Source organism: Consotaella aegiceratis (assembly GCF_036541425.1).
GTDB classification, from domain to species: domain Bacteria; phylum Pseudomonadota; class Alphaproteobacteria; order Rhizobiales; family Rhizobiaceae; genus Consotaella; species Consotaella aegiceratis.
The window spans coordinates 1-54,803 of record NZ_JAZHFT010000020.1; the positions used below are offsets into that span (position 1 = coordinate 1).

Consider the following 54,803-nt stretch of genomic DNA (forward strand, 5'->3'; position numbering starts at 1 on the left):
TGATCGCCCAATTCACGGCGCAACTCTCCATAAAGCCTTTTCATTCGGTATTTACTTGCAAATACGAGGTGATATTTGCAGTCCCACGTCGAGTGGGATAGATGGTTATCGTCCACTATGACCTCCGCTCTTGCCCACTTCGTGGCTCAAGCACGGAGGTTTCTTTTATACGGTGTCGAACCCATCTGCTCCTCCACCAGAGGTGGAGGTTTTTTTCGATGAAATAAAAGGCGGCCCGATGGGACCGCCTCGACGCAGGCAACACCAGAAAAAAATGCCGCCCGCTGAAAGGCGGACGGCGCTGTCAGGCGCTCAAGGGGCGCCGGTCGTCCTGGTCGCGTGCATGGTCGCGCTGCTCCAGCTTCTCGGCGTTGGCGAGTTCGGCCTCCGCCTCTTCCAGCGCGATCCGCGCGGCGTTGATCTGCACCCGCAGATCCTTGACCGAATTCATCAGATTGTCGCGCCGTGCCCGCGCCGCCTTGGCGAAGGTCGGATAGGCGAAGTGCGTCACATCCGTAATGCCCGACTTCCTCTCCTCGCTGGCGATCTGGGTGTCCAGATCGGTCGCCATCTTCTCGAACTCGACCATCATCAGTTCGAGCTGCTCGACCTGTCGACGCTTCTCGTTGACCTTGAAGCGCGTCAGGCGCACGAGGTTGTCCCGCTTCATCTTGCTATCCCACTCTCGGGGGCGCACCGCGGCCGCGGCAATCCCCTTTTCACGACACACGGCGGTTTCGGGCAAGCCTCATGAGGTAATGCTCTTAACCGTCTATTTACGCGCACCGTTAATCATAGGGGTCAGGATTTAAGGCCGGGTAAATCGATCCCGTCCGAACACCGCAATGTCGAGCGGGCTCCGCAAAAAGCGAAAGCTGTCACAAAGGAGCAGTTTGGGCGTCGGCTATCAATGTGCGGCTACCGCCGCGAAAAGCTGCCTATGATGGGCAAAGACTTTTTGTTAACCATTCCATGACAAGAACTGTCATGGGGTGCATGGAGCAAAGAATCTTGCCGGAATTGTGGCTTTCGGTGGGGCGGCTAAGGGGAAGAAGTAATGCGCGTTCTTTTGATCGAGGATGACAGCGCAGTAGCTCAGAGCATTGAGCTCATGCTGAAATCTGAAAGCTTCAATGTCTATACCACCGACCTTGGTGAGGAAGGCGTCGATCTCGGAAAGCTATACGACTACGACATCATTCTGCTGGATCTCAATCTTCCCGATATGTCTGGCTACGAGGTGCTGCGGACACTGCGCCTGTCCAAGGTGAAGACGCCGATCCTTATCCTGTCCGGCATGGCCGGCATCGAGGACAAGGTGCGCGGTCTCGGCTTCGGTGCCGACGACTACATGACCAAGCCCTTCCACAAGGACGAGCTGGTCGCCCGCATCCACGCCATCGTTCGCCGTTCCAAGGGGCACGCCCAGTCGGTCATCATCACCGGCGACCTTACCGTCAATCTCGATGCCAAGACTGTCGAGGTGAACGGCCAGCGCGTGCATCTGACCGGCAAGGAATATGCGATGCTGGAGCTCCTGTCGCTACGCAAGGGCACCACGCTGACCAAGGAAATGTTCCTGAACCACCTCTATGGCGGCATGGACGAGCCCGAGCTGAAGATCATCGACGTCTTCATCTGCAAGCTGCGCAAGAAGCTGGCCACCGCCACCGACGGCAAGAACTATATCGAGACGGTCTGGGGCCGCGGCTACGTGCTGCGCGAGCCGGAACAGGATACCCGCGCCGCCTGAGCGTTGGACGACACCCCTTCTCCCCTGCCCTTGCCCCATAAATCCAGACCCGGTTTCCACGCGATGGAGCCCGGGTCTCGTCGTATTTCGGACCCCGGCCCGCTCGCAGCCCCTCCCGGGTCCCGATCGACCAATCGTCTTCGTCCGAGCCGGTCGCGGCGGCCTCGGCCCGAGACCCTACGCCGCCGCGCCCATATAGGGCGCCAGCCAGGCGGTCAGACGCTCGCGATCGAACGGCTTGAAGATGAAACCGGTGGCGCCGGCCCGCTTGAAGCGCGTCATCTTGCCCAGGTTCGGATCGACCAGCAGCGCCAGGATCACCGGATCGCGACCGCCTTTCAACTCGCGGATCGCGCGAACGAGCTCTTCGCCCGGCCGGTCGGGCAGCGTCGCGGCGACGATGACCAGGTCCGGCGGCGTGTCGTTGCCGATCAGCTGCAGCGCCTCCTCGGCGGACCCGACCCCGTCGACCATCATGCCCATCTGAAACATGATGCGAGCGGCGACCTTGCGGATGACTTCCGATTCGTCGACGACTAGACAGGTGTGCATGCGAGCCTCGCGTGATCCGTGGTCTCGCGCCAAACAACGACGCTGACGGCCACGTTAACGCGGCCGGTTTGCATTATCCTTGCCCGATATCGGTAATTTTCAGTGAATCTGACAAAGTTCCGGTTGAGCTTACGCTGCCGGAGACGCAACCAGCGTGACGCTGTCCTCGCCCACCGAAAGAGCGATCGACAAGCCGGCTTCCTCGGCCAGAAGCAGCGCGTAGTAAGGCTGAATCCCGTAGGAATCGAGCGGCTCGGTCAGCCCGTTGCCGTCCAACATGGCCAGAAACTTGTCGGGGACGCGCAGCCTCGGCCCCGTGGCCACGATGGTCAGACGGGGCTCGGTTTCCGGCGTTTCGACCGTGACGTCCACGGTGCCGCCGCGTGGCAGGCAGGCATTGGCGACCAAGACGAGGTTCAGCAAGGTCTTGGCGATGTTTTTCGGCACATAGGCCCGTTCTCCCGTCCACGACAGAGCCGGACGTTCGAAGGCCATGAACCCCTCGGCCACGCCTCGCGCGTCCCCCAGGTCCAGCGAGGCGGTGGTCGATCCCGAGGCGCCGAATGCGATCCGGGCGAACTGCAGCTTTGCCACGGCGCTCTTCGTCGAACTGCGGACAAGCGCCATGGCGTCGGGATCATCCGGAATTTCCTCGAGCAATTCGAGCCCGCTCTGGATCGCTCCCACCGGCGAGATAATGTCATGGCACAGTCGGCTCGCGAGAAGGGCCGCCAGATCCGCGGCCGATACATCGGGAAGGTTGGTCATGATGAATCCGATCGTCACTGATGGGCACGGCGCTGGCCGAATCGCGGCGCCGTGCAGGCGGCTCAAAATGAGTCGACCAGGCGAATCCGTCAACAGATGGCTGATGCGCCGGTTCGAATGTTCACGATTCCATTAGGCAGTTGGAAACCATGATCTGGTCCAATGGGGCCGGAGGATCGCGCCGGGCGGAGCTTTGTTGACGTCCGGCTGCCGGTCAAACTCGTGGAATCCTCGAAAGGAAAGCCCATGCTTCGCCTCCGTTCTTGCTTGCGAAACCTCCTGTTGGCAGGGCTCCTCGCGCTTACGGGCGTGGCTGCCGGCGGTGCGCCGGCTCGCGCTCAGCAGACGACCTATACGTTCGACGAAGTGGTCGCTGAAGGCCACCGCTTCTTCGGCTCGACATCGGGCAGCCTGGCCCAACTGATCGAAAGAGCCTTTCAGCAGTATGGCCTGCCCAACGGCTATATCCTGGGCGAGGAAGCGACCGGCGCGTTCTTTGCCGGCCTTCGCTTCGGCGAGGGCACGCTGTTCACCAAGAATGCCGGTGAACACAAGGTCTTCTGGCAGGGTCCGTCGCTCGGCTTCGACGTCGGCGGCGATGGCAACCGGACGATGATGCTGGTCTACAACCTTCCCTCGGTCGAAGCGATGTACGGCCGTTTCGGCGGTGTCACCGGCAGCGCCTACCTGGTCGGCGGCGTCGGCATGACGGTGCTGGAGCGCGACAACATCATGATCGTTCCCGTGAAGACCGGCATCGGCGCTCGCCTTGGGCTCAATTTGGGCTATCTCAAGATCACGCCGATGCCGACTTGGAATCCGTTCTGAGCGGCAGGCATCGGCGCAGCCCCGTGGCGGTTCGTTCGAGCGGCCATAGACTGTAGCCCGGCCGATCGGCCATGCGGTGGCGGGACCGATGCGTTGGTCCCGCCCTGTCGTGCGTTCGGCATCTGATCTGCCAGAGGTTCGCCATGGTCTTCCTTGGCCTCGTCTTTCTGCTCGGCGTCCTGGTTGCGAGCTTCGCGGCGCTGCTCATTGCGCCGCTGGTGTGGCGCAAGGCGCAGCATTTTGCCTGGCGCGAATTCGAAGCGGCGATTCCGACGACCAGCAACGAGGCCCGTGCCCAGGTCGACGCCGCACGCGCTCGCGCGGCGATGACCGTCCGTCGACAGGAAATCCAGGCGACCGAGACGCTGGAGCGCGCCACCCGCGAGCGCGCCGCCGCCGGGCGGATCGCGGTCGAGAATGCCGATTTGCGCACGCAGGCGCGCAACCTCGAACGGCGCATCGACGAATTGGAAGAGGAATTGGCCGCCCTGCGCGAACTGCTGGCGTCGCGCGAGAATGAAAACGAGCGTCTGTCCGGCTCGCTGCAGGAGACCAGGGACGACCTGGCCGAACGCGTCGGCGAGATCGCGGCGCTGGAGGAACGGCTACGCGAACTGGCGGGCTATGCGGAAGAGCGCAAGATGACGGTCATCGCTCTGGAGGCCAAGCTCGAGCAGGCGTCCGACGAGCTTCGCACGTCCGAACGCCGCATCCACGAGCTGCAGGACGGCACCGAGCGGCTGCGCAGCGAGGCGGCCGGCCTCGATGCCAACTTCAAGCGCGAAAAGTCCCACACCGGGCATCTCGGAGAAAAGCTCGAGCGGCTGGCCGGACTGGTGGCGGACGGAGAGGAAGAGATCGCCCGGCTGCGTCATCGGTTGGCCGAACGGGATGGCGAACCGGCCGCAGCCGATACCGACGCGCCGAGCGTGCCCAGCGCCGGACGCCGCCTTCGATCGGCCCTTGCACGCGACCTGCGGACCTCGCTCGATTCCGCCGAGGAGCAGGCGATCCGCGAGAGGATCGGCGACATCGCGGCGCGCGTGATCCGGCTGACGGCGCTGGCCGAAGGACCCTCCTCGCCCCTGTCGGAAATGATGGCGGAGGGCGACGGGACGGCCCAGCCCGGCCAGCCCCCCAGCCTGGCCGAGCGCGTTCGCCTGCTGGCCGAGCGGGATCGGCAGAAGCTTCCGCCTCCGGGCTTTCGTCGCGGGACGGACCACGCCGACGAGACGGCCGGCATCGGCGACGGAGATCAGCGCTGATCCGAGGCCGGACGATAGAGCCGATGCAAGACGATCGCCGAGGTCGTGGCGACGTTTAGGCTGTCGACGCCGGGAGCGATATCGATCCTGACCGTCTCGACCGTCGTCATGATCCGGTCCGGCAGACCGCGTCCTTCCGTTCCCAGGACGAGAGCCGTCGGCCCGGCCCGGTGCAGCCGGTCGGCGGCGATGCGGCCGGCCGGCGACAGCGCCAGACGGCGAAACCCGGTCTGCGTCAAGGCATCCATCATCGCTTCCGCCGGTCCGAAGCGCAGCAGCGGCACGCGAAAGACCTGCCCCACGGATACCCGGATCGCCTTGCGATAGAACGGATCGCAGCAGGTCTCGTCGATCAGCACGGCGCCGGCGCCGAAGGCCGCGGCATTCCGAAAGACCGCTCCCATATTGTCGTGATTGGCGAGTCCCACGAGGGCGACCACGACCGCCCCCTCCCCCGCCAGCCGGTCGAGCAGCGCGTCCGGTCGGCCGGGCGCTTCGGCCACAGCTTCGCCATGGGCCAGCACGCCGCGATGAATCGGAAAGCCGGCGATCGCATCGATCACCTCCCGTTCGGCGACATAGACCGGAACGTCGTCCGGCAGACGGTCGAGATGGTCCGCCAGGCCGTTCAGGCGATTCTTCAAGATCAGAAGCGCCGTCGGACGAAAGCTCGCCGACGACAGCAGGACGTCGAGAACCACCGTGCCCTCGGCGATGAATCCCCGGCGCCCGACGATGTCGCGCTCGCGAATATCGCGAAAGACTTCGATCCGAGGGTCGCGCGGGTCGGTGACAGAGATCAACAGGGCCATTCTGGGCCGCTTGATGGCTCAGTTTCGCTGCCGCGCGCAAGCCTCAGCTTTGCAAGCGCTGCCGCCGTCGCCAATAGCGCGTCTGCAGCCGCGGTGCGATCATCCAGGCGATCGGGACGGCGACGATGAAGCTCAGCACCGTGACTGTCGGCATCAGCCAGTTCCAGGCTTCGTTGATGGACGGAAAGGACAGAACGAGGATGGTCGCCGCGCCGAACACAACGGCCTGAATCATGCCATAGATGATGATCGCGATGATGAGACGGGTTCTGATGGGTCTACCCGATCGAAAGTGGGTCAAGGTGGACCCATAACTCTCAGGAGGCCAAAAAGTTTGCCTGCAACCCGTCCCGACGCACCAGATCGGTCGGACTTTACCGGATCGAACCCGTGATGGGCGCGGGAGGCGTCGGCAAGGCTCCATAGAAGCTTGCGACGCCGCCGGTCGGCGCATAGCGCTGTCCGACCGTGTACGTACCCAGCGGCACGGCGCCCGGAGGCGTTGGAACCCCGGCGCGCTGAGGCGTCTGCGGTTCGGCGGTGGCGATCCGCTTCTCGACAGTCCGCGCGGATTTCGGCGTGCCGCTCGCCTGCCGCATCAGGGGGCGGCTTCCCGGCAACGGGACGGTGTGGAGCTTGCCGGCCGGGGCTGAAGCAGTCTTGGACGCGGCGCTTGCTTTCGCCTGCTCCGGCGAGCCCGTGCCGCGTGCAGCCGGTATCCGCTGTGCGAGATGCGGCGCCGGCGGGTTGACGATCCGAGTGGGTACGGCGCGCGACGAGGCGGCCTGCATGGGTGTCGATGCCGTGACGGGCGAGCGGACCGACCGCCCCGCCGCGCTTTTCGAAGGCATCAGGGAGCGCGGCATCCAGGTCGACCAGCCCTCGGGGATCGACCCGGTCGCCAGGTCGGCGGCGGGCCCGGCAATCTTTCCGGGACCGATCCAGGCCACGGCCAGCCCGGCGGCCAGAATCCAGCCGCTCGCCGTCATCTTTCGTCCCATTCCACGCCCCCGCCGGTTGTTTCAGGCAGGATCGTAAGCCGGAGTTCTTTCATCCAAGTTTCCGTGGACGAATCGATCGCCCGGCACGGAGTGGCCAGAACAATGGAGCCATGCCCCGGAACTGCCTCAGATCGGAGTCAAATTGGGAAGCGGGGCAAACATTTGTAACACTTCAACCAATTGACCTGCCACTCAGAGAGCAGGACAGTCGCGGCTGGAATACCGAGATGAAAGACGAACGGTCGACAATGCACGAGGAATGTCTCTACCGAATCGGAGACCTTGCAACGGAATTCGGCGTCTCGCACCGTGCGCTTCGCTTCTACGAGGACAAGGGCCTTATCAACCCCGAACGCCAGGGCAACACGCGGCTCTACAGCCGGCGTGATCGGGCACGGCTGAAGCTGGTTCTGCTCAGCCAGAAGCTGGGATTCTCGCTGGCGGAAACCAAGCAGATGATCGACTTGCGCGCCCAGCCGGGGGGCGAGCGGCATCAGTTGGAGGTGGTTCTCCAACGTCTGGACGAACAGCAGCGCGTGCTGCTCGAAGAGTTCGAGGAGATGAAGTCCGCCCTGTCGACGATGGAGCGAACCATCGCTTGCGTGCGTGACAAGCTGAAGTCGAATTCCCTCGGCACGCAAAGCGAGATCGAAGACGTCTTTACGGCTTGTTGAGGTAAAGCTCCTGGAGCTCGGGCCAAAGCATGTCGATCAGTTCGACGGCTTGGCGGTGGTTGATGGGTCGGCTGCCGTAAAGGTCGTTGAAGCCCGCTTGCACGAGCCGCTCGAGATCCGCTCGCCAAACGTCAGCCGATGGCGCGGCGTGATGGCTTGGCGGATTTTCAAGGCCTGTGTCCGTCACGTCGATCCTTCCCCGGCGTCTGCTGTTTTCATTCGGGCAAACGCCCGCGGATCGGCCGGCAGATCGGCCATCTTGCCATCAAGATAGCTGGTTTTGTAAGTTTTCAAACCGAAAAATCAGTGAGCGTGACGGTTTCGTGAGAGGAACGGCACCGGAGCACTCGCCGTGAGGCCGGCGACGCGCAGAGCGTCCGTGCGGCAAGGTGGATGATCATTCTGAGGCAAGGCGTACAGCCGAGATCCGGTCGCGCCCGAAGGCTCTCGCCTCATCATGGCGGTTGGATCCGACAAAAAAGCCCCGCCATCCTCGATCGGGCTGGCGGGGCTTCTGGAGGCCAGCGATTACGCAAACGCACCGGCATCTGGAGAATGGCTCGGTTGGGTTAACGAGCAATGACCATAGCGCTGGGAAGCGAACAAAGTTTTCGCGCGCACGGGGCGCGGCGCGGCAATGGCAGAGACACGGTCGCGGGCTCGCGGAACGTATTCGGCCCTGTCGGGAAGCTTCGCGCCGAACATGAAAAAAGCGCCTGTCGGCGCTTTCCAATGGCATCCGGGCGAATGGTACTCCCAAGGGGAATCGAACCCCTGTTTCCGCCGTGAGAGGGCGGCGTCCTAGACCGCTAGACGATGGGAGCGGGCCGGTGCGCGTCGATATAATGGGCACCTTGCATCAACGCAAGCGCTTTTCGACGCTGCGACGGGATCGTCACCGAGTCTGTTGAAAGTCGTAACGCGCCAGCACCCCGCCGGTGGTCAAATCGACCAGGATCAGACCTTCGCCCCCCTCGTGCTCGACGCGGATCAGTGCGCGGTTGCCGTCGAGGGCCATATCGCGCGGCTGGCTCCCGGCAGGCAGTTCGATGGCCATCGTCCCCGATGGCGTGGCCCGGCCCGCCCCGGCTCCCTCGGACGAGGGTTCGCTCACCTTGTAGACAATGGCGCCGACCACGGTCATAAGCCCTATCACCATGATGCCGGTCGAGACCGCCAGAAGGCGAACCATGCGCCGACGCAGACGTTCGGCTGCCGGGTCCAGCAGCTTTTCGGTCTCGTCGTCTTCGTTCATCGTCATCGCAAGCCCTGGGAGCATCCTATCGGCACCCGTCCTACAGGCCCGGTTGAGATCGAGGCAAGCCGCTTCGTCGTCGAAGCGGACGCGGCCGGCGTGCGCCTCGACCGCTTTCTGGCCGAGCGTGTCGGCACCGACTTGTCGCGCAGCCGCATCCAGTCGCTCATCGAGGCCGGCGCCGTGACCATCGCGGACGCGATCGTCCGGTTGCCCCGGCACAAGGTGGCGGCCGGCGATGCCGTCGCCATCGTCGTGCCGGAGCCCGAGGATCCAATGCCTCAGCCCGAGGCGATCCCGCTCAGTGTCCTGTTCGAGGACGACGCGCTGATCGTCATCGACAAGCCGGCCGGAATGGTTGTCCATCCCGCGCCGGGCAACTGGACGGGAACGCTGGTCAACGCGCTGATCGCCCATTGCGGCGAGAGCCTCTCGGGGATCGGCGGGGTGCGGCGGCCCGGGATCGTGCATCGCCTCGATAAGGACACCAGCGGCGTCATGGTCGTGGCCAAGTCCGACGTGGCCCATCGCGGCCTTGCCGAGCAGTTTGCCGCGCACGGCCGCGACGGTCGCCTGGAACGGTCCTATCAAGCCGTGGTCTGGGGGATCCCCTCCCCCGCAGTCGGCACGATCGACGCGCCGCTCGGCCGCTCCAGCGCCGATCGCACCAAACGAACGGTCAGCCCCTCCGGCCGCGCCGACGCGCGCCATGCGGTGACCCGCTACCACGTTCTGCAATCCCTCGGGTCCGATATTGCCAGTCTCGTCCAATGCCGGCTGGAAACCGGGCGCACCCACCAGATCCGCGTGCACATGGCCCATATCGGCCATCCGCTCGTCGGTGACGATGTCTATGGCGCGGGATTTCGAACCAAGGCCAACAAACTGGATCCCGCGAGCGCCCTGCAGTTGGCCGCCTTCAGGAGGCAGGCGCTGCACGCCTTCCGCCTGGCCTTCGTTCACCCTGTAACCGGCCAACGCCTTGCATTCGAAACAAAAATTCCTTTCGACATGCAGGAACTTGTTATTGCCCTCGATAGTTCCTATCTTGTCTAAGTGACGGAATGCGGCCACAATTATGCGTGATGGCGCGAGTTGCGAGCGAGAAATTCCCGCATCGGCCGCAATTGCGACGAGAAATAAGTCGACATCATTTCAGGCTTGAAAAATTGAGCGCGAATTGGCCCGTCGGCAATTCGCGCAGCTAAACCGGCTTCGGTTCCGAAGCGGTTCTATCTATGGAGGGTGCATTATGGCCCAAATGAATTTGCCGAGCATTGCATCCGGCGAAGGCGGATTGTCCCGCTATCTGGAAGAGATTCGGCGGTTTCCGATGCTGGAGCCGCAGGAAGAATACATGTTGGCCAAGCGCTACGCCGAGCATGGCGACCGCGACGCCGCGCACCGGCTGGTGACCAGCCATCTGCGCCTGGTAGCCAAGATCGCCATGGGCTATCGCGGCTACGGCCTGCCCGTCGGCGAGGTCATCTCGGAAGGCAATGTCGGCCTGATGCAGGCGGTCAAGCGCTTCGATCCCGAACGCGGCTTCCGTCTGGCCACCTATGCGATGTGGTGGATCAAGGCCTCGATCCAGGAATACATCCTGCGTTCGTGGAGCCTCGTGAAGATGGGCACCACCGCCAACCAGAAGCGTCTGTTCTTCAATCTGCGCAAGATGAAGAGCCGTCTTCAGGCGCTGGAGGAAGGCGATCTGCGTCCCGAGCAGGTCAACGAGATCGCCACTCAGCTCGGTGTCTCGGAAGACGAGGTCGTGTCGATGAACCGCCGGCTCACCGGCGACGCCTCGCTCAATGCGCCGATCCGCGCGACGGAAGGTGAATCGGGCGAATGGCAGGATTGGCTCGTCGACCAGTCCGAGAGCCAGGAGGACGTCCTGGCTCAACAGGACGAGTTGGAGCAGCGCCGCGGCCTGCTGCACAATGCCATGGACGTCCTCAACGACCGTGAGCGTCGAATCTTCGAGGCGCGGCGCCTGTCGGAGGATCCGCTGACGCTCGAGGCTCTCTCGGGCGAATTCGACATCAGCCGCGAGCGGGTGCGCCAGATCGAGGTCCGGGCCTTCGAAAAGGTACAGAAGGCCGTGCGCGATTCGGCAGCCCAGGTCGAACGCCAGTCGCTGGAGGCGGCGGAGGCCTGACGCTCTTCCGCGCCGGCCCAGCCAGCGCATACATGCTTCACCTTTCGCCATTACGGTCGTGAAGCAGCGGAACATCAAAAAAAGCCGGCCCCGCAATGCGAAGGCCGGCTTTTTTTGTGACGTCGAGGAAGAGTGGCGATCGAGCCGTCAGGTCTTGGCGGCCCAGGCGTCCAAGGCCTGGCTGAAGACTCGGTCGCCGGGGATGCCCTTCTCGACCGAAATCAGCGCACGGCGGCCGTTCGAATAGGCCAGCGGAATATCGATCCACTCCTGGTTCTTCAGAAGCTGAAGGTTGGTTTCGATCGCTTCGTCCAAATCGTTGAGGGCGATGATGAAAAAGCCGTCCGAGATCTTGCCGGCGACGCCCACCAGCGGCTCGCCGCGCGACTGTTCGGTCGGCTTCAGCGCCAGCCGCTGCACGTTGGCGATCTGGCCGCCGGCAAAGTCCGAGGGCACGTCGAAGGTCAGCTCGATCACATGGCTGGCCGGCAGCGTCACGTCCGTATTGCGCCGGATCATCATCGTCATCTTGATGTTTTCCTCGGGCACGTCGGCCACGGCGCGGATGGCCGGCTCGGTCTTGCCGCCATCGTCCGAGGCCTCCTGAACGAGGCTCCAGACGACCTGGCCGCTGTGCTGAGTCGCCGGCGCGCTCTCCGAGCGCTCCTCGTAGAACATCACCTGCTGGGCCACCGGCACGGCCTGGGCCTGCGGGCCGGTCGACGGCTGAACGGCCGCCGTGGCGGCCGGCGCCTCCTCGGCCTCATCCGCCTCATCCGGATCCGGCTTTACCTCGGCGGGCTCTTCGGTCTGCGACGGCTCGGGCGCGGCCGGCGTCGCGGCCAGACCAGGCACCGGTTCGACCAGCGGCTCCGGCGAGGCAGCGGCGATGTTCGTTCCTTCGTCGAAGGCGTTGCTTGAGTCCACCGCCGGCCCCTCGTCCACCTCCGTACCGTCGGGCAGAAGCCTCTGGGTGAAGCGGCGGTTCGAATCCGGCTGCGGCTGCGGCGTCTCGACGGCGGCGACGTCGGTGGAGGGCTCGGCCTGCGGCGCGCTGTCGGTCTCGGCTTCGGGCGCCGCGGGCTCGGAGGGCGGGGGCGGCACCATTGGTGCCGGCTCATCGGCGGGCTCTTCGCTAGGTGTCGGCGTCGAAGGCACGACGTTGGGAGCCGCCTGCGGCGGCGTACCCGTCGCCACCTCCTGCGGCCGTTGATCCGAGTCGATCAGATAGCCCTGCCACAGGTCGCGCGTGACCCAGGCCGCCGCGCCGGCGCCGATCAAAAGCAGGACGACGACCAGCCCCACCATGAGGCCGCGGGCAGACGAGCGCCGAACGGCGCGCGGGCCTTCCATATCGGCGGGCGGAATGCCCTCCGATCGATAGACGTCGTCGTCCTCGTCGTCATAGACCTCGTCGCGATCCTCGGGCTCCGCCTCGTAGGCCTCGGACGGATAGCGGTTCTCCATCCCGCTGACGGCATAGGGATGGGACTCCGGAAGATAGTTCTCCGGCTCCTCCGGCTCGGTATCGAAGACGGCGACGCCGGAGTCCGGTTCGTCCCGATCCTCATAGGGGCCGGTGGGTTCGTAGGGATCGGCGGGCTGGTATTCGCGGGATGTGCTACGGCCTTCGGGCACCCGCGTTTCGTTCCAACCGGCATCGTCCGCCGGCTCGGGCCGCGATTCGGGATGTCGGGCGGCCCAGGACGGTGGCGCGCCGGCGGGACGGGATGCCTCGGCCGCGGGCTCTGCGCGCGCCGGCGCCACAGGATTGGGCGACCTCGGCATCGGAGGTGGCGCCGGGGTGGATACCGGCTCGTCGTGCGACGGCACCGGCCGCCTTACCGGCGCGGCCGGTGGCGGCGGAGCCGCAGTTCTCGGCTCGACGATCGGCGCAGGCACAACCGGCACGTCCTGCGGCTCGGGCTCCGGCTCCGGCTTCGGCTTCGGCTTCGGCTTCGGCGCCGGTTCAGGCTCGGACGGCGCGGCCTCGAGGGCAAGGTAGTGGTCTTCGGTCTCGCCGATCGCCTCTTCCAGCGCGGTGAGGCGCGCCTCGGCCACGCCGTCCGGCAGCGGCGGATTGGCCGCTTCGATCTGTCGCACGATGGCGGCCCGGGCCTTTTCGTAAACCTTGGCCCGAAGCTGCGGCGTCGCGTTTGGAAGCCCGTCGATGGTCTTGCGCAGAACCGCGCCCAAGTCCGCCATGGATTGCAGTCACTCGCCTGTACTTGAAAGGGTTAGAACCCTAGTCTTCAAACGGATCACGAACAAGTATCGTGTCTTCTCTCTCCGGAGAGGTTGACAAAAGCGTGACGGGCGCGCCGACAAGCTCCTCTATGTGCCTGACATATTTGACGGCTTGCGCCGGAAGGTCGCTCCAGCGGCGCGCTCCGGCGGTGGTCTCCTGCCAGCCCTCCAAGGTTTCGTAGATCGGCTCGACCCGCATCTGGTCGGCAAGACTTGCGGGCAGATAGTCGATCTCCTGCCCATCCAGCTTGTAGCCGACGCAGATCTTGATCTCCTTGAGACCATCCAGCACGTCGAGCTTGGTGAGCGCCATGCCGTGCAGGCCGTTCAGCGCCACCGCCTGGCGCACCAGCACCGCATCGAACCAGCCGCAGCGGCGCTTGCGCCCGGTCACGACGCCGAATTCGCGTCCTTTTTCACCCAGGAACTGGCCCACCTCGTTGACCTGCTCGGTGGGAAACGGCCCCTCGCCGACGCGGGTCGTATAAGCCTTGACGATGCCGAGGATGAAGCCGGTGCTGCCGGGGCCCAGACCCGAGCCGGCCGCGGCCTGGCCGGCCACCGTGTTCGACGAGGTGACGAAGGGATAGGTGCCGTGGTCGATGTCGAGCAGCGTGCCCTGCGCGCCCTCGAAGAGGATACGATCGCCCCGGCGCCGGCGTTCGTCGAGCAGCCGCCAGACGCGATCGATATAGGGCGTGATCTGATCGGCGACCGAGGTCAGCTCCTCCAGGATCGTCGAGGCCTCGATCTCTTCCTTGCCCAGTCCGCGGCGCAGCGGATTGTGATGCGCCAGCAGCCGCTCGATGCGGTCTGGCAGGCTTTCGAGGTTCGCCAGGTCCATGACCCGGATGGCGCGGCGGCCGACCTTGTCCTCGTAGGCCGGGCCGATGCCGCGTCCGGTGGTGCCGATCCGGGTTCCGGTGTTGGAGCTTTCGCGAATCGCGTCGAGCTCGCGGTGCAGCGACAGGATCAGCGCCGCGTTGTCGGCGATGCGCAGGGTCTCGGGCCGGATCGTCACGCCCTGCTCTTCGATTCGCTTCTTCTCCGCGACGAAGGCATGCGGGTCGAAGACCACCCCGTTGCCGATTACCGACAACTTGCCCCGCACGACGCCCGAGGGCATCAGCGACAGCTTGTAGGACACGCCGTCGACGACCAGGGTGTGGCCGGCATTATGCCCGCCCTGGAAGCGAACGACCACGTCGGCCCGCTCCGACAACCAATCGACGATCTTGCCTTTTCCCTCGTCACCCCATTGCGATCCGATGACGACGACGTTTGCCATGGTGTCTCCTCCGGGCGGCGGTGCGCCCGATGTCCGCGCGTTACGGCAAAGCTTATAGTGAAGGCTGCGCCGCGACGCGAGCCGGCAAGCCGTCTTCTTTGCCGCGGCTCACCGATTTCCCGTTTTCGGCGATCGAGGTGTGTCCGGTGCCGCTTCATGGGTTGCGGCGCCGCGATAGACGGCTAAACGGGAGCGATGTTGTCCCGCATGCGCCATCCCTACGTCCTTCTGGTCTTCACCACGCTCTTCTGGGGCGGCAACGCGATCGCCGGCAAGCTTGCCGTCGGCCACGTCTCGCCGATGATGCTGACCCTGCTGCGCTGGTCGCTGTCGGTGGCGCTGATCGCGCCCTTCGCGCTCGGGCATGTGCGCCGCGATTGGCCGATGATCCTGCCGCGCCTGCCGGTGCTGTTCGCGCTGGGCGCCACCGGCTTCACCCTGTTCAATGCCATCTTCTACGTGGCGGTGACCTACACCACCGCCATCAACGTGACGATCGAGCAGTCGGCGATGCCGCTCATCGTCTTTCTCGGCAATTTCGTGCTGTTTCGGGCACGCGTGGCGCCGCTCCAGATCGCTGGCTTCGCTTTGACGCTGGTCGGCGTGATGCTGACAGCGTCGCACGGCGAACTGCGGACGCTGCTCGCCCTCGAACTCAATCGCGGCGACGCGATCATGATGATCGCCGTCTTCGTCTATGCCGCCTATACGGTGGGGCTCCGGTTTCGCCCCCCGATCCATTGGCTGAGCCTGATTTTTATGCTGGCGGCAAGCGCCTGGATCGCCGCCATCCCCTTCGCCGCCTTCGAATGGTGGAGCGGCAACGCGCGACTGCCGGATGCCCAGGGCTTCGCCGTCGGCCTCTACACCAGCGTCTTCGCCTCGCTGCTGGCACAGACGCTCTACATCCAGGGTGTCGGATCGATCGGTGCGAATCGAGCGAATCTCTTCGTCAATCTCGTGCCGATCTTCGGCGCGGCCCTGTCGGTCATCGTCCTTCGCGAGGAGCTTCAGCTCTATCACGTCGCCGCCCTCGCCTTCGTCCTGTGCGGCATCACGCTGGCCGAGCATGCCGGACGGAGAAACGCCCAGCCGGACGCGAAAACGGCGCCCCACCCGCGCGGGACGCCGTAACCCGTTAAACCGGATCGGATCGATCCGATCTCAGATGTCGAAGACCAGGGGCTTGGCCTGACCGATCGCGTCGAGCGCGCGGATCTGCGCCAAAAACGCCTCGCTCGGCTCCTCGTCGAGGTAGAGCAGCGCGATGGCGTTGCCGCCCTGCTCGTCGCGGCCCAGCTGGAAGTTGGCGATGTTGACGCCGTTCTTGCCGAAGGTCATGCCGAGCTGGCCGATGACGCCCGGCGTGTCCTGGTTGGTCGTGTAGAGCATGTAGCGCCCGACTTCGGCCTCCATGTTGATGCCCTTGATCTGGATGAAGCGGGGCTTGCCGTCCTGGAAGCAGGTGCCGGCGATGGAGCGCGTCTGCTTCTCCGTCTTCACCGTCACCTTGATGTAGCCGTCGAAGACGCCGGTCTTGTCGCGGCGCACTTCCGAGAGCCTGATGCCCCGTTCCTTCGCCATGATCGGCGCCGAGACCATGTTGACCGTCTGGACCAGGGGTTTCAGCAACCCGGCCAGCGCCGCGCTGGTCAGCGCCTTGGTGTTCATCGAGGCCGGCGCGCCGTCATAGAGGATTTCGACTTCCTCGATCGGGTTTTCCGTCACCTGGCCGGTAAACGACCCCAGGATTTCCGCCAGACGCACGAAGGGCGTCAGAATAGGCGCCTCCTCGGCGGTGATCGACGGCATGTTCAGCGCGTTGGAGACCGCGCCGTCGACCAGATAGTCCGCCATCTGCTGGGCGACCTGCAGGGCGACGTTCTCCTGCGCCTCCTGGGTCGAAGCGCCCAGATGCGGCGTGCAGACGACGTTGTCGAGGCCGAAGAGCGGGCTCTCCTTGGCGGGCTCGGTTTCGAACACGTCGATGCCGGCGCCGGCCACCTTGCCGCTCTTCAGGGCTTCGACCAGATCCGCCTCGACCACGAGGCCGCCGCGGGCGCAGTTGATGATCCGCACGCCGTCCTTCATCTTCGCGATCCCCGCCGCGTCGATGATGCCACGGGTCTTGTCGGTCAGCGGCGTGTGCAGCGTGATGAAGTCGGCGCGCTTGAACAGGTCGTCGAGTTCGACCTTCTCCACGCCGAGCTGCGCGGCACGCTCCGCCGACAGGAAGGGATCGAAGGCAACCACCTTCATCTTCAACCCGACGCCGCGCGTCGCCACGATCGAGCCAATATTGCCGCAGCCGATGATGCCCAGCGTCTTGCCGGTGATCTCGACGCCCATGAAGCGGTTCTTTTCCCACTTGCCGGCCTGGGTGGAGGCATCGGCCGCCGGCAGTTGCCGGGCCAGCGCGAACATCAGTGCGATGGCGTGTTCGGCCGTCGTGATGGAGTTGCCGAAGGGCGTGTTCATCACGATGATACCCTTGCGGGAAGCGGCGGGAATGTCGACGTTGTCGACCCCGATGCCGGCGCGGCCGATCACCTTCAGCCGGTCGGTCGCTGCGATGACCTTTTCCGTCACCTTGGTGGCGGAGCGGATGGCAAGGCCATCATATTCGCCGATGATCTCCAGCAGCTTGTCCTTGTCCTTGCCGACGTCGGGCAGATAGTCGACGTCGACGCCGCGATCCTTGAAGATCTGCACGGCGGTCGTGGAAAGCTTGTCGGAAACGAGAACGCGCGGTGCCATGGGTGGCCTCCTGTCGAGATGAAAGGGACGACGGCGTCCCGGTTTGACGTTCGAAAAGCGAAAAACGGAGGGCCGCGATCGCGGTCCGACCGGAATACTCGGAGGCTCAGCCGCCCAGCGACATCGGCTTCTGGCCCGGCCCTGCCAGGCCGAAGAGACGGCGGACGAAATCGAGCCACAGGCCGTAGGGGCGGCCGAGAACGATCATCAGCAGCGCAAACCCGGCAGCGCCCTTGACGATCGCCCACCCTTGCGCACCACCCGCGACGATGATGGCGACATAGATCGGCACCTGAAAGGCCAGGAGCGCCAAGCCGTCCGCTGCCAGCGTCATCCACGGCGTCGCTGGACTGATCCGGGCAAGGAGCCAGTCCCGCCACAGACCGTAGGGGCGTGCCGTCAGCACCATCAACGGTGCGCCGATGGAGCGAGAGACCAAAACCTGATCCCAGGTCATATCGGCCACGAAGCGCTCGTTGAGCCCGCTGGTGATGGTGAAGAAGACGACGAGCGCCGAGGTATCGGCGACGAAGCTGCGTGTTCTGGTCGATGATAGCTTCATGACCCGGTCCCACGCCGCTTCGCCGGATTGCGCCCTGCCCCGTGCGAGCTCGTCGCCCCCGACGATCACGCCGCCTTGGCGAGGCCTGCCTTCTGCTGTTCGTAAGCCCAGCAGATCCAGGGCATCAGCGCTTCGAGATCGGATGCCTCGATCGTGCTGCCGCACCAGATCCGCAGCCCTGCCGGGGCATCGCGATAGGCGTTGATGTCGAGCGCCACGCCTTCCTTCTCCAGAAGGGTAGCGACGCCCTTGGCGAAGGCCGCCTGCTCGGCGTCCGGCAGTGCCGTGACCTCGGGATCGGTGAAGGTGAGGCAGACGGACGTGTTAGAGCGGATCTCGGGGTCCTTGGCCAGGAAGCCGATCCACGGCCGCGTCTCGACGAACTTCTCGACCACCGCGAGGTTGGCGTTGGCGCGGGCCTTCAAGGCGACCAGGCCGCCGATCGATTTGGCCCAGGCCAGTGCGTCGAGATAGTCCTCGACGCACAGCATCGACGGCGTATTGATGGTTTCGCCCTTGAAGATGCCTTCGATCAGCTTACCGCCCTTGGTAAGGCGGAAGATCTTCGGCAGCGGCCAGGCCGGCTTGTAGGTCTCCAGCCGCTCGACCGCGCGGGGGCTGAGGATGAGGATGCCGTGCGCCGCTTCGCCGCCGAGCACCTTCTGCCAGGAGAAGGTGACGACATCGAGCTTGTCGAAGGGAAGGTCCTGGGCGAAGGCGGCCGACGTCGCATCGCAGAGCGTCAGGCCCTGGCGCGTCGCCGGGATCACTTCACCGTCGGGAACCCGCACGCCCGAAGTGGTGCCGTTCCACGTGAAGACCACGTCGCGATCGAAGTCGACCTGGGCGAAATCCACGATCTCGCCATAGGGGGCGTTGAAGGTGCGCGCATCGGCGATCTGAAGCTGCTTGACGATATCCGTCACCCAGCCGGAGCCAAAGGATTCCCACGCCAGCACGTCGACGCCTCGGGCGCCGAGCAGCGACCACATCGCCATCTCGAAAGCGCCGGTGTCGGACGCCGGCACGATACCGATTCGGTAGTCGGCGGGCACGCCTAGAATTTCGCGGGTTTCGTCGATTGCCTGGGCAAGCTTGCTCTTGCCGTCCTTGGCGCGATGCGAGCGTCCGAGCGCCGCATCCTGCAAGGCCGCGAACGACCAGCCGGGTCGCTTCGCACAGGGTCCAGAAGAAAAACGGGGATTGGCCGGATACACGCCCGGCTTGGCGACAGTCGTCATGGTAACTACCCTTTCAGATAGGTGCCCCTCGTTGGGGAGGGGTGTCCCGCTGACGTTGATACGCGACCACCGCCGAAACGGCAAGTGGCAAAGCGGTGACACTGTCGACGTTCTCGCGACGCTCCGTCCGCTCGGCAAGCGCTGGCCTTGCAGACGCTCTCCAATGCTTCGTTCGGAAACAGCAAAAGACCCCGCCACCGGCCGGCAGCGGGGTCTCCAGGATTCGTGGCCGACAGGATGGCGGCCACGGCTGGTCTCAGAACTCTTCCCAGCTGTCCTCGACGGCGGCGGGCTTGGCCGCAGCACCGCCGGTGCCGGTCGCCTTCATCTGCGGCATCGGCTTGGCGGCCGGACGAGGCGCCGGCCTGGCCGGACGGGAGGCAGGAACGGTCGACTGGCGGCGCGCGGTGCGCGCGCCCTGCGCCTGATGGCCGGCCGAGGCCGCGGTGCGGAACTGCGCGATCAGCTGCGCCAGCTGGTCGGTCTCGTTCGCCAGCGTCTGGGCCGCCGCCGTCGTTTCCTCCACCATCGCCGCGTTCTGCTGCGTCACCTTGTCCATCTGGTCGGCAGCGGTCGACACTTCCTTCAGGCTGACGGCCTGCTCGCGCGCCGTCCGCGCGATCTCGGAGACCTCCGAGGACATCGCGGCGACTTCCGCGACGATCTCCTCCAGGCTCTTGCCCGACGCCGTCACCAGCTCGACGCCCTGACCGACATGCTCGGAGGACTGCGAGATCAGCTCCTTGATCTCCTTGGCGGCTTCGGCCGAACGCTGGGCCAGGGCGCGGACTTCCTGCGCCACGACGGCGAAGCCCTTGCCCGCCTCGCCGGCGCGGGCCGCCTCGACGCCGGCGTTCAGCGCCAGGAGGTTGGTCTGGAAGGCGATCTCGTCGATGACGCCGATGATCTTGCCGATTTCCTCGGACGATTTTTCGATCGCCGCCATGGCCTCGACGGCGCGCCCGACGATGGCGCCACCCTTTTCGGCGTTCTTCTGCGCGGTCTGGGCCGAAGCCTGGGCACGGCCGGCGCTTTCGGCCGTCTCGTTCACCGCCCGCGTCACTTCCGTCAGCGCCGCGGTGGTCTCTTCCAGGCCGGCCGCCTGCTGCTCGGTGCGCTGGGCGAGGTCGTTCGTCGCGGTGTTGATCTCGTCCAGACCCGAGCGGATCGAGCCGATCGAGCCGATCACCGAGCCGAACGTCGTCTCCAGCTTCTCGGCCGTGCCGTTGAATTGGCTGCGGATCTCCTCGTATTCAGGCGCAACGGGGCGCTCCAGGCGCACGGTGAGGTCGCCGCCCGAGAGGCGATCGAAGCCACCCTTGACGTCAGCGACGAAAGCCCGAAGCTCCTCGGCCTTGGCCCGATCGGCGGCTTCCTGTTCGGCTTTCAGCCGGTCCTGGGCTCGGCGTGCCGTCTCGGCCTCGGCCTCCAGCCTGTCCTTTTCGATTGCGGCTTGCTTAAAGGTTTCCACCGCGCCGGCCATCGCCCCCATCTCGTCGCGCCGCTTGAGATAGGGAACCTCCACCGCCTTGTCGCCGCCGGCGAGCCGCCGCATGACGGATGTGAGATGGGCTAGCGGCCTGGAAATGCTCGTCGCGATCGGCCAAGCGCCGGCGCCGAGGAGCACCAGGATACCCGCGAGCCATGCCAACGACTTGTACAATTCGGTGCTGAACTGCGCCTGCAGGTCGTCGACATAGAGACCGGAGGCTATCGACCAACCCCACGGCTCGTAGCTCATCGAATAGGCCAGCTTGGGAGCCGGCACGTCGCTGCCGAGACGCGGCCAGACATAATCGGTAAAGCCACCGCCTTCCTTGGCATGGGTGATGATCTCGCGCGTGTTGTACTTGCCGTTCGCGTCGACATTGTCCCAGCCGAACTTCCCTTCCTGGTCCGGCTTCGGATGGATGATCGTATAGCCGTCGAAAGTGTGCGCGAAGACATAGTCGTCGTTGCCGTAGCGGATCGCGCGCAGCGCGTTCTTGGCGTTTTCCTGCGCCTGCTGCTTCGAGATCTCGCCCCGTTCGGCCTGTTTGGCGAATCCGTCGACGATCGCCACGGCGGCTTCGACTTGGCCCTTCAGCATCTGTTCCCGGTCGGACCAGATCTGATTGTTCAAGGACCACAGCTGGACGCCGAAGGCGACGGTGGTCAGCACGACCGCCAGGGCGATGAGCAATGCCAGCTTGCGGGGAATACTCAGGCTCATGGATGAAGTTTTCCGATGGAAGGGACGAACTGCGCCGGACCCTACGCCGAATCCGTAAATAGAACGCTTCACGGGTAAGCTGAACCATTTGTTAACAGTGCTCCGGATGCGGCTTCGATCGCCCCCCCGTCGGCAAAGACAAACGGCGGAGCCATGCCCCGCCGTTGCCGAATTGCGTCTGGGAGCGCGTCCTACCAGAGCGAATAGCGCAGATTGGCCTCGACGGAATGATGCTGGACGGCATCGCCCCAGTCGGAATCGTGCTCCTCGACGTCGAGATAGCGATAGCCGACGTCGAGCGTCAGGTTCCGGGTCATATCGTAGGCGACGCCCGCCATCAGCGCATAGGCGAAACGCCAATCGGAGTCATAGGTATCGCCATCGTCGTAGGAGACGTTCACGCCACCGGCACCCGCCCCCACATAGGGCGTGAAGCCGACGAAGGTTCCAAGGTCCACATAGGCATTGGCCATCAGGTCCCAGGTTTCCATCTCATCCACCGAGAGCCGATCGCTGTCGACGTCGAGCTTGGAATAGCGGGCGGTCAGATCGCCGCGCAGATAATCGGTGAAACGGTAGCCGACGCCGGCTCCGAAAGCCAAGCCCTCGTCCACGTCGACAGCGTCGGTCTCGTTCTCGATGTCGTAGGAGACGCCGCCGCGCAGATACCATCCGTTGCCGACCTCGACGGGAACGACCTCGGGAACGCTTTCGTAGATCGGCGTGGTCAGCATGTCGGCAGCGGTCGCGGATCCCAGCGGGACACAAAGCGCGGCCGCCGACAGCAGCCAGGGCGTGAGGGATGTCTTCATCGGCTCGTTCCTCGATGCGGTTGCGGCCGTTTCCCGGATCGGCCTTCGTCTTCGACAGTGACGCAAAATGTTTAACGCTCGATTAACCCTAACGAGCGCTTAACGACGCCCTCCCCTCCGTGCGCCCGGCCGTGCGCGCCACCCAACGAAAAAGGCCGCTGCCCTCTCCAGGCTGCGGCCCCTCATTTCCGATAGCGCCGGATCAGCCGGCGATTCGATCAGAAGAATTCGTAGCGCAGGCCGGCGCGCACCTGATGGATGTCGAAGCCGTCGTCGTGGCCCTGTACGCCGCTGGCACCCGCCGCCGCATCCTCGTCGTCATAGCCAAAGGCGTCGCCGCCATTAATGCGAGTGTAGCGGTAGCCGGCATCAAGCTTCAGCTGCTGCGTGATGTCGAACGTCGCGCCCGCCATCAGCGAGGAGGCAAAACGCCAGGAAGACTCGCCGGGCTGCGTGCTGCTATAGATGCCCGAGGCGTCGCAGGCCGCACCATTGCACGAGATCGTGCTCGTCATGTCGTCGTAGTCGACGTAGGCGGCGCCGATGCCGGCCCCGATATAGGGGGTCACCATACCGAAGTGACCGATGTCGACATAGGCGTTGGCCATCGCCAGCCAGACGTCGGCTTTCGCCTGATCGTCGTAGCCGCAATCGTTATCGACCGGGTCGAGGCCGTAGCCGATCTCGACGAGATAGCTGCACTCGCTGGAGCCTTCGACGTCCGTGCGGAAATAGTCGAGGGTCGCGTCGGTGCGCAGGTACTCGTTGAAGCGGTAGCCGAGGCCGCCGCCGAAGCTCGCCGTGTCCTGCAGTTCGATGCTGTCGTAGACCTCGTGCGAGTCGATGCCCGGATTGGGGATGTTGTAAAAATAGTAGTCGCCGCTGGTCTTCGACTTGAAGACGTAGCCGACATCGCCGCGGATGTACCAACCCGAGGTATCGGGTGCCGGCGGCACCGGCTCAACGTAGATGGGTTCTTCGATGACGTCGGCAGCCTGTGCGGCGGGAACTCCCACCATCAGACCGCACGCCAGCATGGTGATGGCGGAAAGCCGGTTCATTATCGTCCACTCCGATCGTCTCTAACAAAAGACGGCTCGTCGGGCCGCCTGAAAGAAGAGAGTAAACGGACATGGTTAACAGTAAGTTTACCGGAAAAGTTGCTTCACCATGATTGATACACCCGACGTTACGCTGCGGCCTGATCGAGGGCGCCGCATATGTCGTCGACCACGATTCGGACCAGGCCGAGATCGTCGCCTTCCGCCATCACGCGAATCAGCGGTTCGGTTCCCGAGGGGCGGATGACCAGCCGGCCGGTATTGCCGAGCTTGCGGCGGCCGTTGTCGATCGCCTCCTTCACGGTGTCACGTTCCAGCGGTTCGCCCGATGAAAAGCGCACGTTCTTCAGGATCTGCGGCACCGGCTCGAACTTGCGGCACACCTCGGAAACGCTGCGACCACTCTTCTTGACCACCGCGAGGATCTGCAGCGCCGCCACGAGGCCGTCGCCGGTGGTGCCGAAATCCGACAGGACGATGTGGCCGGACTGCTCGCCGCCGACATTGTAGCCGTGCTCGCGCATGTGCTCGACGACATAGCGGTCGCCGACCTTGGTGCGCGCAAGCTGCAGCTTCCGATCTTGCAGAAAGCGTTCGAGGCCCAGATTGGACATGATCGTCGCGACGATGCCGCCGGCCGCGAGCCGCCCGTCTTCGGCCCAGGTCTCGGCGATCACCGCCATCAGCTGATCGCCGTCGACGATCTGGCCCTTTTCGTCGACGATGATGACACGGTCGGCGTCGCCGTCGAGAGCGATGCCGATATCGGCGCGGACCTCGTGCACCTTGGCCTGGAGCGCCGAGGGGTGGGTCGAACCACAGTCGAGATTGATGTTGGTGCCGTTCGGCGTGGTGCCGATGGCGACGACGTCGGCACCCAGTTCCCAAAGCGCCTGGGGCGCCACCTTGTAGGCGGCGCCGTTGGCGCAATCGATCGCCACCCGGAGCCCGTGCAGGGTCACATCGCGCGGCAGCGTGCGTTTGACGAACTCGACATAGCGATAGATGTCGCCCTCGACGCGCTTGGCGCGCCCGATATCGGAGGCTGCCGGCAGCTTGCCGTAAAGATCCTGGTCGAGCAGGGCCTCCATCGTCAGCTCGATTTCGTCGGACAGCTTGTAGCCGTCCGGCCCGAACAGCTTGATGCCGTTGTCATGGAAGGGATTGTGCGAGGCCGAGATCATCACGCCGATGTCGGCGCGCAGCGACCGGGTGAGCATCGCGACGGCGGGCGTCGGGATCGGACCCAGCAGCATGACGTCAAGCCCCGCCGCGGTGAAGCCGGCGACGAGCGCATTTTCCAGCATGTATCCAGACAGCCGCGTGTCCTTGCCGATCACCACGCGATGGCGATGGCTGCCGCGACGGAAACTGATGCCGGCGGCCATGCCGACCTTCATGGCCACGTCGGCCGTCATCGGATGCTTGTTGGCACGACCGCGAATGCCGTCCGTCCCGAAGTATTTTCTGCTCATCCCAAAGACCCGTCATGATTGTCGCGGCCCTGCCGCGAACCGGGGTGCCGCCGCTCGCCCTGCCGGCTTTGAAGCCGATCTCGAACAACGCTTTAGAAAATGCCCTTAACGCCCATTGTCAGCCGAACAAAATAACAAAGGGTGTCGCTCTGAAGGAAATCGCGCACCACCGGAAGCCGTATTGCCCTTCAGCCGGACGGACGATTCCGGGTGCTTGATATGGAAGGAGCGGCCTTGCGGGCCGCTCCGTTTCAGACATCGGACTGACGATCGTCCGGTCAAGCCGTCGGCTGCGGCTCCAGACCCCCGCCTTCCGGCTCGCCGTCACCGCGAGGGCCAGAGGGCTTGGCCGGTCCGGCCTTCGGCACCGCCGAGCCGCGGGACGGCGGAGTGTCGTTGCCCATGTCCCGGGTCAGCGGCCGACCGGCCAGCAGATCGCGCACCTCGTCGCCCGACAGCGTCTCGTATTCGAGCAAGCCCTTGGCAAGGATGTGCAGTTCGTCGAGATGCTCCCGGAGAATCCGGCGCGCCTTGTTTTCGGCCTCTTCGACGATGCCGCGGACCTCGGAATCGATCAGCCGCGCCGTGTCTTCGGACATATGCTGCTGGCGCGACACCGAATGGCCGAGGAAGACCTCATCCTGGTTTTCCTTGTAGCGCAGTCGGCCGAGCTTATCGCTCATGCCGTATTCCATGACCATGGCACGCGCCATGTTGGTGGCCTGCTGGATATCGTTGGACGCACCGGTGGTGACGTTCTCCAGCCCGAAGATGATCTCCTCGGCGGCGCGCCCACCGAAGATCATGGCGAGACGGGCTTCCATCTCGTTCTTGCGCATGCCGTAACGGTCGCGCTCGGGCAGGTTCATGGTCACGCCCAACGCGCGGCCACGCGGAATGATCGTCACCTTGTGGAGCGGATCGTTGAACGGCTCATGGATACCAACGAGGGCATGACCGGCCTCGTGATAGGCCGTCAGCCTCTTCTCCTCTTCGGTCATGGCCATCGAGCGGCGCTCGGCGCCCATCATGACCTTGTCCTTGGCGTCCTCGAATTCGAGCATGGTCACCAGTCGCTTCGACCGGCGCGCCGCCATGAGAGCCGCCTCGTTGACGAGGTTGGCCAAATCGGCGCCGGAGAAGCCCGGCGTTCCACGGGCAATGGTTCGCAGATCGACATTCGGCGCCAAAGGCACGTTGCGCACGTGGACCTTCAGGATCTTCTCGCGGCCGGTCACGTCCGGATTGGGCACCACCACCTGACGGTCGAAGCGGCCGGGACGCAGCAGCGCGGGGTCGAGCACGTCCGGCCGGTTGGTGGCGGCGATCAGGATGATGCCCTCGTTCGCCTCGAAACCGTCCATCTCGACCAGGAGCTGGTTCAGTGTCTGCTCGCGCTCGTCATTGCCACCGCCGAGACCGGCGCCGCGATGACGGCCGACCGCGTCGATCTCGTCGATAAAGATGATGCAGGGGCTGTTCTTCTTCGCCTGCTCGAACATGTCGCGCACACGGCTCGCACCGACGCCGACGAACATCTCGACGAAGTCCGAGCCCGAGATGGTGAAGAAGGGAACGTTCGCCTCGCCCGCCACCGAGCGCGCCAGCAGCGTCTTGCCGGTTCCCGGAGGGCCGACCAGCAGCACGCCGCGCGGGATCTTGCCGCCCAGGCGCTGGAACTTCTGCGGCTCGCGCAGGAACTCGACGATCTCCTCCAGGTCCTGCTTGGCCTCGTCGACGCCCGCCACGTCCTGGAAGGTCACGCGGCCATGCGTCTCGGTCAGAAGTTTCGCCTTCGACTTGCCGAAGCCCATCGCCTTGCCGCCGGCGCCGCCCTGCATCTGGCGCATCAGGAAGATCCAGACGCCGAGGATGAGCAGAATCGGCCCGAAGGACAGCAGCATCGACCAGATCGGATTGGTGTTGTCGCTGGGCGGGCTGGCGTTGATCTGGACGTTCTTCGATTCCAGGCGGCTGACGAGATCGGCATCGCCAGGCGAATAGGTCTGGAACGGACTCGCGCCGTCCGTGTAGGTGCCGGAGATGCGCTGTCCTTGAATCGTCACTTTCTGGACCCGGCCGGCATCGACCTCGGAGAGAAACTGCGAATAGGGAACTTCGCGCGCGCCTGCGGTCGGAGAGCTGCTGGAAAACAGCTGGAAAACCGCGATCAGCAACAGCGCGATGATCGCCCACAGGGCGAAGTTGCGGAAATTCTGATTCATTTCAGGTCCCGGGTTTCGCGCCGATATTGCTTCAGCGCGCTAGGGCAAAGATAGGTCCTGCTATCATGGTTGCCAACCGGATGGGACGCTTTTGCGGCATTTTGGTTTCAGCCTTATGGCGCACCGGGTTTCGGATGATGTCGGGACCGTGGCCAGGCGATGTCGAGGTCCCGGGTCAGACGCCACGAAACACGCTCGGCGAGCGCCAGTCGGCGCGTCCCCGGCGGCAGCTTGGCCAGGAGCGTGGGATGGGCGGCCAGCGGCTCACCCCGTTTGTCCATCAGCACCGGCAAGGTGCGCTCGACCGGGTTGCCTTTGCCCAGCCGGCCAAAGGCAACGACTGCGCCTGCGCCACTGGCCGCGTCGGCGAGGTCGAGATCGAACCGGTTGTCGAAGACGAAGCGACAAGCCGATGATTTCCCGGCCATATCTTCGAGGGCTAATTCATCCGGCCCCCGGCGGCCGAACTCGCGCATAAACACGAGCGCTTCGCCGGCCGCGATCGTCGCCCCGGCGAGCGTCCAGCGACCTGCCCCGCCGACCGTCTGGAGTCGATGGCCCAGGCGTTCCGTGGCCGCTCTCGGCGGCGGATAGGCGCCGCCGCCAACGGCCAGGAGGATCCGCTCCAGCAACGCGGCTGCCAGTTCGGCCGAAAGGTCTGCGAATGCCCCTCGCCCAAGCGTCAGCACACCCTCCGGCGAGACCGCCAGTGCGCCGGTCTCGCGCCACCGCAGGAGCGATTCACGAAGATGTGCTTCCAAGGCGTTCTGTCGCCGCCGGTTTTCCTCGATCACGTCGAGCATGGACTGGCGCTGAGAGGTCGCCTCGATCGACCGGCGGATGCGGGCGCGCAGGAATCGCATGTCGCGATTGCTCGGGTCGCGGACGAAGTCTAGCCCGCGACGACGGAGCGTCGCCTCCAATGCCACCCTGGGAACCTGCAGGAAAGGCCGGAGCAGCGATAGGCCGGGGTCGAGGTCGCGGATCGGCCGCATGGCGGCGAGCCCGCGCGGCCCGGCCCTGCGGGTGCGGGCGATGAGATGGGTCTCGATCTGATCGTCCTGGTGATGCGCGGTCACGATCGCGACGGCGCCGCGTTCGCGGGCAGCCTCGGCCAGCAGCCGATAGCGCGCCTCCCGCGCTTCGGCCTGCAGATTGCCGGAGACGGGGCCGCCCCGCTCCCATCGACGTGTTTCGTGCGACAGTCCGAGGCTTGCCGCCATAGCTGCGACGAAACGGGCTTCCTCGGACGACTCGGCGCGCAGGCCATGGTCGATCGTCACCACGTGGAAGCGCGTCTCCAGCCGCGCGGCCGAGGCCGCGGCCAAGACCATCATGGCGAGAGAATCGGGACCGCCCGACACGGCCAGCACGATCTCCGGCCTGCTCGCCTCCCTGAAGCTCCTGCGCGCGCGCAGGAGCTTCAGGGAGGCGTCAAAAAACAAAAAGGCCTCTTCGGCCTCCAACGCGGCATCTTCGACCGCAACACTGCTTGCCTGGGTGCTGGGCACGATCGGCCGGTCAGCCCCGGTCGGCGCAACTGGCGGCCTTCTGTTCATCCTTGAGCTTCTGGCGGACATTGTCGCTGACGTTGGGGTAGCGCCGCGACACCTCCGAATAGGTGACGCAGGCAGTATCGGGATTGTCCAGGCGGGCGAGCGACATGCCGAGCTTCAACAGCATTTCCGGCGCCTTGCGGCTGTCGGGATGGGCCTTCTGGGCATTCAGGAAGACCTCGGCAGCGTCGGTGTATTCGCCCTGCGCGAACAGGCTTTCGCCCAGCCAGTATTGAGCGTCCGAGGCGTCCTTGGCGTCGGGATAGGTCTGGGCATACTGGCGGAAGGCTTCCTCGGCCAGCTTATAGTCTCCCGACAGAAGATAATTATAGGCGAGATCGTAGAGGTCGCCGGCATCCTTCGGGTCGATCGAGGCCACGGTGTCGGAGGCCCCGCCGTTCTGGTTGCCCAGGTTTTCCAGGCTCGAATCGTCGAGCCCGCTGCCGAGGACCGTGCGCACCGGGCCCGAAGGGGTGGTGGGTTCGCTCGCCTGCGGCTCCGGAGCCGTTTCGGCCACTGCGGGGCCGTCGCTGTCCATCGGCTGCGAGGACGGTTCGAGCGAGCCGGTCTGCCCGGAACCGGAGGGCTGCTGTTGCCCCGTCTGGCCGCCGCCCTCGAGCTCCTGGAAGCGGAACTCGTTGTCTTCCTGCTGCTTGCGCATCTGCTCCTGCATCTGCAGGAGCTGGAAGGACAATTCCTCCACCTTGCCGTTGAGCTTGCGCACCTCTTCCTCGAGCTGGTTGATGCGCACGACCGGATCGCTCATCTGGCTGAGGAGGATCGGACGCTCGGGCTGCTTTGCCCGCTGCTGCGGCAGAGGCTGCGATGGCGACGGCGAGGCGGCGGGAGCGGTCGCCGAGTCCTCGCCGGAACCGAACGACAGGTTCAACGCGCTGGCCGGGCCGCCGATCAAAAGCAGCAGCGCCGCGACGGGCAACGTCTTGTGAAGAAGTCGATAGACCATGTATCGGCGCGCTCCCTGTTCGATGTCTGCGGCCGCAATCGTGCACCGCGTCGGACGGTGCCATGCCCCCTGGGCAGGCCACCGGCGGAACCGCTTAGCATGGAACGACCGAGTTCGGCTAAAGTTTGGCCGACATAGGATCTAGCGCATCGCCGCCATGCCGGACAACGAAAAAAAGGCGGCCCGAAGACCGCCTTTCGACAGAGAGGGGAACGGCGCGACAGCGCGACGGATCAGGAGTTTCCGCCGCTCAGCACCGTCACCGCACGACGATTCTGCGACCAGCACGAGATGTCGTCGCAAACCGCCACCGGACGTTCCTTGCCGTAGGAGATGGTGCGCATCCGGTTGGCCGCCACGCCACGGCTGGCGAGATATTCCACCGTGGCAGCGGCGCGGCGCGCACCGAGCGCCAGGTTGTACTCGCGGGTGCCGCGCTCGTCGGCATGCCCCTCGATGGTGATGGCATATTGCGGGAACTGGTTGAGCCACTGGGCCTGACGATCCAGCGTCTGCTGCGATTTGGCGTTGATCACCGAGGAATCGGTGTCGAAGAAGACCCGATCGCCGACATTGACGGTGAAATCCTGCTGGGTGCCGGGCGTCACGGCGCCGTAGCCCGCACCGTTGGCACCGCCTGCGCCGCCGAGGCCGAGCTGCGAGGCATTGTCGGGCAGCGCCTGGTTCTTGGAGGCGCATCCGGACACAACCATCGCGGCGGCGAGCGCAAGAGGAATTGCAATGTGGCTCCGGGCTACGGAAGTGATCCGGCGCATGGCCAGCTCCTTTGAATGGAATGAAAATCCGCTACCAAGCGTTTACTCTCGTTCCGGTTAACGGGATATGAAGTTTTCCCCGGCCGAGATCCGAATCGCCGCAGAGTATCGCGCCTCGGGCGACTATTCCAACAGCGGCGACCAGGCCGGGTCGGAAGCGAAGTTCGGCGTCGCGACGGGCTGCTCGTGATATCCGGTCAGGTCGATCGAAAAGAGCTGCGGGCCTGCGGCCCCCTGCCCCTGTCGAAAGAACATGAGCACGCGTCCGTTCGGGGCCCAGGTCGGGCCTTCGTTGAAGAAGCCCGACGTCAGGATGCGTTCGCCAGAGCCATCCGGCCGCATCACGCCGATCTGGAACTGGCTTCCGCTCTGCTTGGTGAAGGCAATGAGGTCGCCACGCGGCGACCATACCGGCGTCGAATACGCGCCGTCGCCGAAGGAGATGCGCTGCTGGTTCGAGCCGTCGGCGTTCATCACGTAAAGCTGCTGACGGCCACCGCGATCGGATTCGAACACCACTCGCTGGCCGTCCGGCGAATAGCTGGGCGACGTGTCGATGGCCGCCGTGTTGGTGAGCCGCGTCGTGGCCCGCGAGCGCAGGTCCATGGCATAGATGTTGGCGTTGCCCGCCTGCTGCAGGCTCATGATCACCTTCTGGCCATCCGGCGAAAAGCGCGGCGAGAACGTCATCCCTGGAAAATTGCCGACGATTTCGCGCTGGCCGGTGTCGAGCTGGAGCAGATAGACCCGCGGTTCACCGGCGCCGAACGACATATACGTCACTTCCTGGCGCGTCGGCGAGAAGCGCGGCGTCAGCACGAGGTCGTCGCCATTGGTCAGGTAGTGCACGTTGGCGCCGTCCTGATCCATGATCGCGAGACGCTTGATCCGCTGCTCCTTGGGTCCCGTCTCGTCGACGAAGACGACGCGGGTGTCGAAATAGCCCTTTTCGCCGGTCAGCCGCTCGTAGATCGCGTCGGCGATGATGTGAGCGACGCGGCGCCAGTTTTCCGGGCTGGTGTAGAACTGCTGGCCGGTGAGTTGCTGACTGCCGAAGGTGTCCCACAGCCGAAACTCGACCCTGAGCCGCCCGTCCGCCTCCGGGGAGACGCGACCGACCGCCAGCGCCTGCGCGTCGATCACCGTCCAGTCGGCAAAGCGCGGCGCGGCGTCGGGGCTCGGATTGCGCTCGATGAAGGCGGCGGGATCGATCGCCTTGAACAAGCCCGAGCGGGACAGATCGGCCGCGATCACCGACGAGATCTGCTGGCCGACCCCGTCATTCGACAGGAAGCTGGCGACGGCGATCGGCAGCGGTTCGACGTTGCCTCGCGTAATGTCGACCGTGAGCTCGGCGCGAGCTGGCAATGCGGCACTCAGGACACCAACCGCAAAAAACATCGCGGAGAAAAGACGGTGGGCGGTTCTCTTCATGAACGGGACCTTCCCATTGATCTGACGGCAAACGCACGGCGGCCGGACCCGGCCTGCAGACGTTTTAGGACGCTGACTGTATGGATCACGAACAAAACAACCCCATCAGAACATTTCGCTGGGATCGAAATTGAGGGTGATCTCTGACCAAGCCTGATACTGGTCTGTGGGGAGATTGTATGGCGAACACCGGCGGACGGCCCGCAACGCCGCTTCTGCGGCGGCCCGTTCGGCACCGGCGCCGCCACCGCCGCTGACGATCGACGGCACGCCTTCCAGGGCGCCCGACGGATCGAGCCGCATGTGGATCGAAACCTGCAGGGAGTTGCCGGCGGTCGCACCGACCGGAGGCGACCAGCAGTTGTACATCTGCTCCCTGATCATCCCCTGCAACTCGCCGAGCTGGCTGCGCGACAGGACCGAGCCGGTGGTCTGGCGGCTGCCGAGCGACGCCTGATCTGTGGAGCGCTTGGCGCCGCCGCCCGAGGCCTTTTCCTGGCTGAGCAGGGCCGCGATCTGGTCCTCGTCGAACTGCGAGGACTCGCTGTCCTGCTTGGCAGGCTGCGGCTTGGGGGTCTCCTGTTTCGACGGTTCCGGCTTGGCAGGCTGCGGTTTGGGCTGTTCGGCCTCGGCGACGCGCGGCTGCGGCGCGGCAGGCTTGACCTGCGGCACGGGAACGCGGGTCGGCACCGGCGGAGCCTCCTCTGCCGGCTTGGCATCGGCGATCATCTCCTGAACCGGATCGGGCTGCGGCTCGGGGGCGGCGGCGGGCTCAGGCTCGGGCGTGGGCGCGGGTTCGGGGGCCGGCTCCGGTTCGGTTTCCGCGACGGTCTCCTCGGGTTCCCGCGGCGGCTCGGGCGCGGGCGGCTCCTTGGCCGCCTTCTGCGGCTCGACCTCGTTCGGCTTCACCTCAGGCTCGGGCGGCGTGTCGAGATCGACCTCGTTGTCGCCGACATTTTCGGCCGGCATCGGCAGCGTCTCGGGGCGCGTCGTCGGCGTCGGCGCTGGTTTGTCGGTGATCGGTGCCTCCTTCTCCCCCTTCACACCCTCGAAGACGTCCGACATGACGATCTCGACCGGCAAGGCCTCGGCGTAGCTTGCCTCGAGCGGATCGGGCGAGCCGAAGTGCCATAGGCCCCACGAGAGAGCCGCGGCATGCAGGACGGAGGAGACGACGAGACCGGTTCGCATGATGGAGCCGTCGATCAGCTCGTCTTTTCGGAGGCGGTGACGAGGCCGATATTGGAGAAGCCGGCCGCCGAAATCCGCGCCATCACCTGCATGACGGTGCCGTAGTCGGCGGACTTGTCGCCGCGCACGAAGATCCGTTCGTTATAGCCGTTCTTGGCGATCGCCTGCAGTTTCGGCACGACCTCGTCAATCGCGATCTCCGTCTCGCCCATATAGACCATACCGTCCGGCTTCACCGAGATTTCGATCGGCTGCGACTCGGCATTCAGCGCCTTGGCCTGGGTTTCCGGCAGCTCGATCGGCACGCCGACGGTCAGAAGCGGCGCCGCCACCATAAAGATGATCAGAAGGCACAGCATGACGTCGACCATCGGCGTCACGTTGATCTCGCTCATCGGCGCCCGCTTGCGGTGTCTGCGCCGGCGACCCCCGCCGGATGCGGCTCCGCCTGTGGACATGCCCATGGTTTTCGGCTCCTTGGCCTGGAGGCAAGCGCCTCTCGAAACTCGTTGGCGCGACGTCGGACGTCGCGCCTCACCACCGCGTTGTCAGCGCACCGACTTCTCGTCGATCTGGCGCGACAGAATCGCGGAAAACTCGTCAGCGAAGGCTTCCAACCGGCCGCCCAGCTTGCTCGCGTCGGCCGTCAGCTTGTTGTAGGCGATGACCGCCGGGATCGCCGCGACGAGGCCGATCGCGGTCGCCAGCAGCGCCTCGGCGATGCCGGGCGCGACGACGGCCAGATTGGTCTGCTTGGAGGCGGCGATCGCCTGGAACGAGGTCATGATGCCGATCACGGTGCCGAACAGCCCGATGAACGGCGCGGCCGAGCCGATCGTAGCGAGGAAGCCGAGGCGCGACTCGAGACTGTCCATCTCGCGTGCCAGCGTCACGTCCATCGCCTTCTCGATGCGGCTTTGGAGACCAAGCGGCGAGCGGGCGCCCTTCTCGAACGACTTCTTCCACTCCCGCATAGCGGCGACGAACAGCGCACCCATGCCGGACGGATGGCGCTCCGACAGCGTATGGTAGAGTTCCTCCAGCGACTGGCCGGACCAGAACGTGTTCTCGAACTTGTTCAACTGGCGCCGGAAGCGGCCGTAGAGCAGCGTCTTGTCGACGATGATCGCCCAGGTCCAGATCGAGGCGCCGAGCAGCCCGAGCATCACCAGCTTGACGACGAAGCTCGCCTGCCAGAAGAGGTCCCACAGCGATATCGAGCCGACCGGTGCGGCCAAAGCTGACTGCGCGACTTCGTTCATTGCCTTAATGCCCCTCGCACGTCGACGGCCGTGCCTGTCCGGCCGGTCCCGAATGCCCCGTGATTCCTGTTTGCTGCCCGCGACGAAGCCGGATCGCCGTCCCGCCAGACCGCCCTTCGCCGCCGACTCGCTGCTTTCTCACCATTGAATCAGGTGAAAGAATGGCGTGCGAATCACCGCGAATTTTCACCGCTTCATTCAAGCAACATTAAGGTTAAGAGAGGGTTACCGCCGTCGACAGGGGCGTTCACTCCGGCTCGACCGCCGTCAGAGCGGCGGCGACGGCGGCCGGCAAACGGCGCGCGCGTCCGTCGGAGGTCACCACCACCACCGTCACGGTCGCCGCGAGCAGCGGCTTCTCCTGGCGAAAGATGCGCTGATCGAGCACGACGCGGGCGCCGGAAACGTGCTCGACCCTCGTGGTGACGGTCAGCACGTCGTCGATTCGGGCCGAGCGAAGGTAATCGATCTCTAGCCGGCGCACGGCGAAGGCCATCGGCTCGCCATAGCCGCCCTCGCCCATCCGGCTGCTCGTGATCCCTTTCAGGCGCAGCATCTCGGTGCGGCCGCGCTCCAGGAAGTGCAGATAGCGGGCATAATAGACGATGCCGGACAGATCAGTGTCCTCGAAATACACCCGAACTGGGAAAACATGTCCGCCATCAACGAGATGGCCGGAAAACGCATCGCTCATCGAAAACCCTGACGTGACTGGGAGCCCCGGACTGTCACGGGGCTGTAACAGACGGATGATTGGAGACACCATCCCAGATACGATGGAGTCGCTCGATGGCATCTGCAAGAACCTTGTCGGCAATCACCTTGTTGCTCGCGTCGACGACGCTGGCCGCCCAGGCCGAGCCGGTGTTCAACCGCGTCGCCTCGTTTCCGGTGGCGGAGAACATCCCCGCCGACATGGACAACAAGTCCCCCTCTTCGGCCGAGATCGTCGCGGCATCGGCCGACGGCAATACCCTGATCTACTCCGACAGCCCGCTCGGCGGCGTCGGCTTCATCGACATCACCGACCCGGCGGCGCCGAAGCCGGCCGGCTACGTCAAGGTTGACGGCGAGCCGACCTCGGTTGCGGTCGCCGGCGGCAAGGTGCTCCTTAGCGTCAACACGTCGCAGAGCTACACCGACCCGTCCGGCAACCTGGCGGTGATCGATCTTGCTTCGAAAACCGTCGACGAGAGCTGCGATCTGGGCGGCCAGCCGGACTCGGTCGCCGTTTCGCCGGACGGCGCCTTCGTCGCGATCGCCATCGAGAACGAGCGCGACGAGGACCTGAACGACGGCGAGATGCCGCAGATGCCGGCCGGCACGCTGCAGGTGATCTCTCTCACCGACGGAATGCCCGATTGCGGCACGATGAAAACGGTCGACATGACCGGCCTCGCCGAGATCGCACCGGAGGATCCGGAACCCGAGTTCGTCGACTTCAACGATCAGAACGAGATCGTCGTCTCGCTCCAGGAGAACAACCACTTCGCCATCGTCGATGCGGCGAGCGGCAAAGTGACGGCGAATTTTTCGGCCGGCACGGTCGATCTCGACGGCATCGACGCCAAGGACGACGGCAAGCTGGAATTCACCGACAGCCAGGATGGCCGTCGCCGCGAGCCGGACAGCGTCAAGTGGATCGACGACGACCATTTCGCCTCGGCCAACGAAGGCGACTATAAGGGCGGCTCGCGCTCCTTCACCATCTTCAACAAAGACGGAACGGTCGCCTTCGAGTCGGGCCCGGCCTTCGAATACGAGCTGATCCGCGCCGGCCACTATCCGGACAAGCGCTCCGACGCCAAGGGCGTCGAACCCGAGGGCCTGGCGGTCGGCACCTTCGGCGACACCACCTATCTTTTCGTCATGTCGGAGCGCGGCTCGGCCGTCGGCGTCTACACCATGAACGGCGAAACGCCGGAGTTCTCGCAGCTGCTGCCGTCCGGCATCGGACCGGAAAGCGGCGTGACGATCCCGGGCCGCAACCTTTTCGCCACCGCCAACGAGGAGGATCTGGTCGAGGACGGCGCGGCGCGCTCGCACGTCATGATCTACGAGCTCTCCGAGAGCGAAGCGGCCTATCCGCAGATCGTCTCCGACGATCAGGACGGGAAGCCGCTCGGCTGGGGCGCCTTGTCCGGGCTCGCCGCCGATCCGGACCAGGCCGGCATGCTCTATGCCGTCAGCGACTCCTTCTACAGCGCCCAGCCGACGATCTTCGCGATCGACGCCACGCAGAAACCGGCCCACATCACCAGGGCGATCCGGGTGACCGAGGGCGGCGAGCCGGCCGAGAAGCTCGACCTCGAAGGTGTGACCACGGACGGCGAAGGCGGCTTCTGGCTGGCCTCGGAAGGCAACCCGGAAAAGGATATTCCGCACCAGATCCTGCACGTCGACGGCGACGGCGCGGTAACGGAGGCCGTGCCGATGCCCGCAGAGCTGACCGAACAGTCGACCCGCTTCGGCGCCGAAGGCGTCACCAGGGCGGGCGACCTGCTCTGGGTCGCCATCCAGCGCGAGTGGAAGGACGATCCGAAGGGCTCGGTGAAGCTTCTCGCCTATGACACCAAGGCCGAAAACTGGGCGGGCGCCGTGCGCTATCCGCTCGATGTGGCCGAGACCGGCTGGGTCGGCCTGTCGGAGATCACGGCCAACGGCGACTGGGTCTATATCGTCGAGCGCGACAACCAGATCGGCGCGGCGGCCAAGGAAAAGAAGCTCTATCGCGTCGCGCTGTCCAGCCTCACCCCGGCGCCGCTCGACGGCGAATTGCCGACCGTCGAGAAGGAAGAAGTGCACGACTTCGTTCCCGACCTGAAGGCGACCGGCGGCTATGTCGTCGACAAGGTCGAGGGCTTTACCATCGATGCCGACGGCACCGGCTGGGTCGTCACCGACAATGACGGCGTCGACGACTCCTCCGGCGAGACGATGTTCTTTTCCATCGGCAAGATGTGAGCGCCAATCAACTCGTATGAACTGGAAAGGGCACGGGCTTCGGCTCGCGCCTTTTCTGCGTTCGAAGGCGGACCGGAATCGGATCGGGCGAGGCATACCGGCCCTTGAGCCGCCGCCCGGCTTGGCCTAATCCAGCCTTCCTCGACTGGGAGGGAGCGGCCGCCATGGACAACGATGAAGTCGCGCGTCATTGGGAAGGCAATGCCGAGACCTGGACACGTCATTCCAGGGCTGGCTACGACGTCTATCGCGATAGCTTGAACACGCCGGCCTTTCTCGCCATGCTCCCGCCGATCGACGGCCTGAGCGGCATCGATATCGGCTGCGGCGAAGGTGCGAATACGCGACAACTGGCGCGTCTCGGCGCCAGGATGCAGGCCGTCGACATCGCGCCGACGTTCATTCGTCATGCCCAGGAGCAGGAAGCGGCGGAACCGCTGGGCATCGACTATCGGGTTGGTGACGGCATGGCCCTCCCCTTTCCGGCTGCGACGTTCGACTTCGCGACCGCCTTCATGTCGCTGATGGACATGCCCGATCAGGCCCGCGTATTGGAGGAGGCGGCGCGGGTACTCAAGCCCGGCGGCTTTCTGCAGTTCTCGATTCTGCATCCCTGTTTCGCGCCACCCCATCGCAAGGTACTGCGCGAGGCCGACGGACGCGTCAGAGCCATCGAGGTCGGTCGCTATTTCGACGCCGTCGACGGCGAGATCGAGCGCTGGTGGTTTTCCACCGCTCCCGAAAGCGAACGCCAAAGCATCGCGCCGTTTCAGGTTCCGCGCTTCCATCGCACCTTGAGCCAATGGGTCGACTTCATCTGTCGGGCCGGTTTCGTGATCGAACAATTTATCGAGCCATCGGCCACGACCGACCAAGCCGAACGGCAACCGCGGATCGCAGACACGCGGATGGCGCCTCTCTTTCTGCTTGTCCGAGCGCGAAAGCCCGCCTGAGCCTTTGTCGTCCGCGCTCTTTCAAAGCGCCTCGCTGTACATCGATATCGACCTCGGAGAACGACCCGTTCTTTGCACGCGGCGCCATCATCTGGCAGGAAAAGCGTGGGAGGCGATCGGAACACAGGCGCTTGGCGCCTCTTGTCTGGAGATCGCGAACCCATGCGCAATCATCTTCTGCTGCTCGCCGCGATCATCGCCGAGGTCATTGCCACCACTGCGCTGGCCCGCTCGCATAGCTTTTCGCGGTTGGTACCGAGCCTGTTGGCCGTGCTCGGCTACGCGGTGGCGTTCTGGCTGCTGTCCTTCCCGCTGCGCACCATGCCGACCGGCATCGTCTACGCCATCTGGTCCGGGCTCGGCATTGTCCTGATCGCACTGGTGGGCTGGCTTTGGTCAGGCCAATCCCTCGATTTTCCGGCCATTCTCGGTCTCGCCCTGATCCTTGCGGGCGTTGCCGTCATCAACCTGTTTTCCACCACAGTCGGCCATTGAGGCGGCCCGGTCCTTGTGCGGCGGTGTCTCGCCGCTAGATGGCGGGGTCATCGAGATTCCCCCCGCGTTCGAGGCCCCGGTGCGTGCATATCTTCTCCAAACCTACGAGCGCGTCCGGGCAAGCTACTGGTTCCTCCCCTCGCTGATGGCGCTCGGCGCCATCGTGCTCGCCTTCCTGCTGATCGAACTCGACCTCCGGCTTCCTGCCGACATCTACGGCGACAGTCCGTTCCTGTTCGCCACCCAGCCGGACGGCGCGCGGGCCGTGCTCGGCGCGATCGGCGGCTCGATGATCGGCGTCGCCGGTACGGTGTTCTCGGTGACCATGGCCGCCGTGGTCTTCGCCTCCGGCAGCTACGGCCCGCGACTGCTGACCAACTTCATGAACGACCGGGGCAACCAGGTCACGCTCGGCGTCTTCGTCGCCACCTTCGTCTATTCGATGCTGGTGCTGCGCAGCGTGCGAGACGCCGGGTCGAACGTCCAGTTCTTCGTGCCGAACACGGCGATCTTCGGCGCCATCGTTCTGGCGCTCGGTTCCATCGCCATTCTGATCTACTTCATCCACCACGTTCCCTCGAACATTCACATCTCCAACGTCATCGCCAACATCGCCAAGACCCTGCTCGGCGAAATCGACAACCGGTTTCCCGCCAAGGTCGGCCTGGCGCCCGACGAGGACATCCGTCAACACGTGGTCTGGCAGGTTCCAGCCTGCTTCCGGGCCGGCCATCCGCGAGCCGAGGGTCCGCTGCCATACGCCGAAGTGACGGCCGAGCGCAGCGGCTATATCCAGATCATGCACTATGGTTCGCTGATGCGGGCGGCCCGCGATCACGATCTGATCGTGCGGCTGGTCTGCCGCCCCGGCGGCTTCGCGCACACCGGACAGGCGCTGTTCGAGGCCTGGCCGGCCGAGCGCTTGACGGACGACGCGCGCGACGCGCTGCTCACCACGCTGGTGCTCGGCAGCCAGCGCACGCCGGCCCAGGATCTTCTCTTCCTCTTCGACGAACTGGTGGAGATCGCCGCGCGGGCCCTGTCGCCGGGGGTCAACGATCCGCTGACGGCGGTCACCTGCATCGACTGGCTCGCGGCGGCCTTTGCCGAGATGGCCCGGCGCCCGGGTCTCGACCCGCTGCGCGTCGACGGCGACGGCAAACTGCGCGTCATCGCCGAACCGATCGGCTTTGCCGGCTATCTCGAATACGGCTTCGGCCGGCTTCGCCAGTATGCCGCGAAGGATCGCATTGCGGGCACGCATATCATCGCGGCCTTGGCCAGCGTGGTGTCCGTCTGCCGGACGGAAGATCAGGTTGAGGCGCTGCGGCTGGAAAAGGCCGCTCTCATGACGCTTGCCGGCGAGGAACTCTCAGGCCCCTCGATCGAGGCGGTGGAAGCCGCCGGTCGCCGCTTCGACGACGAAGCCGGTCATTGGCGCGCCAGCACCGGCTGAGGCGCGAGCCGGCGCGCCGCCAGCGCGCCGATGACGAGCAGACCGAAAATCACGACTCCATAAATGTCCGCCGTCGCCGGCAAGCCCACGAAGCCGGCGAGTGTGCCTGCCGCGACCGCCGGCAGGCTCATGGCGAGATAGCTTTCCACGTAATAGGCCGCGAGCAGTTCGGCACGCTCGGACGGCGCAGCCAGCGGCATGATGGAGCGGACGCAACCGAGGAAGTTGCATCCGAGCCCGATTCCGGTCGCCGCGGTCCCGCCGAACAGCACGGCGAGATTGCCGAGATTGATCCCGAGAACCAGCAGCACCAGGCCGAGCATCATCGTCGCTCCGCCCAGGCGCAGGACCGCGTGCGGTTCGAAGCGCCGCAGCATGAACACGGCCAGGGTTCCGCTCAGCATCAGACCGGCGACGACCATGCCGCCCACCATGGCTCCGTCCGCCTCGAGCGAGGCTTTAATGATCGACGGCATCAGCGACATGAAGAAGCCGCCGGTCATCCAGGTCGCGACGTTGAGCGGCGTCAGTGCCAGCAGCGCATAGCGAGCCGAGGCCGGAACCCGGATGCGCGGGATCAAGGCCATCAACGCGCCGGACCGACGATGCGCGGCCTCCGGAACGAGCCAGATCAGAACGGCTTCGATGAGACACAGGCAAAGCAGGACGACATAGACGAGCCGCATGGGTTCCGGCGCGTAGTCGACCAGGGCTGCGGCTCCGGCCACGCCGATGGCCATACCGCCCAATGGAGCAAGGCTGTTGATCAACGGTCCGGCATGCCGATCGACGTCGACGAGGGCCGCGCCGAGAGCGCTGGTCGCCAGACCGGTCGCCACCCCTTGGACGGCGCGGGCCGCGAACAGCATCGCAAAGCCGCGCGCATCGATGAACGCCACCATGGCCACGGACTGGATGAGGAGCGCAGCGAAAATCACCGGTCTGCGGCCGACATGATCGGACAGGGAGCCGGCGATCAGCAGGGCAGCCAGAAGGGTCATGGCATAGACCGCGAACACGAGCGTGATGGCCAAGGACGACAGCTGCCAGTCGGCACGATAGATCGGATAGAGCGGCGTCGGTACCGTGGCTCCCCCGAAAAACGTCATCAGGATGGGCGTCTTCACCACAAGGGGCCACACCTTGCGCGCGGGGATCGCGGAGGACGACAGAGCGTTGGACATAAGGACCGGACTTCCGTAAAAGCAAATAATTCGCTTTATGCGTAACCGATCATGCGCCTCTATTAAAGCAAAATTTTTGCTTTAGCGAAAGTCGCGCGGCGCGATCGCAGGGAGAGTTGACGTGACACCACCAGCCGCCAGCCGACCAGGAGGCCGAAGCCGCAGGGTTCAATGCGCCGTCCATGACGCGGTAAAGTCCTTGCTGGAGACCGTCGGCCGAGACGATCTGTCCATTCCGGCGATTGCCGAACGCGCCAGCGTCACGCCGTCGACGATCTATCGGCGCTGGGGCAGCTTGCCGGAGCTCCTGGCCGACGTGGCCGTCGCCCGATTCCGGCAAGAGGAACCGCCAGCCGACCGCGGATCCCTGCGCGCGGACCTGGAAGCATGGGCCGTACAATACGCCGAGGAGATGGCCTCGGGGCCCGGCCGGGCCATGATCCACGACGTGCTCGGCAGCAAGGACGGCACCAGCGCCATCCGATGCTGCGGCATCACGCTGGACCAACTCGGAGCGATGGTCGAGCGGGCCGAGGCTCGCGGCGAACAATCGCCGCCGCCGCAGGCGCTGCTCGACCGGATCGTCGCTCCGATCGTCTACCGGATTCTATTCGACACCGCGCCCGAGCAGGAGACCTGCCTGGCCCTGGTCAATGACGCCCTGCGGCCGCGAACGGCATCGAAGATCGAGCCATAAGGCGGTCGGCGGAGCGCTGGCGCTGGCCTATTCGTCGCCCTCGAACAGGCTGGCTTGACTGCCGGAATAGGCCGGCGGCACCGCCAGACCGAGATGGCGGAAGGCGTGAGCGGTGAGCAATCGGCCGCGCGGCGTGCGCTGCAGAAAGCCCTGCTGTAGAAGGTAGGGCTCGACGATGTCCTCGATGGCGTCGCGCGGCTCCGACAGGGCGGCGGCGATGGTCTCGATGCCGACAGGGCCGCCGCCGAAGTTCAGCGCGATGAGGTCGAGATAGCGCCGGTCGAGCTGATCGAGTCCCAAACTGTCGACTTCGAGCCGCGACAGCGCCTCGTCGGCGATGCGACGATCGACGGCCTCGGCGCCGGCCACGTCGGCGAAGTCGCGCACCCGGCGCAGGAGCCGACCGGCCACGCGCGGCGTGCCCCGTGCCCGGCGGGCGATTTCCCGGGCGCCATCGGATTTCAATGGCAGGTTCATGATGCGCGCGCCGCGCACCACGATCTGCTCCAGCTCCTCGACCGTATAGAAGTTGAGCCGCACCGGAATGCCGAAGCGGTCGCGCAAGGGCGTGGTCAGCAGCCCGAGGCGCGTGGTGGCAGCGACCAGCGTGAACTTGGAGAGATCGATCTTGACCGAACGGGCCGCCGGTCCCTCGCCGATGATCAGGTCGAGCTGAAAGTCCTCCATCGCCGGATAGAGGATTTCCTCGACCGCAGGACTCAGCCGGTGGATCTCGTCGATGAACAGCACGTCGCGCTCTTCCAGATTGGTGAGCAGCGCCGCCAGATCGCCGGCTTTGGCGATCACCGGGCCTGAGGTGGAGCGGAAGTTGACGCCCAGCTCCTTGGCCATGATCTGGGCCAGCGTCGTCTTGCCCAGCCCCGGCGGCCCGACGAACAGCACATGGTCCAGCGCCTCGCCGCGACCCTTGGCGGCCTCGATGAAGACCTTGAGATTAGCCCGCGCGCTCGCCTGACCCACGAACTCGTCCAGCCGCTGCGGCCGCAAGGTCGCGTCGATGTCCTCGCCGCGCTTTTCCGCCGAGACAAGACGGGAGGTTTCGCTCATGCGAGAAGCTCCATGGTGGGCAGACGCGACGCTGCTCGCTTATCGAAAGTCATCGTCGCCACACACCCGGCGCGCCACGCAAGGCCGGCGATGACCGCATCGGCGAAATCGGCGTTTTGCGTGGTCGAGCGGTACAAGGCCTCAACGAGGCTATCGAGGTTGGCGAATTCGATCGTCGCGGCCGCGAACAGCTGTGAGAACAGCGATGCAATGACGCTGCTGGGAACCCGATAGCGCGTCACCAGCACCCAATAGAATTCCATCGCGACCGGCAAGGTAATGTAGCCAGGATCACCGAGGGTCAGGGCGGCAAGAAAAGCGTGCGCCTTGGGCGACTGGACGGGATCATCGTCAAGAACTGCTCTCAGAAGGATATTGGTATCGATACCCACCATGAGTCAGGCCGAACGCCGTCGTCCGCGCTCCGCATCGGTGCCTTCGACATGGTCGGCGATTCCCTCTCCGATGGCAGCATCGTAGTCCGACAGGGTCGTTCCTTTGACGCCATAGGACGACAACGCTCCGAACAACGGCTCGACGGCGCCATTGCGGGGTTGAATCACGGCTGCGCCGTCGACGAGGACGAACGCCAGTCGATCGCCTTCCTGAAGGTTCAACGCGTCACGGATCGGCTTGGGAACCGTTACCTGTCCCTTTGAACTTATCGTCGTCTGAAACATGGCCGCCTCCTTACATTTTGGCCAAAAGTAAGCATACGATCACGCCCTTGACGTTTCAACGGCTCAGCTCCTTCAGCCCCAGCCGAATGAGCTTTGCGGCGTCCGCCCCCTCGCCGCCGTTCTTTACTGCCGCGGCGACGGCGCCCGCCGCCTGCTCGCGCGAATAGCCGAGATTGGCGAGCGCCGAGACCGCATCCGCGACTGGAGCCGGCGCAGCACCGTCGCCGAGATCGCGCTTCAGGCTCATCGCCGGTCCCTCGATGCCACCCGACAAGGCCGGAGCCTTATCCTTCAGCTCGGAGACGATGCGGGCCGCGACCTTCGGCCCAACGCCCGGCGCGCGCGCCACCATCGCCTTGTCCTGGAGCGCCACCGCGTTGGCCAGATCGCCGGCCGACAACGTGCCGAGGACGGCGAGCGCCACCTTGGCGCCGACGCCCTGCACGTTTTGCAACAGCCGGAACCAGCCCCGCTCGACGGCGGAGGCGAAACCGTAAAGCCGGATCATGTCCTCGCGCACATAGGTCTCGATGAACAGCGTCACCGCCTCGCCCTCGCTCGGCAGGGTCGCGAGCGTTCGTGCGCCGCAGAAGGCGACGTAGCCGACGCCGTGGACGTCGACCACCACATGGTCCTCGCCGATCTCGTCGACGGTCCCTTTCAACTTGCCGATCATGGATGCGTGTCCGGAGAAATGATGTCCAATTCGGGGAAGTAGGAACGGTAACGCGAAGCGTCGCGCGTCAGCAAGCAATGGCCGCGGATCAGGGCGTGGGCGCCGATCAGGAAATCGGGAAGCGTGCGCTCTCTCCGCCCGCCGCGTTCGCGGTATCGCCGGTGCGCCAAGCCAGCCGGAAAGGCCGCCTCGAACGGCAACGCCTCCCGCCGTGGCCTCAGCCACGAAACCTTCTGGAGCAAAAGCTCTTCCGCAAGGCCAGGGACGGCGATCTCAGCCCAGACGACGGCGCTGATAACGATGTCGCCACGGCCGAAGGCTTCGACAAGCGCTTCCACCGAACCTTGGGCCAGGGGCCCCGTTCCCAGAAGATCGATCAGAATATTGGAATCAACCAACGTCGAAGTCGTCACGCGGCCCCCGCAAACGCTCGATATAGGCGCGTCCATCCATTCCCTCGGTATCGATGGTGCCGCGCATATTGGCCAGGTGCCGTTCGATCTCCTCAGCTCCCAGCCTCCGGCCATCGCCGCCGTTGAGCTTGACGACCTGAACACCTTCGCGAGTCATGATGAAATCCACCTCGCTGCCGGGACCGATGCCAAGGTGATCCCGAACTGCCTTGGGAATCGTGACCTGCCCCTTTTCCGTAATACGCATCGGTAATACCTCCTCGGTATTACCTACGATCACAACAAGAACAAGTCAAGAACATCAGCCAGCGAACGCCCTGCGTGCAGCGACCGACTGGCGGTGATGGCTGTGGCAGATGGCGATCGCCAATGCATCCGCCGCGTCGTCGGTGTCGAAGGTCGCCTTGGGCATCAGCACCTTCACCATCATGTGGATCTGCTTCTTGTCGCCATGGCCGACACCGATCACCGTCTTCTTGACGGCATTGGGAGCGTACTCGGAGACCGGCAGCCCGGCGAGCGCCGGAACCAGCATGGCGATACCCCGGGCTTGGCCTAGCTTCAGGGTCGCCGTGGCGTCCTTGTTGACGAAGGTCTGCTCCACCGCGGCCTCGTCCGGCTGCAACTCGTGAACGATCGCCGAAAGCCCGTCATGCAGCTGCCGCAGGCGCGAGGCGAGGTCCAGAGTGGCATCCGAGGTGACGGTGCCGGAACCGACGAAGCGCAGACTGTTGCCGAGCGTTTCGACCACGCCCCAACCCGTCCGCCTGAGCCCCGGATCGATGCCGATGACGCGAATGGGAGCCTCCTGCACCATTTCACTGATCTCCCATTCCTAGCCGAGTCGGTTCGAATCGACCAGAACAAGACAGACAAAAAGTGAACATAAGAGAAACGCGTCATGCCTTCCGCGCGATACGCCGGCGCTTTCGACTGGAAATCGATCCTGGCGAACGATCAACTGACAGTGACCTCGCCTATTCGCCCGGCGTACGCGCCCCCATCTCGGCCCCCATGACCCTTGCCCGATCCCTGACCCGTCGTCGCGCACTGTCCGGCCTGCTGGCTGGCACGGCCGCACTGTATGTCGCCCCGGGCCTTGCCCAGGAGGGCAGCCCAAGCCTTCCCCAAAACGACGCCCCCGCCGATTTCGATCAAGCGGTGGAAAGGGCTCGCGGACTTGCCCCGCTCGAAACGCTGATCGTCGCCCAGCACGGCGAGACGGTGATCGAGGAGGGCTTTCGCGGCCATTCCACGACAGCGCCGACCAATATCAAGTCCGCTTCGAAGTCGGTCATCTCGGCCTTGGTCGGCATCGCCATCGACGAGGGCGTCCTCGAAGGACCCGACCAGACGATTGCCCCGCTGCTGGCAAACGACCTGCCCGACGATCCCGATCCGAGGCTTCGAGAGATCACGATCGGCAATCTCCTATCGATGCAGGCGGGGCTGGAGCGCACGTCGGGCGGCAACTACGGGCGATGGATCGCCAGCGCCAACTGGGTCCGCTTCGCTCTGTCGCGCCCGTTCGACGACGAGCCAGGCGGCGCGATGCTCTATTCCACCGGCAACAGCCATCTGTTGTCGGCGATCCTGTCGCGACGAAGCGGGCGCTCGACGCTGGATCTGGCGCGGGATTGGCTGCCGGAAAGCGTTCGGATCGCCGATTGGGAGCGGGATCCCCAGGGCATCTATCTCGGCGGCAACCAGATGGCGATGAGCCCGCGCTCTCTGCTGGTCTTCGGCGAGATCTACCGTCGCGGCGGCCAGGATGCCGACGGCAACAGGATCATCCCGCGAGACTGGATCGAGAAGTCATGGAAGCCGCGCACACGCTCCCGCTTTACCGGCGTTGCTTACGGCTACGGCTGGTTTCTCGATCGGTTCGCCGGCCACGCCGTGCGCTATGGCTGGGGTTATGGCGGACAGATGATCTATGTGGTGCCGGACCTGGCGCTGACCGTCGCGATCACCTCCGACGAAACGCATCCCTCGGGCCGTGGCGGCTATGTCCGCGAACTCCATCGACTGGTGTCCGAGGCGATCATTCCTGCCGCAGAGGCGAGGCAGGCCGAGACGCTTTGATCCTTTCGGCCTTCGCCTTCACCTCGTCCGACATTGAGTGGTATCCTGCTGTCGCCACGATCGGAGCACGCGCATGAGCGAAGCGATCCAGCAGCGACGGATGACACCCGACGAGTTCTTCGTCTGGCAGGCCGAGCGGGACCGGAACTACGAGCTTGTCGACGGCTTTCCCGTCCTGACGCCGAAGGCGATGACCGGCGCATCGCTTCGGCATGACGATATCGTCGTTAATGTTTTGCGTCTGCTCGCCAATCAGCTGCGTGGAAAGCCCTGCCGGCCTCACACTGACGACATTGCCGTCCGAAATCCGAACGGCAATGTTCGCCGACCAGACATCTTGGTGGATTGCAAGCGCGGTCAGAGCCGTTCACTCGAAGCGGCTGAACCGCGAGTCCTGATCGAAGTTCTGTCACCCTCAACCATGGCATTCGACCGCTTTCGCAAGGTCGAAGAGTATAAGGAGCACGAGAGCATTGCCGTCGTGCTGTTGATCGCATCCGAGTCGGCCGAGATCATCGTTTGGCGCCGTCACGCCGAAGGCTGGCGCTCGCAGATCGTCGAAGGGCTGAGCGCGGAAATCGCGCTGCCGGAGATCGACGCGGAATTGCCGCTGGCCGAGATCTATGAGGATACCGGGATTACCGATCCGCCCCGTTCCGGAGCAAGTGCGGGCTGAACGCAAAACGGCGGCCGGTCGGCCGCCGCTGGATCCTGTTCGCTTGAGCCGGACTTGGGATCAGGCGGCCGAAAGCCGCGCCATCACTTCGTCGTCGACCTCGAAATTGGCATAGACGTTCTGCACGTCGTCGTCGTCGTCGAGATTGGCGATCAGACGCATCACTGATTGCGCCTTCTCTTCGTCGACCGGCGTGCCAGTCTGCGGCCGCCAGATCGCCTTGACGCTCTCGGCTTCGCCGAGCGAGGCCTCGAGCGCCTTGGCGACGTCGCCAAGGTCCTCGAAAGCCGTGATGATCGTGTGGCCGTCCTCGCTCGACTCCACGTCGTCGGCTCCGGCCTCGATGGCCGCTTCCATCACGGCGTCGGCGTCCCCCGCGTCGACGGGGTAGACGATTTCCCCCACCCGATCGAACATGAACGACACCGAGCCGGTCTCGCCGAGCGAGCCGCCCGACTTGGTAAAGTAGGAGCGCACGTTGGAGGCGGTGCGGTTGCGGTTGTCGGTGAGCGCCTCGACGATCACCGCAACGCCGCCCGGCCCGTAGCCCTCGTAGCGCACTTCCTCGTAGTTCTCGCCCTCGGCGGCCGACGCCTTCTTGATCGCCCGCTCGATGTTGTCCTTCGGCATCGACTGCGCCTTGGCGTTGTTCACCGCCAGGCGCAGGCGCGGGTTCATGTCGGGATCGGGCGTGCCGGTCTTGGCCGCCACGGTGATCTCGCGCGCCAGCTTGGAGAAGAGCTTCGAACGGGCCGCGTCCTGCCGGCCCTTGCGATGCATGATGTTCTTGAACTGTGAATGGCCAGCCATAGAGTGTCCGGTCGATCGTGCTGAAAGTGGCCGACATATAGAAAAGACGAGGCGAAACGTCCAGAAGCGCTCGTAAACAGACCTCTTTTCATTTCGTTTGCCATTCCCGGCCATTCGGGCTTGCGCAACTGCTGCGCGTGCCTGCTATACACCGACCGGTTGACTGTCAGTCTGTCGACCGATGCTCTAGATGCGGCAGCGACAGCCGTCGGGAGGAACCCATGCTCGTCCATCGCACGATCATACTGACCGCTGCCTTCGCCTGTGCTTCGCCAGCGCTGGCACAGGACGCTTCTGCGACAAAACCAGGCACGGAAGCCGGCGCGGAAAAGCTGCGCGCTGATCTCGCCCAAGTCATCAGCCCGCAAGCGTTCGACAAGGGGTACGTCACGGTCGAGCCGGACGCCTCGGGCTATCGCGTCACCGTCGCCATCGACACGACCTATTCCGTGGCGTCGGGTTCCGACGACGCGACGAAGCCGGCCGACGGCGCGGCGGAGCCTTTGGCCTTTACCGCCGATGTGACGATCCCGGCCTGGTCGTTCCACATCAGTGAGCAGGCGGACGGCAATTGGCTGGTGGAGAGCAAAGATCCCATGTCGTTCAGCTATGGGCTCGCCTATGGCGGCCGCGACTCGTCGATCGACTACGACCTCGGCGCGATCGATTTCTCGGGCGTCTATTCGCCCGCCCTGGCCACCTTCCGGTCCCTGTCGGGCACCGTCGGGAAGACCGAAATGCGGCAGACGGACGTCAGCGGCGAAGTGACGGCGACGACAGGCCCTCAAACCTTCGACATGACCGCGACCGAAGCCGGCCAGGGTGCGGTCGATTTCGTCTACTCCCAGACCGTCGAGGATTTCTCCGAGCACATGGACATGGCGGTCGATCCGACCAATCCGGATCAGACCGTGCCCATCGTGCTGAAAGCAGCGAGCCTCGACGCCGAGGGCAGCGGCAAGGCGCTGAAAAGCCGAGCCGTCCTCGACGTCTACAGCTTCGTCCTCGCTCATGCTGCCAAGGAGGATCTGCAAGCCTCCCAGGACGAGTTGAAGGACAAGCTGCGCGCGCTTCTCCCGCTCTGGGATACGATGGACGGCACGTTTGCCTTCAACGGGATGGACGTCGAGACGCCGGCCGGCCAATTCTCGGTCGACAAGGCGTATGGTCGTCTTGTCGCCGACGGCATCGAGACCGCCGGACGCTACACCTACACCCTCGGCGCCGAGGGTTTCGCCACCTCATCGGACCAGGTGCCGCCTTGGGCGCTCTCGCTCATACCGTCCGATCTCGAACTGGCTCTCAGTCTCGACGACACGGATCTCGATACGCCCGTGCGATTGGCGATCGAGGATTTCGACCTGAACCGGTCGTCGCCTCTGTCGGAAGACGCCAAGGCGCAGATCGAGGCTCTGTTCCGGGACACCCCGCCGCATGTGATCATCGAACCATCGCGTATCGTCGGGCAGGACTACCGCATTTCCGTTTCCGGCGAGATCGGGTTCTCCGACGCGACGCCGCAGGCGACGGTGGACGTCAGGGCCGAGGGGCTGGACGCCGTGATGACCAGCCTGCAGCAGGCCGGCCCGGACAATCAGCAGGCCTTCCAGGCGCTGGGCTTCGTCTCCATGGCCAAGGGGTTTGCCGAGACGCAGCAGGACGGCAGCGTGCGCTGGCTGATCGAGGCGGCGCCGGACGGATCGGTGAAACTGAACGGCGTCATGCTCAAGGGGCCGACGGCTCCTGCAGATGCCCTGCCCGGCGAGGACGTCGAAGACCAGCTCAAGAACTGAGGTCCGCACGCTTCACTCGAATATGAACGGCCGGCGCGCGGCGCGATGGTAGGCTTGGTGGGAATGCCTGCAGCCCCACGAACCGCGAGGCCCGCGCATGGTCTACCGTTTCATCGCCCTGGTCCTGGCGCTCTTGCCGGCCGTCCCCGCTTCGGCGCAAATGGTCCCGAGCACCTGCTACGCGCTCGCCGACCGGCTTCCGCAGGCGACCTTCGCCTCCTTCGAGCCCGATCGGGACGCGGCGCCGCTGCGACTGGCAGCGTTGCAGCGTGACGAAGTCGAGATCACCTATGTGCAGCACTCGACCTATCTGATCGAAAGCGCCGGCGGCGTGCGCATCGCCACCGACTATGCGGGCGTCACCATTCCCGGCGGGCTGCCCACCATCGTCACGATGAACAAGGCGCACAGTTCGCACTACACGAACTTTCCCGATCCCGGCATCGATTACGTGCTACGCGGCTGGAATCCCGAGGGCGGCGCGGCGCATCACGCGCTCACCGTCGACGACGTCTACGTCCGCAACGTGCCCACCGACATCCGCAGCTTCGGCGGCGCGATGGAGCGCGACGGCAATTCGATCTTCGTCTTCGAGATCGCCGGCCTCTGCATCGGCCATCTCGGGCATCTCCACCACCGGCTCACCGACGAGGATTTTGCGGCGATCGGCCGGCTCGACATCGTCATGGTGCCGGTCGACGGATCAATGACGCTCAGTCAGGAGGGCATGGGCGAAATCGCCGAGCGCCTGCGCTCGTCGATCATCCTGCCGATGCATCGCTTCGCCGGCCCGATCCAGCGCTTCGTCGACCAGTTGCCGGACTTTGCCGTCGAACAGCTCGGCTCCCGGAGCTTCACCGTGTCAATGCGCTCATTGCCGGACCGGCCGACCGTGATAATTCTGCAGGGTGTCTGACGGCATCGCCGCAGGGGCCCGGCCCGGTGCCTGTCGAGACCTCTTGGCCTCGTGGAGGGTCCGATGCTCGATCACGTCGGTTTTGCAGTCAAGGATTTCGCCCGAGCCAGGGCATTCTATGAGGCGGCGCTGGCGCCACTCGGCATGACCGTCGTGATGGACGGCGACGAGGCCGGCGGCTTTGCCGGTTTCGGCAAGGACGGCAAGCCATGGTTCTGGATCGGCAACGGGCCGATGCCGGCAACGGCGGTCCATGTCGCCTTCAGCGCGCCGGACAGGGCCGCGGTCGATGCCTTCCACGCCGCGGCGCTCGAAGCGGGCGGCCGTGACAACGGGGCGCCGGGCCTGCGTCCGCATTACCACTCGAACTACTATGGTGCCTTCGTCTTCGATCCAGACGGCAACAACATCGAAGCTGTCTGCCACAAGCCGGAGTGACATGCAGTCGGGGTGCCTGCCCGGCGGTCGCGAGCTTTTCAGCCGCGCCAGTCGTCGTAGACGACGAAGGTCGAACAGAAGTAATCGTGCATAGTAATTTTATAGCGATTCCAATTATTCATGAAGATAAAGCATAAAAAGCTCATCAGCGAGAGCGCCATGCATATCCAACGAAGCAATGCCAAGCCATAGCCGACATCTTCTCCATTGAACTTGATGACGCGAATGCCAACGGCGCGTTTTCCGAACGTCGCCTGCCTTGGACCGCCGTGCAGTACGACATAGTAGCCGATCATAGCCAAGACACACAGCAGCCCGTACACCAATTCCAGGTCTGCCGGATAGAGGTCGATCAGGTCAGATGCCGGGGCCAAGTCGATTGCGTAAGTAACGGCGACTGCGAGCACCACAAACGCTAGGAAGATCACCGCAAGGTCGATGATCCAGGCCGCGATGCGGATCCAAAAACCTGCGAACCGATAAAGATCGGCAACCGTTGGAGCGACAGGTTGTGGCGCCGGACCTGCGGCTTCTTCCTCCGACGTCGACCCCCAAATGAGATGCTTCAGCGGCTCGATGTCGACAATCGATCGCCAGGCTCCAGCGACGGGATCAAAGACGGGCGTGCTGTAATCGATTGTCCCCTGATCGAGCAGCAACGCTATCGCCCTCCGGCCGTAAAGGGCGTCCGGTCGGCCGTCGATGCGAATTCGCCAAAAGCTGGGGTATGACCCCTGTTCCGGGACCGTGAGCCGCGTTTTGTCTGCCGGCATGGCCAACACTCGACATCTTCGTCGTCAGTGAGCCATTCAGTTAGCGTTCGGGCAGACGACTTCGAGCGCAGAAGGCCGTTTCGAAGCTCGTTTCTGTCCGCCCGAGGCTTCGTGGTCTATCGGCACCTGTCGTCATAGATGACGCGGGTCGAGCAGATCATGTCGTGCAGGGCGCGCTTCTGTTCGGTCCAACCGGCCATGAAGAAGCCGATGAGCAAGGTGAAGGACGATACGAGCATCGCCAGCCAGCGGGCGAAGGCAAGCCCGTAGCCGAGCCTCCCGCCGTCCCGCTTGATGACCCGCAGGCCGAGCGCGCGCTTGCCGACCGTGGCCTGCCAGGGGCCGCCGTGCAGCAGCACGTAATAGGCGACGTTGATCGCAATGCCGACGAGATTGAGGATCGGGGCCAGCTGCTCGATGTCGCCGTCGATGGTCTCGGACGTCGATTGAACCGCCAGCATGCTGCCGAGCACTCCGCCCATCAGCGCAGCGATCGCGATAAGGATCAGCGTATCGATGCAATAGGCCGCGAAGCGGATCCAGAACCCGGCGAATCGATGGTTCTGGGGCAGGCCCGCGCTGACCGGACGGTGCTGTGCCGTCGTCCGCTCGACCGAGCGAGCCGGCCGAAACGCGTCGTCCCGCGGCGGGCGCGCTTCGCGGCCGAACAGGCGTTCGTCGACGGACGCCTTGCGCTCGTCGGTCGGTTCGACCGCAGGAGAAGAGGGACGCGCCGCTTCGATCGGAGGGCCGCGGTAGAGGTCTTTCAAGCCGTCGATCTCGACCATCGGACGCCAGCTTTCGCCCGCCTGGTCGTAGACCAGCGTGTCGTAACCGATCCGCCCCTCGTTGAGCAGCATCTCGACGTCGTGGCGTCCATAGGGTCCATAGGATTGGCCGTCGACATGCAGCCACCACATGTCCTGCGGCGTTTCAGGCGGCTGTTCGGGGACGGTGTTCGACATGGCACTCTCTGATTACGCTTCTGGGCGGCCGGTGGTCCCAATCCTAGCGCTACCGAGCCAGGATGCCAGTTCGAACCCCAAGCCGGGCGGCGACATGCCGCTTCTGCCGGGCATCGGCGCGGCGCCGGCGCAGGGCCATGGCCTTCAATGCGCCGGAGGAATCCCCTGCTTCTCGTCCTTCCGCCGCTTGCGGCGCGCCAGCATGTTGAGCCCTTCCACCAGAGCGGAAAACGCCATCGCGGCGTAGATATAGCCCTTGGGCACGTGGAAGCCGAAGCCATCGGCGATCAGCGTCATGCCGATCATCAAAAGGAAGCCGAGCGCGAGCATGACGATGGTCGGATTGGCGGCGATGAAGCGCGACAGCGGCCCCGAGGCGATCATCATCGCGATGACGGCGAGAACAACCGCGATCATCATGATCCCCACCTCGTCGGTCATGCCGACAGCGGTGATGATCGAATCGATCGAGAACACCAGGTCCAGGATCAGGATCTGGACGATCGCCGCGCCGAAGCCTATCGCCACCTTGCCGCCCACCATGTCCTCGGGCCCGTCGGCAGGGTCGACGGAATGATGGATCTCGCGCGTCGCCTTCCACACCAGGAACAGGCCGCCGGCAATGAGAATGAGATCGCGCCAGGAAAAGCCGTGACCGAACAGTTCAAATAGCGGATCGGTCAGATGCACGATGACGAAGACCATCGAGAGCAGGCCGAGGCGAAGAATGAGCGCCAGCGAGATGCCGATCCGTCTGGCGCGGCCGCGCTGATCGGCGGGCAGTTTGTTGGTCAGGATCGAGATGAAGACGAGATTGTCGATGCCGAGCACGATCTCCATGACGACCAGCGTCACGAGGGCGGCATAGGCTGCCGGATCGGCGAGGAAGGCGAACATGTCAGGCATCGGACGTCCCGAGGCACGAGGAACCGGCGCTGGCTAGATGGGAAGAATTGCGCCCAGCACAAGGCCTCCGCTCACCAGAAATCCGGCACCGTCTCGTCGAGCCGTGGCCCGAGCCTGAGCGGCGCGACGCGCTCGGCCAGACCGGTGCGATTGGAGATCTCGACGGCCAGACCGCAGATCGTGGCCGGGCCGCTGGCCGCCTCCATGCGCCGCTGCGAGATCTTCGTCACGAAGCGGTTCAGCGGCTCCTCCTTGTCCATGCCGAGGGAGGAATCGTAATCGCCGCACATGCCGGCATCGGACTGGAAGGCGGTGCCGCCCGGCAGGATCTGATGGTCGGCCGTCGGCACGTGGGTGTGGGTGCCGACCACGACGCTGACCCGTCCGTCCAGGAAGTGCCCCATGGCGATCTTCTCGCTGGTTGCCTCGGCATGGAAATCGACGATCGCCGCATCCGCCTGCTCGCCCAGCGGACAGGCCTCGACCACATCGGCAGCGGTGCGGAACGGGTCGTCCAGATCCGGGGCCATGAAGACGCGCCCCATGATGTTGGCGACGAGAACGCGCGCGCCGTTCCGGGCCTCGTAGAGCCCCGAGCCGTGGCCGGGGGTCGAGGCTGGAAAATTGGCGGGCCGCAGGAAGCGTTCGGCGCGCGGCGCGAAGCTGAGCGCTTCCTTCTGGTCCCAGACGTGATTGCCGGTGGTCACCACATCGGCCCCCGCCTCC

At 64.8% G+C, this 54,803-nt stretch carries 55 protein-coding genes, 1 tRNA gene and 1 pseudogene (1 of these 57 running past the window's edge); 17 read left to right on the forward strand and 40 right to left on the reverse strand.

Annotated elements, in window-relative coordinates; genetic code table 11:
• Both SMD10_RS14140 and SMD10_RS14145 read right to left on the reverse strand, forming a co-directional pair.
• Window positions 1-116, reverse strand: a pseudogene (locus SMD10_RS14140) (IS200/IS605 family transposase); the annotation flags it as partial.
• A 188-nt stretch (window positions 117-304) separates the two neighbouring features.
• Complete coding sequence (locus tag SMD10_RS14145) at window positions 305-670, reverse strand: flagellar export protein FliJ (RefSeq protein ID WP_331686355.1); 366 nt, start codon at window positions 668-670, stop codon at window positions 305-307.
• Between the two features lie 387 nt (window positions 671-1,057).
• On the opposite strand from SMD10_RS14145, the gene ctrA reads away from it, so the two are divergent.
• Window positions 1,058-1,753, forward strand: coding sequence for a response regulator transcription factor CtrA (gene ctrA / locus SMD10_RS14150; RefSeq protein ID WP_331686356.1), 696 nt, complete (start codon window positions 1,058-1,060; stop codon window positions 1,751-1,753).
• A 177-nt stretch (window positions 1,754-1,930) separates the two neighbouring features.
• Here ctrA and SMD10_RS14155 read toward each other — a convergent pair whose 3' ends face one another.
• On the reverse strand, window positions 1,931-2,305 hold the full coding sequence (locus SMD10_RS14155; protein WP_331686357.1) for a response regulator: 375 nt from the start codon (window positions 2,303-2,305) through the stop codon (window positions 1,931-1,933).
• A 129-nt stretch (window positions 2,306-2,434) separates the two neighbouring features.
• The gene (gene chpT, locus SMD10_RS14160; protein ID WP_331686358.1) at window positions 2,435-3,073 is read right to left on the reverse strand and encodes a histidine phosphotransferase ChpT; all 639 of its coding nucleotides are present in this window, start codon (window positions 3,071-3,073) and stop codon (window positions 2,435-2,437) included.
• Between the two features lie 246 nt (window positions 3,074-3,319).
• Here chpT and SMD10_RS14165 point away from each other — a divergent pair, with 246 nt between their 5' ends.
• Window positions 3,320-3,901, forward strand: coding sequence for a DUF1134 domain-containing protein (locus SMD10_RS14165; RefSeq protein WP_331686359.1), 582 nt, complete (start codon window positions 3,320-3,322; stop codon window positions 3,899-3,901).
• Between the two features lie 143 nt (window positions 3,902-4,044).
• Window positions 4,045-5,166 carry a coiled-coil domain-containing protein gene (locus SMD10_RS14170; protein ID WP_331686360.1) on the forward strand — a complete coding sequence of 374 codons (1,122 nt, stop codon included), beginning with the start codon at window positions 4,045-4,047 and terminating at the stop codon, window positions 5,164-5,166.
• Here SMD10_RS14170 and SMD10_RS14175 read toward each other — a convergent pair.
• The 3 genes from SMD10_RS14175 to SMD10_RS14185 all read right to left on the reverse strand — a co-directional run bounded on the left by SMD10_RS14175 (window position 5,157) and on the right by SMD10_RS14185 (window position 6,979).
• Window positions 5,157-5,978 carry a TrmH family RNA methyltransferase gene (locus tag SMD10_RS14175; protein ID WP_331686361.1) on the reverse strand — a complete coding sequence of 274 codons (822 nt, stop codon included), beginning with the start codon at window positions 5,976-5,978 and terminating at the stop codon, window positions 5,157-5,159. The genes SMD10_RS14170 and SMD10_RS14175 overlap by 10 nt on opposite strands.
• Window positions 5,979-6,021: 43 nt before the next feature.
• Window positions 6,022-6,213, reverse strand: coding sequence for a hypothetical protein (locus SMD10_RS14180; RefSeq protein WP_331686362.1), 192 nt, complete (start codon window positions 6,211-6,213; stop codon window positions 6,022-6,024).
• A gap of 139 nt (window positions 6,214-6,352) precedes the next feature.
• Window positions 6,353-6,979, reverse strand: a complete 627-nt coding sequence (locus SMD10_RS14185) for a hypothetical protein (RefSeq protein ID WP_331686363.1) — start codon at window positions 6,977-6,979, stop codon at window positions 6,353-6,355.
• Between the two features lie 227 nt (window positions 6,980-7,206).
• Between SMD10_RS14185 and SMD10_RS14190 the strand changes: the two genes are divergently transcribed.
• The gene (locus tag SMD10_RS14190; RefSeq protein WP_331686364.1) at window positions 7,207-7,653 is read left to right on the forward strand and encodes a MerR family transcriptional regulator; all 447 of its coding nucleotides are present in this window, start codon (window positions 7,207-7,209) and stop codon (window positions 7,651-7,653) included.
• A gap of 748 nt (window positions 7,654-8,401) precedes the next feature.
• Here the strand turns inward: SMD10_RS14190 and SMD10_RS14195 are convergent.
• Window positions 8,402-8,477 (reverse strand) — tRNA-Glu (locus SMD10_RS14195).
• A gap of 71 nt (window positions 8,478-8,548) precedes the next feature.
• A complete protein-coding gene (locus SMD10_RS14200) occupies window positions 8,549-8,914 on the reverse strand; it encodes a hypothetical protein (protein WP_331686442.1) in 366 nt (121 codons plus the stop codon).
• A gap of 51 nt (window positions 8,915-8,965) precedes the next feature.
• Between SMD10_RS14200 and SMD10_RS14205 the strand changes: the two genes are divergently transcribed.
• Together SMD10_RS14205 and rpoH are read left to right on the forward strand one after the other, a co-directional pair.
• Window positions 8,966-9,964, forward strand: a complete 999-nt coding sequence (locus SMD10_RS14205) for an RluA family pseudouridine synthase (protein WP_331686437.1) — start codon at window positions 8,966-8,968, stop codon at window positions 9,962-9,964.
• 196 nt (window positions 9,965-10,160) lie between these two features.
• On the forward strand, window positions 10,161-11,066 hold the full coding sequence (rpoH, locus tag SMD10_RS14210) for an RNA polymerase sigma factor RpoH (protein ID WP_331686365.1): 906 nt from the start codon (window positions 10,161-10,163) through the stop codon (window positions 11,064-11,066).
• Between the two features lie 147 nt (window positions 11,067-11,213).
• Here the strand turns inward: rpoH and SMD10_RS14215 are convergent, their stop codons facing one another.
• Both SMD10_RS14215 and SMD10_RS14220 read right to left on the reverse strand, forming a co-directional pair.
• A complete protein-coding gene (locus tag SMD10_RS14215) occupies window positions 11,214-13,271 on the reverse strand; it encodes a hypothetical protein (protein WP_331686366.1) in 2,058 nt (685 codons plus the stop codon).
• A gap of 40 nt (window positions 13,272-13,311) precedes the next feature.
• The gene (locus tag SMD10_RS14220) at window positions 13,312-14,601 is read right to left on the reverse strand and encodes an adenylosuccinate synthase (protein ID WP_331686367.1); all 1,290 of its coding nucleotides are present in this window, start codon (window positions 14,599-14,601) and stop codon (window positions 13,312-13,314) included.
• A gap of 195 nt (window positions 14,602-14,796) precedes the next feature.
• Between SMD10_RS14220 and SMD10_RS14225 the strand changes: the two genes are divergently transcribed.
• A complete protein-coding gene (locus SMD10_RS14225) occupies window positions 14,797-15,735 on the forward strand; it encodes a DMT family transporter (protein ID WP_331686368.1) in 939 nt (312 codons plus the stop codon).
• A gap of 30 nt (window positions 15,736-15,765) precedes the next feature.
• Here SMD10_RS14225 and serA read toward each other — a convergent pair whose 3' ends face one another.
• The 16 genes from serA to ybgC all read right to left on the reverse strand — a co-directional run bounded on the left by serA (window position 15,766) and on the right by ybgC (window position 34,823).
• Complete coding sequence (gene serA, locus SMD10_RS14230) at window positions 15,766-17,358, reverse strand: phosphoglycerate dehydrogenase (RefSeq protein ID WP_331686369.1); 1,593 nt, start codon at window positions 17,356-17,358, stop codon at window positions 15,766-15,768.
• A 106-nt stretch (window positions 17,359-17,464) separates the two neighbouring features.
• Complete coding sequence (gene alaE, locus SMD10_RS14235) at window positions 17,465-17,920, reverse strand: L-alanine exporter AlaE (protein ID WP_331686370.1); 456 nt, start codon at window positions 17,918-17,920, stop codon at window positions 17,465-17,467.
• 65 nt (window positions 17,921-17,985) lie between these two features.
• Complete coding sequence (locus SMD10_RS14240; RefSeq protein ID WP_331686371.1) at window positions 17,986-19,161, reverse strand: phosphoserine transaminase; 1,176 nt, start codon at window positions 19,159-19,161, stop codon at window positions 17,986-17,988.
• A gap of 256 nt (window positions 19,162-19,417) precedes the next feature.
• Complete coding sequence (locus SMD10_RS14245) at window positions 19,418-21,373, reverse strand: methyl-accepting chemotaxis protein (protein WP_331686372.1); 1,956 nt, start codon at window positions 21,371-21,373, stop codon at window positions 19,418-19,420.
• 191 nt (window positions 21,374-21,564) lie between these two features.
• Complete coding sequence (locus SMD10_RS14250) at window positions 21,565-22,185, reverse strand: outer membrane protein (RefSeq protein ID WP_331686373.1); 621 nt, start codon at window positions 22,183-22,185, stop codon at window positions 21,565-21,567.
• Window positions 22,186-22,403: 218 nt separating this feature from the next.
• Window positions 22,404-23,246 carry an outer membrane protein gene (locus SMD10_RS14255; protein ID WP_331686374.1) on the reverse strand — a complete coding sequence of 281 codons (843 nt, stop codon included), beginning with the start codon at window positions 23,244-23,246 and terminating at the stop codon, window positions 22,404-22,406.
• Between the two features lie 128 nt (window positions 23,247-23,374).
• Window positions 23,375-24,721, reverse strand: coding sequence for a phosphoglucosamine mutase (glmM, locus tag SMD10_RS14260; RefSeq protein WP_331686375.1), 1,347 nt, complete (start codon window positions 24,719-24,721; stop codon window positions 23,375-23,377).
• 278 nt (window positions 24,722-24,999) lie between these two features.
• Window positions 25,000-26,946: an ATP-dependent zinc metalloprotease FtsH gene (ftsH, locus tag SMD10_RS14265; protein WP_331686376.1), complete on the reverse strand. Its 1,947-nt coding sequence runs from the start codon at window positions 26,944-26,946 to the stop codon at window positions 25,000-25,002.
• A 113-nt stretch (window positions 26,947-27,059) separates the two neighbouring features.
• On the reverse strand, window positions 27,060-28,505 hold the full coding sequence (gene tilS, locus SMD10_RS14270; protein ID WP_331686377.1) for a tRNA lysidine(34) synthetase TilS: 1,446 nt from the start codon (window positions 28,503-28,505) through the stop codon (window positions 27,060-27,062).
• Window positions 28,468-29,466: a tol-pal system protein YbgF gene (ybgF, locus tag SMD10_RS14275; protein ID WP_331686378.1), complete on the reverse strand. Its 999-nt coding sequence runs from the start codon at window positions 29,464-29,466 to the stop codon at window positions 28,468-28,470. Before ybgF ends, tilS begins: the two co-directional genes overlap by 38 nt.
• Before the next feature lie 233 nt (window positions 29,467-29,699).
• Window positions 29,700-30,242, reverse strand: coding sequence for a peptidoglycan-associated lipoprotein Pal (gene pal, locus SMD10_RS14280; RefSeq protein ID WP_331686379.1), 543 nt, complete (start codon window positions 30,240-30,242; stop codon window positions 29,700-29,702).
• A gap of 123 nt (window positions 30,243-30,365) precedes the next feature.
• Window positions 30,366-31,676, reverse strand: a complete 1,311-nt coding sequence (tolB, locus tag SMD10_RS14285; RefSeq protein WP_490338292.1) for a Tol-Pal system beta propeller repeat protein TolB — start codon at window positions 31,674-31,676, stop codon at window positions 30,366-30,368.
• Window positions 31,677-31,781: 105 nt separating this feature from the next.
• Window positions 31,782-32,867, reverse strand: a complete 1,086-nt coding sequence (locus tag SMD10_RS14290) for a UCP034077 family protein (protein WP_331686380.1) — start codon at window positions 32,865-32,867, stop codon at window positions 31,782-31,784.
• A gap of 14 nt (window positions 32,868-32,881) precedes the next feature.
• Window positions 32,882-33,331 (reverse strand): protein TolR, encoded by a 450-nt coding sequence (gene tolR, locus SMD10_RS14295; protein ID WP_331686381.1) that lies wholly within the window; start codon window positions 33,329-33,331, stop codon window positions 32,882-32,884.
• Between the two features lie 84 nt (window positions 33,332-33,415).
• On the reverse strand, window positions 33,416-34,129 hold the full coding sequence (gene tolQ, locus SMD10_RS14300) for a protein TolQ (protein ID WP_331686382.1): 714 nt from the start codon (window positions 34,127-34,129) through the stop codon (window positions 33,416-33,418).
• 247 nt (window positions 34,130-34,376) lie between these two features.
• Entirely contained in the window at window positions 34,377-34,823 is a 447-nt protein-coding gene (gene ybgC / locus SMD10_RS14305; RefSeq protein ID WP_331686383.1) for a tol-pal system-associated acyl-CoA thioesterase, read from the reverse strand.
• A 95-nt stretch (window positions 34,824-34,918) separates the two neighbouring features.
• On the opposite strand from ybgC, the gene SMD10_RS14310 reads away from it, so the two are divergent.
• The 4 genes from SMD10_RS14310 (at window position 34,919) to SMD10_RS14325 (ending at window position 39,997) form a co-directional block, all read left to right on the forward strand.
• Window positions 34,919-37,093, forward strand: a complete 2,175-nt coding sequence (locus SMD10_RS14310; protein ID WP_331686384.1) for an esterase-like activity of phytase family protein — start codon at window positions 34,919-34,921, stop codon at window positions 37,091-37,093.
• A gap of 164 nt (window positions 37,094-37,257) precedes the next feature.
• Window positions 37,258-38,046, forward strand: a complete 789-nt coding sequence (locus SMD10_RS14315; protein ID WP_331686385.1) for a class I SAM-dependent methyltransferase — start codon at window positions 37,258-37,260, stop codon at window positions 38,044-38,046.
• Between the two features lie 162 nt (window positions 38,047-38,208).
• The gene (locus SMD10_RS14320) at window positions 38,209-38,541 is read left to right on the forward strand and encodes an SMR family transporter (RefSeq protein ID WP_331686386.1); all 333 of its coding nucleotides are present in this window, start codon (window positions 38,209-38,211) and stop codon (window positions 38,539-38,541) included.
• Window positions 38,542-38,620: 79 nt separating this feature from the next.
• Window positions 38,621-39,997, forward strand: coding sequence for a DUF2254 domain-containing protein (locus SMD10_RS14325; RefSeq protein WP_331686387.1), 1,377 nt, complete (start codon window positions 38,621-38,623; stop codon window positions 39,995-39,997).
• On the opposite strand, the gene SMD10_RS14330 is transcribed toward SMD10_RS14325, so the two are convergent.
• The gene (locus tag SMD10_RS14330; protein ID WP_331686388.1) at window positions 39,973-41,181 is read right to left on the reverse strand and encodes an MFS transporter; all 1,209 of its coding nucleotides are present in this window, start codon (window positions 41,179-41,181) and stop codon (window positions 39,973-39,975) included. The two genes, SMD10_RS14325 and SMD10_RS14330, sit on opposite strands and share 25 nt — an antisense overlap.
• A gap of 121 nt (window positions 41,182-41,302) precedes the next feature.
• On the opposite strand from SMD10_RS14330, the gene SMD10_RS14335 reads away from it, so the two are divergent.
• On the forward strand, window positions 41,303-41,878 hold the full coding sequence (locus tag SMD10_RS14335) for a TetR/AcrR family transcriptional regulator (RefSeq protein ID WP_432757246.1): 576 nt from the start codon (window positions 41,303-41,305) through the stop codon (window positions 41,876-41,878).
• A gap of 27 nt (window positions 41,879-41,905) precedes the next feature.
• Here the strand turns inward: SMD10_RS14335 and ruvB are convergent, their stop codons facing one another.
• Genes ruvB through ruvC form a run of 7 tightly spaced genes read right to left on the reverse strand, consistent with a single transcriptional unit; the run spans window position 41,906 to window position 45,532 of the window.
• Window positions 41,906-42,946 (reverse strand): Holliday junction branch migration DNA helicase RuvB, encoded by a 1,041-nt coding sequence (gene ruvB, locus SMD10_RS14340; RefSeq protein WP_331686390.1) that lies wholly within the window; start codon window positions 42,944-42,946, stop codon window positions 41,906-41,908.
• The gene (locus tag SMD10_RS14345; RefSeq protein ID WP_331686391.1) at window positions 42,943-43,341 is read right to left on the reverse strand and encodes a type II toxin-antitoxin system VapC family toxin; all 399 of its coding nucleotides are present in this window, start codon (window positions 43,339-43,341) and stop codon (window positions 42,943-42,945) included. Before SMD10_RS14345 ends, ruvB begins: the two co-directional genes overlap by 4 nt.
• 3 nt (window positions 43,342-43,344) lie before the next feature.
• Entirely contained in the window at window positions 43,345-43,626 is a 282-nt protein-coding gene (locus SMD10_RS14350; protein WP_331686392.1) for an AbrB/MazE/SpoVT family DNA-binding domain-containing protein, read from the reverse strand.
• A 55-nt stretch (window positions 43,627-43,681) separates the two neighbouring features.
• A complete protein-coding gene (gene ruvA / locus SMD10_RS14355; protein ID WP_331686393.1) occupies window positions 43,682-44,302 on the reverse strand; it encodes a Holliday junction branch migration protein RuvA in 621 nt (206 codons plus the stop codon).
• On the reverse strand, window positions 44,299-44,715 hold the full coding sequence (locus tag SMD10_RS14360) for a type II toxin-antitoxin system VapC family toxin (RefSeq protein WP_331686394.1): 417 nt from the start codon (window positions 44,713-44,715) through the stop codon (window positions 44,299-44,301). The genes ruvA and SMD10_RS14360 overlap by 4 nt, the downstream gene beginning before the upstream one ends.
• Window positions 44,693-44,962 (reverse strand): AbrB/MazE/SpoVT family DNA-binding domain-containing protein, encoded by a 270-nt coding sequence (locus tag SMD10_RS14365; protein ID WP_331686395.1) that lies wholly within the window; start codon window positions 44,960-44,962, stop codon window positions 44,693-44,695. Before SMD10_RS14365 ends, SMD10_RS14360 begins: the two co-directional genes overlap by 23 nt.
• 54 nt (window positions 44,963-45,016) lie before the next feature.
• Window positions 45,017-45,532 carry a crossover junction endodeoxyribonuclease RuvC gene (gene ruvC / locus SMD10_RS14370; protein WP_331686396.1) on the reverse strand — a complete coding sequence of 172 codons (516 nt, stop codon included), beginning with the start codon at window positions 45,530-45,532 and terminating at the stop codon, window positions 45,017-45,019.
• A gap of 197 nt (window positions 45,533-45,729) precedes the next feature.
• Between ruvC and SMD10_RS14375 the strand changes: the two genes are divergently transcribed.
• Both SMD10_RS14375 and SMD10_RS14380 read left to right on the forward strand, forming a co-directional pair.
• Window positions 45,730-46,800, forward strand: coding sequence for a serine hydrolase domain-containing protein (locus SMD10_RS14375; protein WP_331686397.1), 1,071 nt, complete (start codon window positions 45,730-45,732; stop codon window positions 46,798-46,800).
• A gap of 100 nt (window positions 46,801-46,900) precedes the next feature.
• Window positions 46,901-47,476, forward strand: a complete 576-nt coding sequence (locus tag SMD10_RS14380; protein ID WP_331686439.1) for a Uma2 family endonuclease — start codon at window positions 46,901-46,903, stop codon at window positions 47,474-47,476.
• A 60-nt stretch (window positions 47,477-47,536) separates the two neighbouring features.
• On the opposite strand, the gene SMD10_RS14385 is transcribed toward SMD10_RS14380, so the two are convergent.
• The gene (locus SMD10_RS14385) at window positions 47,537-48,286 is read right to left on the reverse strand and encodes a YebC/PmpR family DNA-binding transcriptional regulator (protein ID WP_331686398.1); all 750 of its coding nucleotides are present in this window, start codon (window positions 48,284-48,286) and stop codon (window positions 47,537-47,539) included.
• 221 nt (window positions 48,287-48,507) lie between these two features.
• Between SMD10_RS14385 and SMD10_RS14390 the strand changes: the two genes are divergently transcribed.
• From SMD10_RS14390 to SMD10_RS14400, 3 genes are all read left to right on the forward strand, one after another.
• A complete protein-coding gene (locus tag SMD10_RS14390; protein ID WP_331686399.1) occupies window positions 48,508-50,079 on the forward strand; it encodes a DUF2125 domain-containing protein in 1,572 nt (523 codons plus the stop codon).
• Window positions 50,080-50,176: 97 nt separating this feature from the next.
• Entirely contained in the window at window positions 50,177-50,995 is an 819-nt protein-coding gene (locus tag SMD10_RS14395; RefSeq protein WP_331686400.1) for an MBL fold metallo-hydrolase, read from the forward strand.
• A gap of 63 nt (window positions 50,996-51,058) precedes the next feature.
• Window positions 51,059-51,433, forward strand: a complete 375-nt coding sequence (locus SMD10_RS14400) for a VOC family protein (RefSeq protein WP_331686401.1) — start codon at window positions 51,059-51,061, stop codon at window positions 51,431-51,433.
• Between the two features lie 38 nt (window positions 51,434-51,471).
• Here the strand turns inward: SMD10_RS14400 and SMD10_RS14405 are convergent, their stop codons facing one another.
• The 4 genes from SMD10_RS14405 to SMD10_RS14420 all read right to left on the reverse strand — a co-directional run.
• The gene (locus tag SMD10_RS14405) at window positions 51,472-52,206 is read right to left on the reverse strand and encodes an RDD family protein (RefSeq protein ID WP_331686402.1); all 735 of its coding nucleotides are present in this window, start codon (window positions 52,204-52,206) and stop codon (window positions 51,472-51,474) included.
• Window positions 52,207-52,322: 116 nt separating this feature from the next.
• Window positions 52,323-53,171, reverse strand: a complete 849-nt coding sequence (locus SMD10_RS14410; protein WP_331686403.1) for an RDD family protein — start codon at window positions 53,169-53,171, stop codon at window positions 52,323-52,325.
• Between the two features lie 144 nt (window positions 53,172-53,315).
• Window positions 53,316-54,077, reverse strand: a complete 762-nt coding sequence (locus SMD10_RS14415) for a TerC family protein (protein WP_331686404.1) — start codon at window positions 54,075-54,077, stop codon at window positions 53,316-53,318.
• A 71-nt stretch (window positions 54,078-54,148) separates the two neighbouring features.
• On the reverse strand, window positions 54,149-54,803 hold the 3' portion of the coding sequence (locus tag SMD10_RS14420) for a TIGR00282 family metallophosphoesterase (protein ID WP_331686405.1). Its footprint extends 167 nt past the window's final position; 655 of the gene's 822 nt are visible here — the last part of the coding sequence; its start codon lies beyond the right edge, outside the window; its stop codon occupies window positions 54,149-54,151.

What these genes read in the sequence shown, in the direction of transcription:
- tolQ (WP_331686382.1), bottom strand. Translation starts at nt 34,129, where the DNA reads ATGAACGAAGTCGCGCAGTCAGCTTTGGCCGCACCGGTCGGCTCGATA.
- SMD10_RS14255 (WP_331686374.1), bottom strand. Translation starts at nt 23,246, where the DNA reads ATGAACCGGCTTTCCGCCATCACCATGCTGGCGTGCGGTCTGATGGTG.
- rpoH (WP_331686365.1), top strand. Translation starts at nt 10,161, where the DNA reads ATGGCCCAAATGAATTTGCCGAGCATTGCATCCGGCGAAGGCGGATTG.
- SMD10_RS14380 (WP_331686439.1), top strand. Translation starts at nt 46,901, where the DNA reads ATGACACCCGACGAGTTCTTCGTCTGGCAGGCCGAGCGGGACCGGAAC.
- SMD10_RS14290 (WP_331686380.1), bottom strand. Translation starts at nt 32,867, where the DNA reads ATGCGAACCGGTCTCGTCGTCTCCTCCGTCCTGCATGCCGCGGCTCTC.
- SMD10_RS14345 (WP_331686391.1), bottom strand. Translation starts at nt 43,341, where the DNA reads ATGGTGGGTATCGATACCAATATCCTTCTGAGAGCAGTTCTTGACGAT.
- tilS (WP_331686377.1), bottom strand. Translation starts at nt 28,505, where the DNA reads ATGAACAGAAGGCCGCCAGTTGCGCCGACCGGGGCTGACCGGCCGATC.
- ruvA (WP_331686393.1), bottom strand. Translation starts at nt 44,302, where the DNA reads ATGATCGGCAAGTTGAAAGGGACCGTCGACGAGATCGGCGAGGACCAT.
- SMD10_RS14375 (WP_331686397.1), top strand. Translation starts at nt 45,730, where the DNA reads ATGACCCTTGCCCGATCCCTGACCCGTCGTCGCGCACTGTCCGGCCTG.
- SMD10_RS14240 (WP_331686371.1), bottom strand. Translation starts at nt 19,161, where the DNA reads ATGACGACTGTCGCCAAGCCGGGCGTGTATCCGGCCAATCCCCGTTTT.
- SMD10_RS14410 (WP_331686403.1), bottom strand. Translation starts at nt 53,171, where the DNA reads ATGTCGAACACCGTCCCCGAACAGCCGCCTGAAACGCCGCAGGACATG.
- alaE (WP_331686370.1), bottom strand. Translation starts at nt 17,920, where the DNA reads ATGAAGCTATCATCGACCAGAACACGCAGCTTCGTCGCCGATACCTCG.
- SMD10_RS14245 (WP_331686372.1), bottom strand. Translation starts at nt 21,373, where the DNA reads ATGAGCCTGAGTATTCCCCGCAAGCTGGCATTGCTCATCGCCCTGGCG.
- SMD10_RS14185 (WP_331686363.1), bottom strand. Translation starts at nt 6,979, where the DNA reads ATGGGACGAAAGATGACGGCGAGCGGCTGGATTCTGGCCGCCGGGCTG.
- SMD10_RS14395 (WP_331686400.1), top strand. Translation starts at nt 50,177, where the DNA reads ATGGTCTACCGTTTCATCGCCCTGGTCCTGGCGCTCTTGCCGGCCGTC.
- SMD10_RS14405 (WP_331686402.1), bottom strand. Translation starts at nt 52,206, where the DNA reads ATGCCGGCAGACAAAACGCGGCTCACGGTCCCGGAACAGGGGTCATAC.
- ybgC (WP_331686383.1), bottom strand. Translation starts at nt 34,823, where the DNA reads ATGAGCGATGCGTTTTCCGGCCATCTCGTTGATGGCGGACATGTTTTC.
- tolB (WP_490338292.1), bottom strand. Translation starts at nt 31,676, where the DNA reads ATGAAGAGAACCGCCCACCGTCTTTTCTCCGCGATGTTTTTTGCGGTT.
- ctrA (WP_331686356.1), top strand. Translation starts at nt 1,058, where the DNA reads ATGCGCGTTCTTTTGATCGAGGATGACAGCGCAGTAGCTCAGAGCATT.
- SMD10_RS14225 (WP_331686368.1), top strand. Translation starts at nt 14,797, where the DNA reads ATGTTGTCCCGCATGCGCCATCCCTACGTCCTTCTGGTCTTCACCACG.
- SMD10_RS14220 (WP_331686367.1), bottom strand. Translation starts at nt 14,601, where the DNA reads ATGGCAAACGTCGTCGTCATCGGATCGCAATGGGGTGACGAGGGAAAA.
- SMD10_RS14310 (WP_331686384.1), top strand. Translation starts at nt 34,919, where the DNA reads ATGGCATCTGCAAGAACCTTGTCGGCAATCACCTTGTTGCTCGCGTCG.
- SMD10_RS14170 (WP_331686360.1), top strand. Translation starts at nt 4,045, where the DNA reads ATGGTCTTCCTTGGCCTCGTCTTTCTGCTCGGCGTCCTGGTTGCGAGC.
- SMD10_RS14350 (WP_331686392.1), bottom strand. Translation starts at nt 43,626, where the DNA reads ATGTTTCAGACGACGATAAGTTCAAAGGGACAGGTAACGGTTCCCAAG.
- SMD10_RS14320 (WP_331686386.1), top strand. Translation starts at nt 38,209, where the DNA reads ATGCGCAATCATCTTCTGCTGCTCGCCGCGATCATCGCCGAGGTCATT.
- tolR (WP_331686381.1), bottom strand. Translation starts at nt 33,331, where the DNA reads ATGGGCATGTCCACAGGCGGAGCCGCATCCGGCGGGGGTCGCCGGCGC.
- chpT (WP_331686358.1), bottom strand. Translation starts at nt 3,073, where the DNA reads ATGACCAACCTTCCCGATGTATCGGCCGCGGATCTGGCGGCCCTTCTC.
- SMD10_RS14200 (WP_331686442.1), bottom strand. Translation starts at nt 8,914, where the DNA reads ATGACGATGAACGAAGACGACGAGACCGAAAAGCTGCTGGACCCGGCA.
- SMD10_RS14400 (WP_331686401.1), top strand. Translation starts at nt 51,059, where the DNA reads ATGCTCGATCACGTCGGTTTTGCAGTCAAGGATTTCGCCCGAGCCAGG.
- ruvC (WP_331686396.1), bottom strand. Translation starts at nt 45,532, where the DNA reads ATGGTGCAGGAGGCTCCCATTCGCGTCATCGGCATCGATCCGGGGCTC.
- SMD10_RS14385 (WP_331686398.1), bottom strand. Translation starts at nt 48,286, where the DNA reads ATGGCTGGCCATTCACAGTTCAAGAACATCATGCATCGCAAGGGCCGG.
- SMD10_RS14180 (WP_331686362.1), bottom strand. Translation starts at nt 6,213, where the DNA reads ATGATTCAGGCCGTTGTGTTCGGCGCGGCGACCATCCTCGTTCTGTCC.
- SMD10_RS14190 (WP_331686364.1), top strand. Translation starts at nt 7,207, where the DNA reads ATGAAAGACGAACGGTCGACAATGCACGAGGAATGTCTCTACCGAATC.
- SMD10_RS14330 (WP_331686388.1), bottom strand. Translation starts at nt 41,181, where the DNA reads ATGTCCAACGCTCTGTCGTCCTCCGCGATCCCCGCGCGCAAGGTGTGG.
- SMD10_RS14365 (WP_331686395.1), bottom strand. Translation starts at nt 44,962, where the DNA reads ATGCGTATTACGGAAAAGGGGCAGGTCACGATTCCCAAGGCAGTTCGG.
- SMD10_RS14175 (WP_331686361.1), bottom strand. Translation starts at nt 5,978, where the DNA reads ATGGCCCTGTTGATCTCTGTCACCGACCCGCGCGACCCTCGGATCGAA.
- SMD10_RS14155 (WP_331686357.1), bottom strand. Translation starts at nt 2,305, where the DNA reads ATGCACACCTGTCTAGTCGTCGACGAATCGGAAGTCATCCGCAAGGTC.
- pal (WP_331686379.1), bottom strand. Translation starts at nt 30,242, where the DNA reads ATGCGCCGGATCACTTCCGTAGCCCGGAGCCACATTGCAATTCCTCTT.
- SMD10_RS14390 (WP_331686399.1), top strand. Translation starts at nt 48,508, where the DNA reads ATGCTCGTCCATCGCACGATCATACTGACCGCTGCCTTCGCCTGTGCT.
- serA (WP_331686369.1), bottom strand. Translation starts at nt 17,358, where the DNA reads ATGGCACCGCGCGTTCTCGTTTCCGACAAGCTTTCCACGACCGCCGTG.
- SMD10_RS14250 (WP_331686373.1), bottom strand. Translation starts at nt 22,185, where the DNA reads ATGAAGACATCCCTCACGCCCTGGCTGCTGTCGGCGGCCGCGCTTTGT.
- ruvB (WP_331686390.1), bottom strand. Translation starts at nt 42,946, where the DNA reads ATGAGCGAAACCTCCCGTCTTGTCTCGGCGGAAAAGCGCGGCGAGGAC.
- SMD10_RS14315 (WP_331686385.1), top strand. Translation starts at nt 37,258, where the DNA reads ATGGACAACGATGAAGTCGCGCGTCATTGGGAAGGCAATGCCGAGACC.
- ybgF (WP_331686378.1), bottom strand. Translation starts at nt 29,466, where the DNA reads ATGGTCTATCGACTTCTTCACAAGACGTTGCCCGTCGCGGCGCTGCTG.
- SMD10_RS14165 (WP_331686359.1), top strand. Translation starts at nt 3,320, where the DNA reads ATGCTTCGCCTCCGTTCTTGCTTGCGAAACCTCCTGTTGGCAGGGCTC.
- ftsH (WP_331686376.1), bottom strand. Translation starts at nt 26,946, where the DNA reads ATGAATCAGAATTTCCGCAACTTCGCCCTGTGGGCGATCATCGCGCTG.
- glmM (WP_331686375.1), bottom strand. Translation starts at nt 24,721, where the DNA reads ATGAGCAGAAAATACTTCGGGACGGACGGCATTCGCGGTCGTGCCAAC.
- SMD10_RS14415 (WP_331686404.1), bottom strand. Translation starts at nt 54,077, where the DNA reads ATGCCTGACATGTTCGCCTTCCTCGCCGATCCGGCAGCCTATGCCGCC.
- SMD10_RS14145 (WP_331686355.1), bottom strand. Translation starts at nt 670, where the DNA reads ATGAAGCGGGACAACCTCGTGCGCCTGACGCGCTTCAAGGTCAACGAG.
- SMD10_RS14215 (WP_331686366.1), bottom strand. Translation starts at nt 13,271, where the DNA reads ATGGCGGACTTGGGCGCGGTTCTGCGCAAGACCATCGACGGGCTTCCA.